39 protein-coding genes and 1 pseudogene are annotated in these 42,378 nt (G+C 63.8%); 11 read left to right on the forward strand and 29 right to left on the reverse strand.

Annotated features, from left to right (window positions below):
• Window positions 1-205 (forward strand): annotated as a pseudogene (locus ACWGTO_RS29305) (HlyD family type I secretion periplasmic adaptor subunit); the annotation flags it as partial.
• Window positions 206-378: 173 nt separating this feature from the next.
• On the opposite strand, the gene ACWGTO_RS29310 reads toward ACWGTO_RS29305, so the two are convergent.
• The 20 genes from ACWGTO_RS29310 to ACWGTO_RS29405 all read right to left on the reverse strand — a co-directional run bounded on the left by ACWGTO_RS29310 (window position 379) and on the right by ACWGTO_RS29405 (window position 23,711).
• Window positions 379-1,686 (reverse strand): mechanosensitive ion channel family protein, encoded by a 1,308-nt coding sequence (locus tag ACWGTO_RS29310; protein ID WP_454578268.1) that lies wholly within the window; start codon window positions 1,684-1,686, stop codon window positions 379-381.
• A 173-nt stretch (window positions 1,687-1,859) separates the two neighbouring features.
• Window positions 1,860-2,828, reverse strand: a complete 969-nt coding sequence (locus ACWGTO_RS29315) for a substrate-binding domain-containing protein (protein ID WP_454578269.1) — start codon at window positions 2,826-2,828, stop codon at window positions 1,860-1,862.
• A gap of 126 nt (window positions 2,829-2,954) precedes the next feature.
• Window positions 2,955-4,007, reverse strand: a complete 1,053-nt coding sequence (locus ACWGTO_RS29320; RefSeq protein WP_454578270.1) for an ABC transporter permease — start codon at window positions 4,005-4,007, stop codon at window positions 2,955-2,957.
• A complete protein-coding gene (locus ACWGTO_RS29325; RefSeq protein WP_454578271.1) occupies window positions 4,007-5,524 on the reverse strand; it encodes a sugar ABC transporter ATP-binding protein in 1,518 nt (505 codons plus the stop codon). Before ACWGTO_RS29325 ends, ACWGTO_RS29320 begins: the two co-directional genes overlap by 1 nt.
• Window positions 5,521-6,519, reverse strand: coding sequence for a LacI family DNA-binding transcriptional regulator (locus ACWGTO_RS29330; protein ID WP_454578272.1), 999 nt, complete (start codon window positions 6,517-6,519; stop codon window positions 5,521-5,523). Before ACWGTO_RS29330 ends, ACWGTO_RS29325 begins: the two co-directional genes overlap by 4 nt.
• A 192-nt stretch (window positions 6,520-6,711) precedes the next feature.
• Window positions 6,712-7,167, reverse strand: a complete 456-nt coding sequence (locus ACWGTO_RS29335; protein ID WP_454578273.1) for a GFA family protein — start codon at window positions 7,165-7,167, stop codon at window positions 6,712-6,714.
• 23 nt (window positions 7,168-7,190) lie between these two features.
• On the reverse strand, window positions 7,191-7,721 hold the full coding sequence (locus ACWGTO_RS29340) for an isochorismatase family protein (protein ID WP_454578274.1): 531 nt from the start codon (window positions 7,719-7,721) through the stop codon (window positions 7,191-7,193).
• 82 nt (window positions 7,722-7,803) lie between these two features.
• A complete protein-coding gene (locus tag ACWGTO_RS29345; RefSeq protein WP_454578275.1) occupies window positions 7,804-9,819 on the reverse strand; it encodes an amidase in 2,016 nt (671 codons plus the stop codon).
• 206 nt (window positions 9,820-10,025) lie between these two features.
• On the reverse strand, window positions 10,026-11,273 hold the full coding sequence (locus ACWGTO_RS29350) for an ABC transporter permease (protein ID WP_454578276.1): 1,248 nt from the start codon (window positions 11,271-11,273) through the stop codon (window positions 10,026-10,028).
• A gap of 40 nt (window positions 11,274-11,313) precedes the next feature.
• A complete protein-coding gene (locus ACWGTO_RS29355) occupies window positions 11,314-12,024 on the reverse strand; it encodes an ABC transporter ATP-binding protein (protein WP_454578277.1) in 711 nt (236 codons plus the stop codon).
• A gap of 5 nt (window positions 12,025-12,029) precedes the next feature.
• Window positions 12,030-12,488: a hypothetical protein gene (locus ACWGTO_RS29360; RefSeq protein ID WP_454578278.1), complete on the reverse strand. Its 459-nt coding sequence runs from the start codon at window positions 12,486-12,488 to the stop codon at window positions 12,030-12,032.
• A 126-nt stretch (window positions 12,489-12,614) separates the two neighbouring features.
• On the reverse strand, window positions 12,615-14,357 hold the full coding sequence (locus tag ACWGTO_RS29365) for an alkaline phosphatase (RefSeq protein ID WP_454578279.1): 1,743 nt from the start codon (window positions 14,355-14,357) through the stop codon (window positions 12,615-12,617).
• Window positions 14,358-14,567: 210 nt separating this feature from the next.
• Window positions 14,568-16,148 (reverse strand): WD40 repeat domain-containing protein, encoded by a 1,581-nt coding sequence (locus ACWGTO_RS29370; RefSeq protein WP_454578280.1) that lies wholly within the window; start codon window positions 16,146-16,148, stop codon window positions 14,568-14,570.
• Between the two features lie 114 nt (window positions 16,149-16,262).
• Complete coding sequence (gene xth, locus ACWGTO_RS29375; protein WP_454578281.1) at window positions 16,263-17,033, reverse strand: exodeoxyribonuclease III; 771 nt, start codon at window positions 17,031-17,033, stop codon at window positions 16,263-16,265.
• 21 nt (window positions 17,034-17,054) lie between these two features.
• A complete protein-coding gene (locus tag ACWGTO_RS29380) occupies window positions 17,055-17,699 on the reverse strand; it encodes an alpha/beta hydrolase family protein (protein WP_454578282.1) in 645 nt (214 codons plus the stop codon).
• Between the two features lie 192 nt (window positions 17,700-17,891).
• The gene (locus tag ACWGTO_RS29385) at window positions 17,892-19,028 is read right to left on the reverse strand and encodes a tetratricopeptide repeat protein (protein ID WP_454578283.1); all 1,137 of its coding nucleotides are present in this window, start codon (window positions 19,026-19,028) and stop codon (window positions 17,892-17,894) included.
• Window positions 19,025-19,945: a non-homologous end joining protein Ku gene (gene ku, locus ACWGTO_RS29390; protein ID WP_454578284.1), complete on the reverse strand. Its 921-nt coding sequence runs from the start codon at window positions 19,943-19,945 to the stop codon at window positions 19,025-19,027. Before ku ends, ACWGTO_RS29385 begins: the two co-directional genes overlap by 4 nt.
• A gap of 354 nt (window positions 19,946-20,299) precedes the next feature.
• Window positions 20,300-22,786 (reverse strand): DNA ligase D, encoded by a 2,487-nt coding sequence (gene ligD / locus ACWGTO_RS29395; RefSeq protein WP_454578285.1) that lies wholly within the window; start codon window positions 22,784-22,786, stop codon window positions 20,300-20,302.
• A gap of 247 nt (window positions 22,787-23,033) precedes the next feature.
• Window positions 23,034-23,258, reverse strand: coding sequence for a hypothetical protein (locus ACWGTO_RS29400; RefSeq protein ID WP_454578286.1), 225 nt, complete (start codon window positions 23,256-23,258; stop codon window positions 23,034-23,036).
• A gap of 129 nt (window positions 23,259-23,387) precedes the next feature.
• A complete protein-coding gene (locus tag ACWGTO_RS29405) occupies window positions 23,388-23,711 on the reverse strand; it encodes a c-type cytochrome (protein WP_454578287.1) in 324 nt (107 codons plus the stop codon).
• A gap of 271 nt (window positions 23,712-23,982) precedes the next feature.
• Here ACWGTO_RS29405 and ACWGTO_RS29410 point away from each other — a divergent pair, with 271 nt between their 5' ends.
• The gene (locus ACWGTO_RS29410) at window positions 23,983-24,990 is read left to right on the forward strand and encodes an aldo/keto reductase (protein ID WP_454578288.1); all 1,008 of its coding nucleotides are present in this window, start codon (window positions 23,983-23,985) and stop codon (window positions 24,988-24,990) included.
• A 66-nt stretch (window positions 24,991-25,056) separates the two neighbouring features.
• Window positions 25,057-25,554: an N-acetyltransferase family protein gene (locus ACWGTO_RS29415; RefSeq protein WP_454578289.1), complete on the forward strand. Its 498-nt coding sequence runs from the start codon at window positions 25,057-25,059 to the stop codon at window positions 25,552-25,554.
• Window positions 25,555-25,563: 9 nt separating this feature from the next.
• On the opposite strand, the gene ACWGTO_RS29420 is transcribed toward ACWGTO_RS29415, so the two are convergent.
• The 6 genes from ACWGTO_RS29420 to ACWGTO_RS29445 all read right to left on the reverse strand — a co-directional run bounded on the left by ACWGTO_RS29420 (window position 25,564) and on the right by ACWGTO_RS29445 (window position 31,169).
• Window positions 25,564-25,806 carry a hypothetical protein gene (locus tag ACWGTO_RS29420; RefSeq protein WP_454578290.1) on the reverse strand — a complete coding sequence of 81 codons (243 nt, stop codon included), beginning with the start codon at window positions 25,804-25,806 and terminating at the stop codon, window positions 25,564-25,566.
• Between the two features lie 146 nt (window positions 25,807-25,952).
• Window positions 25,953-26,582 carry a glutathione S-transferase family protein gene (locus ACWGTO_RS29425; protein ID WP_454578304.1) on the reverse strand — a complete coding sequence of 210 codons (630 nt, stop codon included), beginning with the start codon at window positions 26,580-26,582 and terminating at the stop codon, window positions 25,953-25,955.
• 94 nt (window positions 26,583-26,676) lie between these two features.
• Window positions 26,677-27,687: a LacI family DNA-binding transcriptional regulator gene (locus tag ACWGTO_RS29430; RefSeq protein ID WP_454578305.1), complete on the reverse strand. Its 1,011-nt coding sequence runs from the start codon at window positions 27,685-27,687 to the stop codon at window positions 26,677-26,679.
• 144 nt (window positions 27,688-27,831) lie between these two features.
• Complete coding sequence (locus tag ACWGTO_RS29435; RefSeq protein ID WP_454578291.1) at window positions 27,832-28,839, reverse strand: zinc-dependent alcohol dehydrogenase family protein; 1,008 nt, start codon at window positions 28,837-28,839, stop codon at window positions 27,832-27,834.
• Between the two features lie 42 nt (window positions 28,840-28,881).
• Window positions 28,882-29,652 (reverse strand): L-iditol 2-dehydrogenase, encoded by a 771-nt coding sequence (locus tag ACWGTO_RS29440; protein ID WP_454578292.1) that lies wholly within the window; start codon window positions 29,650-29,652, stop codon window positions 28,882-28,884.
• A gap of 197 nt (window positions 29,653-29,849) precedes the next feature.
• Window positions 29,850-31,169, reverse strand: coding sequence for an ABC transporter substrate-binding protein (locus ACWGTO_RS29445; protein ID WP_454578293.1), 1,320 nt, complete (start codon window positions 31,167-31,169; stop codon window positions 29,850-29,852).
• Between the two features lie 323 nt (window positions 31,170-31,492).
• Between ACWGTO_RS29445 and ACWGTO_RS29450 the strand changes: the two genes are divergently transcribed.
• The 7 genes from ACWGTO_RS29450 (at window position 31,493) to ACWGTO_RS29480 (ending at window position 39,138) form a co-directional block, all read left to right on the forward strand.
• Window positions 31,493-32,473: a tagatose kinase gene (locus tag ACWGTO_RS29450; protein ID WP_454578294.1), complete on the forward strand. Its 981-nt coding sequence runs from the start codon at window positions 31,493-31,495 to the stop codon at window positions 32,471-32,473.
• A complete protein-coding gene (locus ACWGTO_RS29455; protein WP_454578295.1) occupies window positions 32,470-33,747 on the forward strand; it encodes a D-tagatose-bisphosphate aldolase, class II, non-catalytic subunit in 1,278 nt (425 codons plus the stop codon). Before ACWGTO_RS29450 ends, ACWGTO_RS29455 begins: the two co-directional genes overlap by 4 nt.
• Before the next feature lie 79 nt (window positions 33,748-33,826).
• Window positions 33,827-34,420 carry a DUF922 domain-containing Zn-dependent protease gene (locus tag ACWGTO_RS29460; RefSeq protein ID WP_454578296.1) on the forward strand — a complete coding sequence of 198 codons (594 nt, stop codon included), beginning with the start codon at window positions 33,827-33,829 and terminating at the stop codon, window positions 34,418-34,420.
• Between the two features lie 201 nt (window positions 34,421-34,621).
• Window positions 34,622-35,707, forward strand: a complete 1,086-nt coding sequence (locus ACWGTO_RS29465) for an ABC transporter ATP-binding protein (RefSeq protein ID WP_454578297.1) — start codon at window positions 34,622-34,624, stop codon at window positions 35,705-35,707.
• A gap of 38 nt (window positions 35,708-35,745) precedes the next feature.
• Entirely contained in the window at window positions 35,746-37,071 is a 1,326-nt protein-coding gene (locus ACWGTO_RS29470; RefSeq protein ID WP_454578298.1) for an ABC transporter substrate-binding protein, read from the forward strand.
• 305 nt (window positions 37,072-37,376) lie between these two features.
• On the forward strand, window positions 37,377-38,228 hold the full coding sequence (locus ACWGTO_RS29475; protein ID WP_454578306.1) for a carbohydrate ABC transporter permease: 852 nt from the start codon (window positions 37,377-37,379) through the stop codon (window positions 38,226-38,228).
• Window position 38,229: 1 nt separating this feature from the next.
• Entirely contained in the window at window positions 38,230-39,138 is a 909-nt protein-coding gene (locus tag ACWGTO_RS29480; RefSeq protein ID WP_454578299.1) for a carbohydrate ABC transporter permease, read from the forward strand.
• A gap of 31 nt (window positions 39,139-39,169) precedes the next feature.
• On the opposite strand, the gene ACWGTO_RS29485 is transcribed toward ACWGTO_RS29480, so the two are convergent.
• Window positions 39,170-39,874 carry an SDR family oxidoreductase gene (locus tag ACWGTO_RS29485; RefSeq protein ID WP_454578300.1) on the reverse strand — a complete coding sequence of 235 codons (705 nt, stop codon included), beginning with the start codon at window positions 39,872-39,874 and terminating at the stop codon, window positions 39,170-39,172.
• A 121-nt stretch (window positions 39,875-39,995) separates the two neighbouring features.
• On the opposite strand from ACWGTO_RS29485, the gene gcvA reads away from it, so the two are divergent.
• The gene (gcvA, locus tag ACWGTO_RS29490) at window positions 39,996-40,895 is read left to right on the forward strand and encodes a transcriptional regulator GcvA (protein WP_454578301.1); all 900 of its coding nucleotides are present in this window, start codon (window positions 39,996-39,998) and stop codon (window positions 40,893-40,895) included.
• A 48-nt stretch (window positions 40,896-40,943) separates the two neighbouring features.
• Here the strand turns inward: gcvA and ACWGTO_RS29495 are convergent, their stop codons facing one another.
• Together ACWGTO_RS29495 and ACWGTO_RS29500 are read right to left on the reverse strand one after the other, a co-directional pair.
• Entirely contained in the window at window positions 40,944-42,044 is a 1,101-nt protein-coding gene (locus ACWGTO_RS29495) for a flavin-containing monooxygenase (protein WP_454578302.1), read from the reverse strand.
• Window positions 42,045-42,102: 58 nt separating this feature from the next.
• On the reverse strand, window positions 42,103-42,378 hold a 276-nt coding region (locus tag ACWGTO_RS29500; RefSeq protein WP_454578303.1), incomplete at its 5' end, for an FCD domain-containing protein.

Here is a 42,378-nt window from a genome sequence, read left to right on the forward strand (position 1 = left end):
TCGCATCACCGACAGCAAGACCGGGTTTCCCTACTACCTCGCCGACGTGGCTGTCGATCCGATGGAATTGGCAGCGGCCCCACAGATTGCCCTTTACCCAGGCATGCCGGCGTCGGTCATGATCGTTACCGAGGAACGCACCGCACTCGACTACATTTTAGGCCCGCTGGTTGTGTCGTTCCACTCGGCGTTTCGCCAGAAATAATGGCGTTCGCTCCAACGCGATTCCAATTTTCGACGGGTGGTCAGGCTCGCAACGCGCAAAGACGGCGGAGAACTCCCCCGGCATTTTCGATGATCTCCACCCCGGCACCTGGTAGCGATAGGACAAGGTGGCCAGTCCGCCTCACCTCTTCTTCCGCATCAACATCGAGAAGATCACTGGTCGTCGTGCCCTCGTCTGACCGGCCCAGCCTCTTTCATGATGATCTCGCGATGCGGATAGGGGATGCTTATGCCGTTTGCCTTGAACGTGTCCCACAGCGCCAGCAGCACCTTGCCGCGCACGTTGGTCAGGCCTTGCTGTGGGTCGCGGATCCAGAAGCGCAGGACGAAGTTCAGCGAGGAGTCGCCGAAGTCCGTCAGCCAGCACACAGGCCGCCGGTCGGCCTCAACCCGGCCGACGCTGATCGCGGCCTCTATCGCCAGTTCGCTGACCTTGTGCGGATCGGCGTCGTAGGAGACGCCGAAGTTCACGTCGAGGCGCACGAGGTTGTCGCTGAACGACCAGTTGATGACCCTCTGGGTGATGAAGTCCTCGTTGGGGATCAGGAATTCGCGGCCGTCGCGCGTCACCACCGAGACGAAGCGCGCCCGCAATTCGCGTATCCAGCCGAAGGTGCCTTCGAGCGAAATCGTGTCGCCCGGCTTGATCGACTTGTCGAGCAGGATGATCACACCGGAGACGAAATTCGAAACAACCTTCTGCAGCCCGAAAGCGAGACCGACACCAACGGCGCCGGAAAACACCGTCAGCGCCGTCAGGTCGAGGCCGACGGCCGAAAGTGCCACGGCGCCGGCCACCAGAACGAGGCCGATCTCGGCGACCTTGCCGACGAGGACGCGGATCGACGGTGTCAGCTCCTCGGAGAGGCGGACGCGCTCATCGATGTAATTGCCGGTGACCACCGCAAGCCAGACCGTGGCGATCAGGAGCAGCGCCGCCTTCAGCACCATGAGGGCCGAAAGGCGAACCGCGCCCAGAGGGATTGCCAGGCTGTCGAGGAAGGCGGCCGCCTCATTACTGACACCCAGTATGACAAGGGCCGCGTAGATCCAAGCCAGCCAACCCAGCGTGCGAGCGACGAGGCGGTTGCGAATGATGCGCGACAGCACGGTCGCAAACAGCCACGCCAGCGAGAGCAACAGCGCGACGAGCAGGAGATGGGTGCGGCTCGGCCAGGTGATGACGAGCAACAGGTTGAGCGCGGCAAACAGGAAGATAATGAACAGGATCCAGTCGGTGCGCCGCAACAGCGCGATGACGACCCTTAACAGTCCAGGATGACCCTTGATCTGGCGTGCCTGGTTCTCGACGAGAGGCTCGACCCGCAGCGCCGCCAGCTTCGCCACCACAAAGAGCGAGGCGATGATGCCGACCTGATAGACGAACCATGGCGTGGCGGCATAGTCGAACCATCCGCCGGCCCAGGCCAGCGCTCTATCGATGGCGTCGCGAAAATCCATTGCCACACGACCACTTGGCTAACGAACTGCAACTCGCGGCCCACAATGTCGTCGGCCTTGTGATTGGTCAAGTTGAGCTTGAGGATGGTTTTGTGAGCGGCAGCGGCGGAACAAACGTGGCAAGGCCCGCGAAGGGGGCCTTGCCACTGATTCTTGCAAGGTGATCGCCAGCCCTACTTCCCCATCATCTGCTTCGCATTCTCCGCCGTGATCGCGGTCGTCTCCACCGTCACCGTCGGCTCCACCGACGTCGCGCAGTCGAGCAGGATCTTTTTCGACATCTCTATCGCTTCCTTGGCGCCCGTCGGGTAGGTGAAGGTTGCGGCCCAGTCGCCCTTGGCGACCGCCTCGATGCCGCCGGCCGGGCCTGGCAGGCCGTCTGTGCCGATGATCTTGACGTCCTTGCCTGCGCCCTTGGCGGCGAGCAGCGCGCCGGCGGCCATCATGTCATTGGAGGCGTAGAGCACCTTGATGTCGGGGTGCGCCTGCAGCATGGCGGCGAACGCGACTTGCGCTTTGTCCGGCACCCAGTCGGCGGCCTGCTCGGCCACGACCTGGATCTTGGCGTTTTCCTTGACGCCGTCCTTGAAGCCGTTGAGGCGTTCCACCGCCGGCGTCGAGCTCGGCAAGCCCTCCAGCACCGCCGTCTCGCCGCCATCGGGCAGCAGGGTTTTCGCGGTGTATTTGCCGGCTTCCATGGCGATCTTGTAATTGTCGCCGCCGATGAAGGCGGTGTAGTCCTTGCCGGGGTCGCCGACGGTCTTGCGGTCGAGCTCGATGACCGGGATGCCGGCATCCATGGCGCGCTTCACCGCCGGCGTCAGCGGTGCGGCCTCGAAGGGCGAGATCAACAGGATGTCCACCTTCTGGGTTATGAAATTGTCGACCTGCGAGGTCTGCGTGTTGACGTTTCCGGCGCCGTCGGCGATCTGCAGCGTGAAACCGGGCACTTCCTTGGCCGCGGCCTCCAGCTCGTCATTGACGTGCTGGCGGTAGGGCTCGGCATTGTTGGCCTGCGAAAAGCCGATGATGAACTGGCCGTCCTTGGCGCAGGCTTTCACCATTGGATCGGCGGCGTAGGCCGTTCCCGCTACGCACAGGCACGAGCCTGCCAGAAGCACGGTCGATAAGATCGTTTTCATACTCACTCTCCTCCTCGTCGGGCCGGGGCCAGACCTTGGTTGACGTTCCTGTTTTTGCCGTCTTCCTCCTTGTTTGTTGATGCATGTCGTTATCGCAAAACCGATGTCACTTTTGCGCGACATGCACTAACGACCCAACCCCTCGCGGCGGCGAACGAGGGATTGAAGCACTGCCGCCAGGACGATGATCGCGGCGGTCGCGAGCAACTGCATGGCGGGCGTGATGTTGTTGAGCTGCAGGATGTTGGCGAGTGCGCCGAGCATAATGGTGCCGGCGACGGTGCCGACCATCGACCCGGCGCCGCCGAACAGGCTGGTGCCGCCGATGACCACGGCGGCGATGGCCGTCAGCTCATAGCCCATGCCGTCATTGGCGCTGCCGAAATTGAACTGGCCGGCGTGCACGATGCCGGCAAGGGCTGCAGCAAAGCCGGTGATGGCGTAGACCGAGATCTTCACCATCGACACCGGCACGCCGGAAATGCGCGCGGCGCGCTCATTGCCGCCCACGGCAAAGACATAGCGGCCGAAGCGCGTGGTGTTGAGCACGATCGTGGCAATGGCGGCAAAGACTATGAAGACAAGTGTGGCCACCGGCACGGTGTTGTTGAACAGCCGCTCGCCCAGCACGGCAAACACCGGCGGCGCCAGGCCCGGCCCGTCGCCATAGGAAATGTTGATGTACTGATTGCCGGAGACGACCAGCGCCAGGCCGCGCGCGGCCTGCAGCCCGGCCAGCGTGACGATGAAGGGTTCCAGCCTGAAGCGGGTGGAGATGGTGCCCTGGATGGCGCCGAAGACGATGCCCATGACCAGCACGGCGAGGATGGTGGGGATCAGCCCGAAGCCGCCGGAGATCATCATCGAGGCGGTGACGACGCTGGACAGGCCAAGCACCGCGCCGACCGACAGGTCGATGCCGGCGGTGATGATGACGAAGGTCATGCCGATGGCGATGATGCCGGTCTCCGACACGGCGCGCACGATGTTGGCGATGTTGTCGGGGTTGAGGAACAGGATCTCGCCATGGCGGCGCGGCGAGAAGATGATGCCGCCGATCGCCACCAGCACCAGGCCGATCAGGCTCTGGAAGCGCACGATGAGCGCCAGCGGATCGCGATGTTTTTGAGGCGCAGCCATCACGGGCGCGCTTGCCGCCGAAATCTTGTCGTCAGACATCAGGCCTCCCTGCCATTTGCCGCGGCCAGCACCGTGTGCTCGTCGACGCCAGCCATGAATTCCGCCACATTGCGCCCCTGGCGCAGCACCACGATGCGGTCGCACAGGCCGATCAGCTCCGGCATCTCGCTGGACGCCACCAGTATGCCCAGCCCTTGCGCCGCGAGTGCCCTGAGCCGCGCGTAGATCTCGCCCTTGGCGCCGACATCGACGCCACGCGTCGGCTCGTCGAGCAGCAGCAGGCGCGGGTTGCCGAGGATTTCCTTGGCCAGCACCACCTTCTGCTGGTTGCCGCCCGACAGCGCACCGACGGCGATGTCGGGGTTCTTCGGGCGAATATCGAACTGGCCGAAGGACTCCTTCACCGCCTCGGCCTGGCGGCGCGGCGACACCAGCCAGTTCGGCGAGATCCTAGATATCACCGACATCACCAGATTGAGGCCGACCGCCATGCGCAGCATCAGGCCTGAGCCCCTGCGATCGTCGGTGACGAAGGCGATGCCCGCGTGGCGGGCGGCCTTGATGGAATCGAGTCTCACCGGCCGGCCCGATATGGCGACCTCGCCCTCCCAGCGCCCGGACAGGCCGGTGCCATAGAGGGCGGACAAGAGCTCGGTGCGCCCTGCCCCCATGATGCCGGCAAGACCGACGATCTCGCCTTCATGGACATCGAGCGAAACCCCTTGCGGCGCCTGCCAGCCGGCGCTGTCGCGGGCGAGCTTGAAGCTGGCGTTCCTCAGGCTGAGCAGCGGCTTGCCCGCCCCTTTGGCGCGCTGCGGATAAAGCTCGTCCAGCGGACGCCCGACCAGCAGCCGTACCAGTTCGGCCTGCGGCGCGTGCGGCTCGGTGATGCCGGCCACACGGCCGTCGCGCATCACCGTCACCCGGTCGGCAATGCCTGGCACTTCCTCCAGCCTGTGCGAGATGTAGACGATGCCGACGCCGGTGGCGGCGAGCTTGCGCATGATGTCGAAGAGACGCTCGACCTCGCCGACGGTGAGGGCTGCCGTCGGCTCGTCCATGATCAGCACGCGCGAGGCATAGGACAGCGCCTTGACGATGGCCACCACCTGGCGCTGGCCGATCGACAGGTCGGCCACCATCGCGCCTGGATCGATGGCGATCTCAATCGCTTCCAGCCGCCTCTTGGCCTCGCGGCGCATCGCCGGCACATCGAGGAAGCCGCCGGGACGCATCAGTTCGCGGCCGAGGAACAGATTGGCCGCGACGTCGAGCGACGGCACCAGGTCGAGTTCCTGGAAGATGGTGGCGATGCCGGCCGCCTGCGCTTCGCGCGGGTTGTTGAAGCGGACGGGCTTGCCGTCGATCTCGATCGTGCCTTCGTCCGGCGTGTAGACGCCCGACAAAAGGTTCATCAGCGTCGACTTGCCGGCGCCGTTTTCGCCGAGCAGCGCGTGGATCTCGCCGGCCTTCAGGTCGAAGTCGACGCCGCGCAGCGCCTGCACGCCGCCGAAGCGTTTCACGGCGCCGGTCATCACCAGAAGCGGCGCGGTCATTTCGGCCTCCCGCAGGATTGTCGCGCGTGCAGCGTCGCCTGCAGGCGCACGGCGCGGGGCGCGGATCCGATCGCCGCGATGCGGGCGCTGAGCAGCGCCGCCGCCTGGCGGCCGATCTCGGTGCAGGGCTGCTCGATCAGTGTCAGCCTTGGCTCGAAACAGTCGGCCCATTCGAAATCGTCGAAGCCGACCAGCGACAGATCGCGCGGGATCGAAAGACCTTTTTCGCGGATGGCGCGGACTGCCCCGATCGTCGTCATGTTGTTGCCGGTGACCAATGCGGTGGGCGGCGTGGGCAGCGACAGGATCGCATGCGTCGATGCGGTCGCTGCCGCCGTGTCGATATTCTCCGGCGAGACATAGTGCGGCACGCTTTCAAGTCCATTGGCGGCGAGCGAAGCCTGGAACGCCTCGATGCGTTCGCGCGTCGTCGCCAGCCCCGGCTGCCCGGCGATGTAGCCGATGCGCTTGTGACCGAAGGAGACGACATGGTCGATCAGCGCGCGCATCGCCGTGTCGTTCTCGACGCCGATCTGGTCGAAGCGGTCGTCGGCGAAACGGTCGATCAGCACACAGGGCACCTTCTTGTCGGCGAGATAGTCGACGGCCCGCTGCGGCGAGCCCGACGGCGCCAGAATGACGCCGTCGACGCGGCGCTGGTGGAAGGCGCGCACCACTTGCAGTTCGCGGTCCGGGTCTTCCTGCGTGTCGGAGAGAAAGACCATCAGGCCGAGCCGCGCGCATTCGGCTTCGACGGCGCAGATGATGTCGGTGAAATAGGGATTGGAAATCGCCGAGATGGCCAGGCCGACGCTGTTGGTGGTCGACGCTTTCAGCGACCGCGCCAGCTCGTTGGGCTGATAGCCCATGGCGGCAATGGCGTCGTTGATCAGCTTCGCCTTCTCCAGCGAAACGAAGCGCGTGTTGTTGACGACATGCGAAACGGTCGACACCGACACGCCGGCGCGCCGCGCCACTTCAGCCATTGTCGGCAATAAAACTCAGCGCTTGCAAGCGCTCCTCCCTATGCGTTTCCCGTCCGCTCTGTCGGCGGATTTCGGGGAAGCTTAGGGTGATCGAAACGTTTGCGCAATCGATTCGATGGATTTTTTTGTATGAAGCTGCGCTTTGCCTTGTCCCCTTGTGGGAGAAGGTGGATTGGCGCGCAGCGCCGAGAAGGTAGGCGCTCAGTCTTCAGCTTCCGCAAACTCGGCCACCAGCGCCTCATACGCCTCAAAGGCCGGCAGCGCTTCGTAGCTATGCACCGCAGGCGTCGTTGCCCAGGGCAGTTTCTCGCTGGTCCAGGTCTCGACAAACGGCGTGAACCAGCCGTGTTCATCGAGCATGGTCGGGCGCAGATTGACGAACCAGTCGAGCCCTTCCGGACGGGTGAACATCCAGCTCATGCAATGCGGGCAGAAATAGTGGCGCGAGGCGCCGTGCAAGCCGCCGATCACCGGCTCGCCCTGCGTTATTTCGAAGCCGTCCGAGGGAATGGCGGCGCTTAGCGAATAGGCGCTGGCCGACATGGTCTGGCAGCCGGTGCAATGGCAGGCCATGGTCAGCAAGGGGGCTGCCGAAATCCTGAGCCGCACGCGTCCGCAGCGGCAGCCGCCTTCGGCCGGCAAGGTCAGGCTTGGCAAATTGGTCTCCTGTCTCCGGTCGCTCAGCCCGTCAACACCTTCGTCGTCACCAGCGTGACGCCATCTTCGGCGAAGGCCGCATTATAGCGCGCGACGATCTCCGGGGCGGTTTCGCCCTCGGCATCCAGCGTAGAGTGGGCGTCGGACACGATGGTGACGGCGAGGCCTTCAGCCAGCGCGCCCTTGACGGTGCCGGCGATGCAGAAATCGGTTTGCGCGCCGGCGAGCACGACTTCGCCGGCGCCCTGCCCGGCCACCCATGCGCCAAGCTCGGGATTGGAAAAGGCGTTGCGTACGTTCTTGGAGAATGTCGGCTCGTCCTTGGCCTGGCCGAGTTCCGGCCATACCGGCCAACCCGGCTCGCCCGGCGCCAGCGGATCGCCGGCCGGCCCGTCATGCCTGACGAAGGCGACCTTGCGGCCCTCGCGCCGCGCCCAGTCGATCAGCGAGCGGGTACGCGCGGCAATGCCCGGCGCATCATGGATCGGCGGCTCGACGCGCCCGTCGAACATGTTGGTCTGGAGATCGATGACGATGAGGGGAGCTTTTGACATGGCGCCAAGATAGTGCGGGAGGTGGATGGGTCAAGCGGCGAAGCTGCTGATCTCCCCCCTCGTGGGGGAGATTAGCTCACCCTCACCCGATCCCACCCGTCACCACATAAGCACCGGCAGTGCGTCCATCCGGCAGACGCACTATTGCCGTGACGATTGATCCATAGGCGCCGCGCCACACGCTGTGCGTTCGCTCATGCTCGGCGACAGGCACCAGGATGCTGCCATGCCATCGTGTGCCGCTTTGCTGCATGGCGACGGGCTCGCCATTGACGTGGACTTTGACGCCTGCGGTCTCCGCGTCATTGGCATCGAGTTCGACCGCTACAGCGATCTCGGCCTGGTCTCCTTGCCGTATCGTTTCGGCGGTTAGCGTGAGCACCAGCGGCGCCGCATCGCTGGGCCGCGATCCACCGCGCGCTGCAAACACATCGTCCGGCAATTCTGGCGTGCGCGACGGACTGATGCGGCGCTTCGCCGAGCGCTCGAAATCGCCGGCGAATTGCAGCAGCCGCACATCGTCATGGGCCTTGCCGGCAAATGTCAGTCCCACCGGCATACCGATATCGGCCATCGTGCCCATCGGCACGGTGACGGTCGGGATGCCGAGATGGCGCCAGACCAAATTGCCGTTGGCGACCCAGGTGCCATTGCGCCAGGCAAGGGCTGCCGAGGCGTCATTGACATCGGCATCGGCCGGCCCGACGTCGGCTACAGCCGGCAGCACTACTGCGTCGAGCCTGTTCGCATCCATCCAGTCCTCGAAGTCGATCCGGCGCGTTGCCTCCAATCCCTTGAGCCCTTCCGCCAGCGTGGGGATGTCCTGGAACGGCGTCACGCCCTGCCTGGCGCGGGTGACATAGTCGGCCAGATCGAACCCGTCATCGCCATAGCAGTCGGGCAACGCGCCCGGCGGCTGCGGGAAAACCTTTGGGCCGTCGACCGCGGTCAGATCGGGGATGGCGGGATCGGCATTGGCGCGCAGAAAATCGTCCCAGCCCCAGATGCAGAGGTCCCAGATTTCGTGCTCCGCAAAACCTTCAGGCACCAGCCCGCGCTCGACCATGGTTTTCGCGCCAGGACGATCGCGCTCGTAATTGGAGACGACAGGAAAATCGACCTCGATCACCTCAGCACCGAGCCGTTCGAGATCGCGCGCCGCTTGCTGCCAGAGGTCGAGCACCGAGACGCGGGTTCCTATCGGCCGCGTGGCATCGGCATCCTTGCCGATATACATTTTCGGCACGCCGAGGCGCTTGCCTTTTAAGGAGCCTTCGAACTGGAGCGTCGCGTAGCTTGATGGCCTGAGATCGGTACTTTTTGGGATCGTCACCCAGGGCTGCGCACGCCAAAAATCGCCGCGCGTGTGCGCGTCGTCGGCGACGATCACGTCGAGCAATTCCAGCATATCGGCCATGCCGCGCGTATGCGGCACCACCACATCCATGGTCGGCACCAGCGGCCAGTTACCCCTGACCGAAATGGCGCCACGCGACGGCGTGTAGCCGACCAGCGCGTTGTTGGACGCCGGCGCCCGCCCCGACGACCATGTCTCTTCACCCAGCCCGAAGGCAGCGAAGCTCGCGGCCGTCGCCGTGCCCGAACCGTTGGACGAGCCGGAGGCGAAGGCGGCGGTCAGGTACTCGGCATTGTAAGGGCTTTCGGCGCGGCCATAGACGCCGCGCTGCATGCCGCCATTGGCCATTGGCGGCATGTTGGTCAGCCCGATCAGCACAGCCCCGCCGGCCCGCAGTTGGGCGATGGTGAAAGCGTCCTCATTGGCAACGAGATGCTCGAAGGCCGGCGATCCGGCAGCCACCGTCATGCCCCTCACCTTGTAGCTGTCCTTGGCGGTGTAGGGGATGCCGTCGAGCGGCCCGAGCGTGGTGCCCTTCGCGCGGCGCAGGTCGGAGGCGGCAGCCTCGTCGAACATTTGCGGATTGAGCACCGGCACGGCGTTGAGCGCGATGCCATGGCGGTCGTAACGCGCGATGCGCCTGAGATAGGCGCCGACCAGTTCGACGCTGGTGACGGTGCCAGACTCAAGCGCAAGGCGCAGGTCGGCGATCGAGGCTTCGACGAGGTGGAGGTTGGGCATGGCAGGTTTGCTCGGCTGGCGTTGCTTCACACCCCCCTCTGCCCTGCCGGGCATCTCCCCCGCAAGGGGGGAGATTGGCTGTCATCTATGCTTTCGCCATTTAGCGGTATTCAAGATGGGCAGAGGCGCCCGAACTGCTGATCTCCCCCCTTGCGGGGGAGATGGCCGGCAGGCCAGAGGGGGGTGTTCAAGCGCCCAACCTCGCATCAGTTCCTCAGCGCCTGCGCCGGCGATTGCCGATAGGCCAGCACCGACGGCACGACCGCAGCCAGGCCCGCGACGACAAGCAGGATCAGCGCCGAGCTCATATCCTCGATGCGGAACATCACCGGCATCGAAAAGCCGCTCATTTCGCCCATCGTATGGGCGATGGTTCGAGCCGCGATATAGCCGAAGAGAAAACCGAGCAAAACCCCGGCGCCGACGATGACGAACGTTTCCACCCAGACGATCCCGAACACCACCTGGCGTGGCGCGCCGAAGGCGCGCAAGGCGCCGATCTGGTGCCGTCGCTGCAGAATATGGACGATGACAACCAGAAGAATTGCCGCCGCGACGAGGAATTGCGCGCCGGCCGCGACCATGGACAGGATCCGCCTTGCATCACCGAGGGTTCCATAAAGCCGGGTCAGCACTTCGCCGGGAAAGACCGCCAGCGTGCGGTCGCTGCGATACTGTTGGCGCAGCTTGTAGGCGTCGGCGATGGTGTGCGGTTTCACCACGATTGCCGGCAGGCCGGACGCCGAAGGATCGAGGACGGCATCGGGGTTGATCGGCGCATCGAAACCGTGCGGTGCGGCACCGTCTTGTGCGTCAACCTGCTCGACAAGTGCTGCAATTCCGGCGCGTCCATTCTCGTGTTCATGGATATGCCAGACCGCCTCGATCGGCACGATGATCGCCCGGTCCCAGGCGGTGCCGGTGGGGCTGAGGCGCCCGACAATCGTATAGGTGAAATCATTGTGGATCTCGGTCGCCGCATGCAGCTGTCCATGCGCGGGATGAAAGCGGGCGCCGACGCTTTTGGGAACCGAGGCGCCGACCAGCGCATCGCCAAGCACTGCGAATGTGCGGCCTTCGGTGACGCCGCCCAGCCCGTCGACCAGCGCTTGCGTGGTTCCGACGATCGGAAAGCTTTCGACGAAATCACCGAAACCGACGGGTGCCGCCCAGGCCACCCGCTTGTCCCTGACGAGGCCGGCCAGCACATCGCCCGGCATCAGCGACAAGGGTGCCGCCTGCAGAAACACGGAGGACAGCACCAGCTGGGTTTCACTGCCCGGCGCGCCGATCACCAGGTCGAAAGCATCCGCCGCTTGCGCGCTGCCCAATCGCAGCGCCCGCTCACTGAGCGTGACGGCAACGCCGAGCGCGGTCGCAAGCGCAATCAGCAACGCCACGGCAGCCACGCCGATCCAGTGTCGCCTCAGATCCGCGGCGATGAAGCGGAGCATCGGCTATTCCTTTCTCCCACGGGCTTTTCCATCTGCGAGGTCAGAAAGCTTCATCGCGCTCGGCCATCGCCTGCGACGCGCCGGTATCGCGCGTCACCTGACCGGCTTCCAGGCGGATGATCCGGCCCAGCCTTTCTATGAGCCGTTTCTCGTGACTGGCGACGATAAGGGTGGTTCCCGCCTCGCCCGCCAATTGCAGCAACAGGTTCGCCACCGCAATTCCGGAATCGGCATCGAGGCTGGCGGTCGGCTCGTCGGCGACGATAATGGCCGGCCTCGTCACCAGCGCCCTGGCAACGGCAACCCGCTGCATCTGTCCGCGCGACATGGTTTCGACCGGCTGTCCCGGACGCTCGATTTCGACCCGTTCGAGCAGCCGCAGTCCTTCCGCCTTCAGTTCGGACACGGGGCGAACCCTTGACAGTCTACCGGGCAGCAGGACGTTTTCCAGCGCCGACAGGCCGGGGCACAGATAAAACTCCTGCATAACCAGGCCGACATTCGCGGAACGCCAGCGGTCACGCCTGGCTTCGGAGAGGCTGGAAAGTTCGGTGTCGCGCCAGCGCACCGAGCCATGGCGTATCCTTTCCAGCCCGGTCACGATGTTGATGAAGGTCGTCTTGCCCGAACCCGAGGGCCCGGTGACAGCGACTTTTTCGCCAGCCCGGATGTCCAGCGCGGGCACGGTGAGCGCAGGCTTCTCAAGGTCGCGGAAGGAAACCCGTAAATCCCTTACGGACAGGCCAAGCATGATCGCTACGCCCGGTGGAAATGCGCGTCGACGATGCGCAAAAGGCTGACGAAGCCGGTTTCCGGGTCGGTCCAGGAGCCGGTTTCCAACCTGCCTGCCACCTCAATGAGGGCGTTTGCCTGTTCGAAGGTTTGTGCCTGGTCGAGATAGATGACGACGATGTTGTCGGGCCAGTCGGCGTCGGATGAGCAGAACGGGCACAGCGCCATCGGTATCTCGGTCAGGACGAAGAATTTCGCCTCGGCCTTGAGCGGCGGCGCCATGAAACCCTGCATGGTGACGTCCTGACCGGCAAGGCTTTTGACCTTGTCGGAGAAGGTCATGCCCAGCACGCCGATCTTGCCGTAGAGGTCATCGAAGGTGAGCGGCGCGGCGGCTGCCGACGCGGCGCGCAAAGCCCAGGAAAAACAGACCGCAGCCGAACCGAGCAGCGTGCCGCGGCGGGTAATCGGTCTACACGCCATGATCCGTAGTCCTCCTTGTCGACAGGCCCGGGCGCCGTCAGCGCCCGAACCGCCGTCCCGGCCCGCTTCATCCGCATCCCTGCGGAAGCGAATGGAGCGGCCGGAATCAATCATAGTCCGCGCGGCTCAGTTCGTCGCCGGCGCAAGTCCCAAGGCATCGGCCAGCACGCGGTAAACGTCGCTCTCTTCCATGTAGCCCTTGAAGCCTTCCGCGCCAGGACCGGTGGCCTGCAGCACGACGTCATCGACGGCATGAACCGCGCTTTCGGCGTTCTTCGGCAAATTGCCTTTGCGCAGCACCGCGCCGGGTACGTCCTTGTACTTCTCGTTGGCGACGTATTCCTTGGCCTCGTTCTGCACCGTCGGCACGAACGGACCGTCGAGCTTCGGACGGAACGTCTCGTAATAGTCGGGGAAGTTGGCGCCGAAGATCGCCAGACGGCGCGAGACATCGACGCTGTCGGGATAGCCGTCGCCATTCTTGTCCTCGTAGTTCGGGAAGCCCGCGTCGGCATAGACCCCGACCTTGTCGCGCATCTCCGGACCCGGCTTGTTGTCGTCGATGGTGCCAAAGATGGAGACGCTGTGGGTGTGGTCGCCGGTGGCGACGATCATCGTGTCGGGGTGGGTCTTGGCGAATTCCATGGCAATGCCGACCGCCTTGTCGAACTCGATGACCTCGACCATGGAGCGCTCCCAGTCCATCGGATGCGACATCTTGTCGATCAAGGCGCCTTCGACCATCAGGAAGAAGCCGTCCGGGTTTTTCGACAGTTCACCGAGCGCGACATTGGTCATTTCGACCAGGCCCGGCTGGTTGGGGAAGGTTTCCACGGTGCCCTTTTTGAGGAAATCGCGGTCGAGCGTGACGTCCATGTTGCCGGTGTGGAATAGGCCGAGGATCTTGCCGGTGTTGGTCTTGGACGCGGCCTCGAGTTCGGTCTTGTCGGTGGCAAGGGCGTATCCGGCATCCCGGAATTTTGCGATGTAGTCGGTGTCGTCCTTGCGCTTGGAGCCGGCCGTGCTCTGCGGCAGGAAATAGGCGGAGCCGCCGCCGAGGATGACGTCAGGCTGCGTCTGATAAAACATGCCGACGATGTCGGCCTTGTCGCTGCGGCTGCGCGTATGGGAGACGACGGCTGCGGGGGTGGCGTCCTCGACCTCGGCCGTCGAGACGACGCCGATCGACTTCTTGCCGGTGCGCCGCAGAGCCTCGGCGATGGTCTCGACCTTCGGATCATCCTGGCTCGACTTGGTGCGATCGGCATAGACGCCGAGCGCGTTCACCGCCGTCTTGTGGCCGGTCATGTAGGCCGACATGGTGTTGGCGCTGTCGGTGGCGATGGCGTTCGTCGACGACGTGCCGATGAAGGCCATATGGTCGAGATCGTCCATGTTGAGCCGGCCGTTCGCCTTGCCTTCGGTCATGCCCTTGGACATGATTCGCGCGCCGGTGCGATGCGCGACGGAGAGGCCGTCGCCGAGCAGGAAGATGACGTTCTTGGCACGAGGCGTCGCGGAAGTTCCGAACACCTCCCATTTGACGGACTTGGTCTCGTCGCCGGCCTTGGCTTCGATCTCATAGGTGCCGGGCTGGCTGATGCTGGCGGCCCGGATCAGAATCGCGGAGGCATCGACCCCCTCTTCCTTCTCCACGAACTCGACCTTTTTGCCGAGGACCTCTTCGGCCGGCTTGCCGTTGATCGTCACCGTGACCTGGTCGGGGGTGACGACCTTGTCGAATTCGACCTTCAGGTCGAAGGGCGACTGGGCGAGGATGGTGGCGCGGTCGAGAGGATAGATCGTGGCTGCGCCAGCAGCACTGGCAAGACTTGTCGTGACCGCAAGCGCGATCAGGGGGCGAAGCATAAGTGACCTCCAAAATTGACAGATAAAAGACAGTTTTTGGTATTCGCTGCCGATGTCTGTTGTATGACAGAATCTTGCTAGGACCGCTCACATTCTCGCGTAGTCCAAAGCTGGTTGAGAAACAGGATTGAACGAAGCTGGCTGCCGGCCATCTCTCCGGTGTGGGGATCAGCCGTTATGCAAGCCTCCTCCAACCGACCAACACGCCCCTCACTGCGGCGCGCCGGCGAACAGTATCTCGCCGTCGCCGCCCGCTGCTGGCCAATCCCTGATGGTGCGGTCGTCGCCGCCGGTCAGCAGCGTGCCGTCGGGCGCGAAGGCGACGGCGTAGATCGGGCCGGTGCGGCTGTCGAACATGGCGATCTGGCTGCCGGTGTCGACATCCCATAGCCGCGCCGTGCCGTCGAGCGAGCCGGAGGCCAGGCGCTTGCCGTCGGATGACAGCGCCAGCGTATAGACGGTGCCTTCGTGGCCCTCGAAGCGGCGCACCTCCTTGAAGGTGTCGAGGTCCCAGAGCTTGATCGTGTAATCGCCGCTGCCGGTGATGACGTGATGGCCGTCGGCGGTGAAGACGGCGCCGTACGCGCCCTGCTCATGGCCGTGCCAGCTGCGCAATTGCTTGCCGTTTTCGACGTCCCAGAATTTAAGCGTGCCGTCGATGGAGCCGCTCAGCGCGCGCGTGCCGTCGGGCGAGATGGCGACGGTGCTGATCGGCCAATCATGCCCAGTCAGCACATGCAGCGCGGATTTGTTGACGAGGTCCCAGACGATGACGTTGCCGGTGTCGTGACCGCTGACGGCCCGCTTGCCGTCCGGGCTGATCGCCAGCTTGCGCACGCCGCCATTGTCGCCCGACGAGAAGACATGCAGCACCGTGCCGTCGGCAAGCTTTCGCAGCACGATCTCGCCGTCGTCGCCGGCGGTCAGCGCGGTGGCGCCGCCGGGCATGAACAGCGCCGTGCGCGCCATGTCCTTGTGCTCACCAAGGTTGCGGATCAATCGCTTGCCGGCGATGTCCCATAGCTTGATCATGTGGTCGGTGCTGGCGCTCATGATGTCGTGGCCATCGGCTGACACGGCGAGCCAGACGACGGCATCGCGGTGGCCGTCGGGCTCGGTCGGCAGCGGCGGTTCGGCCGGCGGCAAGGGCGCCACCGTTTCCGGTGGCGAAGGAAGAGCGGCTTGTGGCGGCGAGGCCGGAGCCGGCGGCGGAGCTGCTTCCGGTGGCGGTGTCGCCGGAGCAAGAGCGACCTCGGACGGCTTCGCCGGCGCCGAAGGCGGTTGGACCGGAGGCTCTGGCGGGTTGGTTGCCTGTACGGGTGGCGGAGCCGCTTGCGCGGGCGGTGTTGGCGCAGCGGGCGGCGCCGGCGCGCTGGCTATGTCCTTCGGCTCGTTGCTCTTGGGTTCGGCGGGCTCCTTTGGTGCGGCCACGTCACCGCCAGGGCCAGCACCACGCCAAGGGCCGAACCGATCGGCCAGCAACGCCAGGACGACAGTTGCCAGCAGAACCAGGAAGGTTCGCCGCAGCTTGGGCCTGCCGGGGTTTTGCACCTCCGCCGCCCGACCGAACAGCGGCGTGCCCGACAGGTGGTTCGGAGGTGCCGGCAACGCACCGGCAAAAAACAAGATCGCCCCGACCACGCAGGCCGCGCCCGCAACGAACAAGGCAACCAGGCGAATGGATGCGAAGGAAGCAGCAATACTTGCATCGCCTTGCGCCAGACGCTGCATGGCGAAACAGACCACGCCAATCGCCAGCAAGAGCAATGCAAGCGCCCTGTCCCTGTTCATTGGCTCTCCCCTCGGCCCGCGCTTCGGCCCACCCGTTCATGAGACTAGCGACGAAATGCGTATCGCAAGATGCCCGATATGAAAGTGGTTGAGATCACGCAGCCTCAGCCAAGCTCACTTCAACTCCACCCATACCGGCGCGTGGTCGCTGGCGCCGTCCTCACCTCTGATATCGCGGTCGATACCGGCAGCTTTGAGGCGGCGCGCCAGTGTCTTGGTCAGCAAAATGTGGTCGAGCCTCAGGCCAGCGTCGCGCGGCCAGCGGTTACGGCGGTAGTCCCAGAAAGTGTAGAGCGTTTCCTTCGGGTATTTTTTGCGCAGCGCATCGATCCAACCCTGCTCGAGCAGCCGCCGGAACGATGCGCGGCTCTCCGGCTGCACCAACGCATTGTCGTCATAGGAACGGGTGGCGTAGATGTCGCGCGGCTCGGGCACGATGTTGTAGTCGCCGACCAGCGCCACCGGCAGGCCGGTGTCGAATAGCTCACCGGCATGCGCCTCCAGCCTTTCGTGCCAGGCCAGTTTGTACTGGAATTTCGGCCCCGGTTGCGGGTTGCCATTGGGGGCATAGAGGCAGGCGATGACGATACCGTTCACGGCCGCCTCGATGTAGCGGCTCTGCCTGTCGGCCTCATCGCCGGGCAGGACGTCACGGGTCAGCACCGGTTCGGATCCTCGCGCGAGTATGGCGACGCCATTCCAGGTCGGCTCGCCCTTCCACACCGCGCCATAGCCGGCCTCTGCCAGCACCGTGCGCGGAAACTGCATGTCGCGCGCCTTCAGTTCCTGCAGGCAGACGACATCGGGTTTGGCTTTGGCCAGCCATGCCAGCAGATTTTGCAGTCGGCCGTTGATGTTGTTGATGTTGAAGGAGGCTAGTTTCATCGGTCTGCCTTGGGGCGGCGATCAGGAGGCGATCCTGTCCGCCCATGCCTTCACAGTTTCCGCCAGCGTCTTCAGATGATCCGCAGTCGAAAAGCCGGAGATTGCCTTGCGCGGCTTCAGATCGTGGTCGCCGTCCTCCAGCCAGATGATCTCAATGGCATCGGAAAGACCGTAGGTCGCGACCTCTTCCCTGGTGCCGAACTCGTCGCGTGTGCCCTGGAAGATCAGCGTCGGCGTCTTCAAGCCGACAAGATGCTTCGTCCGCAGTTGCTCCGGCTTGGCCGGCGGATGGAAGGGATAGCCGAGGCAGATGACGCCGGCGATCTCGCCATTGGCGAACATCTCGTCGGCCACCATCGAGGCGACGCGCCCGCCCATCGACTTGCCGCCGATGATCAGCTTTCCGGTGACGCCCCTGGCGCGCAGGTCGGCGATCGCCTTGATGTATTCGGGGTTGACGGTCTCGGCGCGCGGTGGCGGCTTGCGCTGGCCGTAGCGGCGCGCCGCCATATAGTGGAATTCGAAGCGCGCGACCTGGAAGCCGGCAGTGGCAAGCGCCTTGGCGGTAGCGGTCATCGAGGGGGAATCCATCGACGCGCCGGCGCCATGGGCAAGCAGGACGGTGACGGGGCCGGTGTCGTGGCCGTCGAAGAGGAAGGTGGTCATGAGGTGGCCTTCCTGCTGAGGCCGAGTTCCGTCACACCCCCCTCTGCCCTGCCGGGCATCTCCCCCGCAAGGGGGGAGATTGGCGGTTCAGGCGCCTTGCCCAACCGCCCAACGATGGAGATAGGCAAAGGCCGCGAAGCGCTTGATCTCCCCCCTTGTGGGGGAGATGGCCGGCAGGCCAGAGGGGGGTGCTCAAGCGCGAACATCTCTCTCCCCCGCCAGCTGCAAATCCACGAACTGTATTCCCTTCTGCGCAGTCCGCGCCCATTCGCTGTCCGCGTCGAGTTCGAGATAGCGCACCCAGTTCCGCCGGGCCTCCGCCAGATTGCCGACGTCAAACTCCAGACGGGCGAGGTTGAAGACCGGATCGGCATAGGTCTTGTCGAGCGCGATCGCCTTTTGCAGGTGCCGGCGCGCCGACGCGATCTTGCCCTCGTCGCTCATCAGGCCGGCGAGGTTGAACCACGCCTCGACGAAGGCCGGGTCGAGCTTTATCGCCCTTGCATAGTCGTGTGCGGCCTCGCTGACACGGCCGGCGCCGCGCAGGCAGTTGGCGCGGTTGAAGGCGGCGATCGCGTCGCTCGGATCGATGCTGAGGCAGCGCTGGTAAAGGAACGCGGCCTGCTCGTGATCGCCCTGCTCTTCCGCGCTTTCAGCCTCTGCGAACAAGTCTTCCAGCGTATCGTAGCCGGCAGCACTTGCACTGCCGAGATCGAACAGCAACTGGCCGTCGAGTTCGCTCTGGCCGCCTTCGAGATAGATCGCATCGGGGCGGCCATGCTGCGAACCGACATTGAGGGACTTGGCGGTGAGCGAGGCGACCGGACCGGAGCGGTGCACCGAGCGGGCAATCGCGCCCCATGAGGCGCCGCCGGCCACCAGCCCGGCATATTTGCGGGCGAGGATGAGGTCGCGGAAGGAATAGGGCTCGCCATCATGCTCGAAAGCGTCGAAAAGGCTGAGCAGGTCGAGGTCGGCGCCCGACAGTTTTGACTGGTCGATGAGTGACTGCCTGGACAGCGAGGACGCCTCCGGCGTCTTCATCAGGCTGAGCAGGCGTAGGAAGCCATTTTCGCTAAGGAGCGTTCGCCCGGCGGTGCGCTCGGCTGAGACGCGGCGCTCTATCTCGGCATCACCGGCCTTCGCCATGCCGGCCCTGGCAAGCAGCGTGCGCCCGAACACAACATGGCTGGTGCGCCTGGTGACGCCGCGCCGCAACTGGCCGTGCCGGCGTTCGACCTCGCGCGCGGCGAGCCGCAGCGGAAATGCCGCCAGCGCGCCGATGGTGCCGAAGACGGCGCCGGAGGTTATACCGGTGGGCGCCGTCACCCCTTGCTCTTGCCGACGGCCTTCAGCAGGTTGGCCTTCAACGGGTTTTCCTTGGCGGCACCTGCCCCACTCTTTGCAGTGCTTGCCTTGGCGGCCGGCTTCTCAGCCTCATCGGCTTTGCTCTTCGACTTGGCTGGAGGCTTGGCCGATTGCGAGAGGCTGGCCTTCAGCGCATCCATCAGGTTGATGACATTGCCGCGTTCCGGGGCAGCCGCAATGATCGGCTTGTGGCCCTTGAGCTTCTCGCGGATCATCGACATCAGTGCGATCTCGTAGCGGTCCTCATAGTTCTTCGGGTCGAAGGTGGTTTCCTTCTGCTTGATCAGCGCTTCGGCGAGTTGCAGCATTTCGGCGTCGGGTTTTCCCGCCGGGATATTGCCGAAATATTCAGCCGTGCCGCGCACTTCGTTCGGGTTCCTCAAGGTACACACGAACATGCCGTTTTCGCGGGCACCGATCGTCACCACGCGCTCGCGGCTGGACAGCACAAGGCGGGCGATGGCGAGCTTGCCGGACTTGCGCATGGCCTCGCGCAGCACGGCGAAGGTTTCCTCGGCCATGGCGCCATCCGGAGCCATGTAGTACGGCGCATCCTGGTAGATGACGTCGACCTCGTCCTCGTCGACAAAGGCCTCTATGTTCATCGTGTGGTTGGATTCGATCCTGACCGTATCGAGGTCGGCATCATCGATGATGATGTACTGCTTGTCCTCGTACTCGTAGCCCTTGACCAGATCCGAACGCTCGACCAGCCCCAGCTCAGGGTCGACCGGCTTCATGTTGATGCGATTGTGGGTCTTCTTGTGCAGCTGATTGAACGAGATCCGCTCGCTGGTCGTCGTTGCCGGATAGAGCCGGACCGGACAGCTGACGAGGCTGAGCTTGAGGTAACCTTTCCAACTTGCCCTGGGCGCCATGAACTCTCTCCTACGCGGCCATGCACTGACACACCGATGCAGCGCTTCGTCCGGAGGACGAACGGGGCTGCGGAAATCCTACATCGATCCCTAACGCTACATCAAATTCCTGACGAAATGTTTCAAGGGCTCAGGCGAGAGGATAATTCAAATTGTCTGGAGCGTCGATGGCGCAGCACCGGTTCCTCGCCCCTGCGGAGCGGGGGAGAGGTGGCTCGGCGAAGCCGAGACGGAGAGGGGGATGGCGCAAGCCTGAGTGTTTCCAAGGGGCGTCTGAACCTTGGAGCGTCGGCGCAAGCCCCCTCTCCGTCGCTACGCGGACACCCCTCCCCCACGTTGTGGGGGCGAGGAACCCTAGATCTTGAAAGCCGGCAAATCCCTTGCGAAATCCTCCATGTCCGCCCAGGGATCGCCCGACGTCGCCAACAGGCCCGGCAGTGAGGAATAGTTCAGATCCTGTGGCGCATCGATTGCCTCCAGATCGCTCCAGCTCACCGGCGTCGAGGCCGGCAGGTTGGTGCGGGCCCGTAGCGAATAGGGGGCGGCGGAGGTGTGGCCGCGCGCGTTGCGGTGATAGTCGATAAAGATGCGGCGCTTGCGGTTTTCCTTCCCCATGGTCGTGGTGAAGGTATCGGGCGCGGTGGTCGCAAGATGGGTGGCAATGGCGCTGGTCGCCTGATGCAGCTTTTTCCAGTTCTGCTTTTGCGTCACCGGCACCGTTATGTGGATGCCGCTGCCGCCTGAGGTCTTGGCGAACGGCACCAGGCCGAGCTGCTCCAGCTCGCCCTTGATGTGGACCGCAGCCTCCACCACTTCACGCCAGGCAATGCCCTCGCCCGGATCGAGGTCGAAGACGATCAGATCGGGCTTGTCGAGGCTGGTGCGATGCGTACCCCAAGTGTGGAACTCGACGACGCCGAACTGCGCCAGCGCCAGATAGCCTTTGGCGCCTTCTACCGACAGATAGGACTTGACCTCGCCTTCGGAATTGGCGGTCTCGAAAGTGACGACGGATGGCGGCATGCCGGTGAAGGCGTGGCGCTGGAAGAAACAGTCCTTCGGCAGGCCGGTCGGACAGCGCACCAGCGACACCGGGCGGCCCATAATGTGCGGCAGCATGAAGTCGCCGACCAGCGCGTAATAGACGGCGATGTCGAGTTTGGTCGGCCCTGTCTTGCCAAACAGCCGCCGCTCCGGATTGGTCACCCAGATTGTGGCGAGGTCTGCCTCGGCGATCAGCCGTTTGCGCTTCTGCGACACCGGCGTCGACAGGCCGACATCGCGCAACCCACGGAACACGCCATGGCGCAACGAATTGTCGGCCGTACGGTTGGCATAGTGGATGCGCGCCGACAGCAGCGGCCGCACCCATTTCATCTCGCGCATGATCTCGCGCGGCACGCCCTCGGGCGCGGTCGCGCCATCTCGAAGCGGCTCCAGCCGGGCCAGCAATTCGTTTGCGGTTGCGGCATCGAAGCCGGTGCCGACCTTGCCGCGATAATGCAGTTCGCCATGCTCGAATTCGGCCATACCGAGCGCGGCCAGCCCTTCGGCCGCGTCGGAGACGGTGTAGCCGGCAATGATGAAGTCGCCATTCTGCAGCGCCTTCACCTTGGTCCAGCTCTTGGTGCAGCCGCTCTGGTAGATGGCGTTGGCGCGCTTGGACACGACGCCTTCCAGCCCAAGATTCGAGGCCTGCTCGTAGAGCCCTTGCCCGTCGCCCTCGACATGATCGCTCACCTGGATGGCGGAGTTGGCGCCGAGGCCTGCGAGCAGCTCCGCGAGCAGAGCCTTGCGCTTCTGCAGCGGCGCCTTGCGCAGATCCCAGCCGTCGAGATGCAAGAGATCGAAGGCGTAGAAATGCAATTTGGAGCCGGCACCCGCCGACAGCGCATCCTGCAGTAGGGCGAAACGGGAAATGCCCTTGCCGTCCAGCACCATGATCTCGCCGTCGATGATCGCCTGGTCGAGAGGCAGCTTTGCAAAGGCCTGCGGCAGGTCGCCATAGCGCTTCGTCCAGTCGATACCACCGCGGGTGATCAGCCGGACCTCACCACCCGCAATATGCGCCATGGTGCGATAGCCGTCGAATTTTATCTCATGCAGCCAGAGCTCGCCCGTATCCTCCACAGGCCCGCCCGGTGGCTTCGGCACCTGGGTTGCGAGTTGCGGCTCGATGCGCGACGGCGGATCGCCTTTGACAGCGCCGGGTAGCGCGCCGGGTTTCAGCGCGCCGGGTTTGGGCGGCAGGCGGGCCGGCTTCTTCGGCGGCGCCACTAGCTCCTCGATGCGCTTGCCCGATTTCACGCTTTCCGGCCGCGCTTCCAGGATATCGAGGCTGGTGTCGGCGGCGAGGTCGCGCTCCTTGAACAGCAACCAGTTCTTCTTGTTCTCGTCTTCGCCGGGCTTGGGCTTCAGCCGGGTCAGCATCCAGCCGCCATTGAGTTTTTGCCCGGCTAGCCGGAACTTGAACGCGCCGGTGCGCAGGCTCTTGTCGACATCGTCCATCGGCGCCCAGGTGCCGGTGTCCCAGACGATCATCGGGCCGCCGCCATATTCGCCTTCGGGAATGACACCTTCGAAGTCGATATATTCCAGCGGATGGTCCTCGGTCTCGACGGCGAGCCGCTTGTCGGCCGGGTTGAGCGAAGGCCCGCGCGGCACCGCCCAGCTTTTCAGCACGCCGCCGACCTGCAGGCGCAGATCGTAATGGTCGGCCGTGGCGTGATGCTTGTGCACGACGAAGCGGTTGCCGTCGCCTGAAATGAGCCCGCCCGCCGGTTCCGGTGTGCGATTGAATTCGCGCTTGGCGCGGTAGGATTTGAGCTTGGAGGGAGGCATGAGTTAGGCGGGAGCGGCGGCATGGCCGGCTTGCAGGCGTCGCGTTCCTTCACACCCCCCTCTGGCCTGCCGGCCATCTCCTCCGCAAGGGGGGAGATCGGATGACGCGTATGCCTTCGTCAATTTCCAGCGATGCAAAAAGGGTGCCGGCGGCGAAACGGCTAATCTCCCTCCTTGTGGGGGAGATGTCCGGCAGGACAGAGGGGGGTGCTGTCCCGCCAACCTTGCCCTCTTCATCCTGGAATGCTCAATCGTCGGCGGCTGGCATCAAGTCCAGCTCGGCCGGAGTCAGCCCCTGTTGCAGCTGGCTCAGCCGGAATTCATCGACCCAGTAGGCCTCGCCATCGACCAGCACGCGGGCGGAGTAGACCCCACCGGAAAAGCTTTGCGCGGTGATGTACACCTTGTGACGGTCAAGCGCCTTGCGCACCGCGGCGCGTTTGGACTTCTGGCTGGCGACGGGATTGACCATGGCAAACTCATACACACGAGCCGCAAGATATGGCGGCGGTATAAGGATGCGGGAGATCGGCCGCACTGTCAATTTGACCGACTCCGGTCGCGCCTAGGCCGGAACCGCGCGGACGTTACAAAAAGGGGCTTAAGGCGGAGCTTCGACGGTAATCTTGATCGCGGCATAGTAAGCCGCAACATTGGCGATGTCTTCATCGGTAAGGCTCTTGACGACCAGCGACATCATTTGACTCTTGCGCTCGCCGGCCTTGTAAGCCATCAGCGAGTGGACGAGATAGTCGTACTTCTGCCCGGCGATATTGGGCGTGTAAGACAGTTTGCCGAGGCCATCCTTGCCATGGCATGCTGTGCATCGCGCCATGACTTTCTGGCCAGCGGTGATGTCGCCTGCTGCCTGCGCAAATGATGAGGTGGCCACGAGGGCAGCCAAGCCAAGGATCAAACCACGCATAGCTATGCTCCGTGAATGCTCCGTAGATCGGACTACAAGGCATCGTACACCCGGCGAGACGGCATAGCGAATCTTCCAATTCAAACTGAGACGCTAGCCCTTATTCCGGTGCGCTATGAAGATGGCGGCGTGCTGCCGATGCATGCCGGGGTCCGCTGACCGGCACGCCGGATGTCATGCCCTATGCCATCGACCTAAAAGCGCCGAGCGCCTATGGAAACTGAGCGAGCTGGTCCTATAGTTTTGTCTGTCCTCCCGGAGATCACAGACTATGACCCTCAGAACCCGCAAACTCGGCAGCCAGGGGCTGCAAGTGTCGGCGATCGGCCTCGGCTGCATGGGCATGAGCCAGTCTTACGGTCCGGCCGACGAGGCAGAATCGATCGCCACCTTGCACCGCGCCATCGAACTCGGCTGTAGCTTCCTCGACACGGCGGAAGTCTACGGCGCCTATGCCAATGAAGAATTGCTCGGGCGAGCGCTGAAGGGCCGGCGCGATGAGGTGACCATCGCCACCAAATTCGGCTTCCGCATCGAAAACGGCAGACAGGTCGGCACGGAGCGCGACAGCCGGCCCGACCATATTCGCGAGGCGCTCGAAGGCTCGCTGAAGCGGCTCGGCACCGACCATGTCGACCTCTACTACCAGCACCGCGTCGACCCTGCGGTACCGATGGAAGACGTCGCCGGTACGATCGGCCGGCTGGTTGCCGAAGGCAAGGTGCGCTTCTTCGGCCTGTCGGAGGCAGGTGCGGCCAACATCAGCCGCGCGCATGCGGTGCACCCGGTGTCGGCGCTGCAGAGCGAATATTCGCTTTGGGAGCGCAACCTGGAGCCGGAGATCATCCCGTTGCTCAAAAAGCTCGGCATCGGCCTGGTGCCGTTCGCGCCGCTCGGCCGCGGCTTCCTCGCCGGCGCCGTCAAGCGCGCCGAGGAGTATCCCGAAGGCGATTTCCGCCGCGGCGACCCGCGCTACCAGGGCGCCAATTTCGACGCCAATGTCGCCGCAGCCGCCGCGGTGCAAGAGGTCGCAGCTGCGAAGGGAGTGAAACCCGCACAGATCGCGCTGGCCTGGGTGCTCGCCAAGGGCGACAGTTTCGGCATCGACATCGTGCCGATTCCCGGCACCAAGCGGCGCAAGTATCTGGAGGAGAACGTCGCGGCGGCGGCGATCAAGCTCGAACCCACCGGAATGGCTGCGCTTGACGCGGCGCTTGCGCCGGGCAAGGTCGCAGGCCCGCGCTACAATGAGCGGGTAATGACGACGATCGATCGATAGGACGATCCTTTTTCGCACCCTGCGCGGCTCTTGATTGCCGGCGCGATCTCGGCATGATCGCAGGCGATGACCCAGATCAGAGCCATGACCGCAAAAGACGTGCCGTCGGTGTCGCGGCTGTTGGGCGAATCCTGGCGTCGCACCTATTCACCGATCATGGGAGCTGCGATCACCGCGCGGCTCTCGGACGACAAGCACGCGCCTGAGCGGCTGGCTGAGGAACTCAGCGATGACAACAAGATGTCGTTCGTGGCCGAGCGGCCGGACGGGTCGATCGCCGGTTATGCGATGGCGGCGATGGACGATCGTGGCGATGTCATGCTCGACCGGCTGCATGTCGACAAGACCGAGTTCGGCAGTGGGCTCGCCACCGACCTGCTGCACGCCGTGCTCGCCGCCCATGCCGGCATTCCCTCGATTGCGCTGGAGGTGATCGAAGGCAATGACCGGGCGATCGCCTTCTACCGCAAACACGGCTTCGAGGCGGTCGAGCGCCGGCCGGCCGCGCACGGCGTCGGCGGTCATGCCTCGCTGATCATGCGCAGGCTGCTATCGAGGGCGTAGACGGAGGCCCTACTGAAACCCCACCGCCGGCGCCACCGGCCCATCCTCGTCCTCGGGCATGTCGAGGATCTCGATCAGCCGCGCCACCTTCGTTCCAGGCAAGGGGCGGCCTTCGTTGACCAGCGCCTCGTCGGCGCCAAGCCAGGCGAAGGCCTCGCGCAGTTCTTCAAGGTTGGCGCCGGTCAGCGCGATGTCGGCAATGACCGCCTCGTCTACCGGGCCTAACACCGAAATGATGTCGTCGCGTGTCATGGTCACCTCCATGCAAGGTGCCGGCCTGTCGTCGCGATGACGCCGGGACCCGGCATCCAGTCGGCGGATTGCGAACTCGAAAACCGCCGACAGACAGAATCTGGGTCTTGTTTTCGACCAGACAAGGTGAACGCGCGGCTTTGCCGTCAGGCATTGGAATGCGGATCGATGCCGTAGACATGCACGCGATAGCCTGGACCGATGGCAGCAGCCACTCGATCCATCCAGGCGAGGACAGCCGGATAGTTCGCCAACGCGAAGCCGCAATCTTCGGCCAGGTGGCCGTAGGCATAGACGGCGATGTCGGCGACGGTGAGCGTGTCGCCGACAAGGAACGGCGTATCGTTCAGGCTGCGCTCCAGCGCGGCGAGCGTGCGGGCGCCGGCTTCGCGCTTGGCTGCGACCATCGCCTGGTTGCGCTCCAGCCTTCCGCTCAGCGTCCAGAAACGCAGGGAGCCGATGACCGGCTCGACATGGTACTGTTCGAAGAACAGCCATTGCATGATTTTGGCGTTGACATAGCGGTCGGCCGGCAGAAACGGCGTGCCCTCGGCGAGGTAAATGAGGATCGCATTCGATTCAGCGATCGCGCGGCCATCCTCCAACTCAAGCACCGGGACGGCGCCGGCCGGGTTGAGCTTCAGGAAGGCGCCTGTGTGGCTCTCGCCCTCGAAGATCGACACCAGGCGGCTCTCATAGGGAATGTCGAGCAGCCCTAGGACAACTCTTGCCTTCCAGCCGTTTTGCGATGGCAGGTAATCATGAAGCGTGAGCATGGCTGTCCTTTCGCTGCGGTCGCCGCCAGCCATGCATGGGATCCGCGACAGTTGCCACCCGAATCCTGCGATGTGAACGCAGGAGATCGGCTACTTACGCCGAACTGCGCAGCATCAGCTCGGCGTTGAGCAGTATGCGCGCGCCTGCCCGTTTTGCGGCGGACGCGTCCTCATCCAGCCGCTCGAGCAGCAGGCCGATGGCGAGGCGGCCGATCTCGTTGTAATTCTGCGCTACTGTGGTGATCGGCGGGCAGGCATAGCGCGACAGCGGATGGTCGTCATGGCCGGCGACCCTGAAGTCGCAATCCGCCCCGTGGCCGACCTTCAGTCCGAGCTGGAAGGCGGCGCCGAGCACGCCGAAGGCGACGCGATCGTTGGCGCACAGCACGGTTTTGGTCGGAAAGCCGCTACTTTTCAGGATGCGCATCGCCTCGTCATAGCCGAACTTTTCGAAATCCCACGAGCGCACGTCCTCGACCGGCACGATCGACGGCGTCATCTTGAACTGCCGCATGGCCTCGACATAGGCGTCCTGGCGCGCCGAGGCATTGTTGTTGACCAGAGGCATGGCGAAGTAGCAGGGCGGCTCGCCGGAGCGGCAGAGATAATCGACGATCAGCCTGAAACTCTGTCGGTTGTCGGTGCCGACGAAAGAGGATGTCTCGTCGAGCGGCGAGTCGACATAGATCAGCGGGATGCTCGATCCGAGCTCGGCCAGGATGCGGTGGTGCGACTGCACGCCGAGCGGCGCGATGATGGCGCCGGCGATGTTCATCGAGCGAAATGTCTGGATCGCCTGGTCCTCCATTTCGGCGCGGCCGTCGGAGGACAGCACGAAGGCCAGGAAGCCGGCCTCGTTGGCGATCAGCTCGATGCGGCGGGTCAGCGCCATGTAGAACGGGTCGGTCGAGTTCGGGATGATGACGCCGAGGATGTTGCTGCGGCGGCGGTTGAGGTTGACCGCGAACATGCTCGGGCGGAAATCGGATTTCTTCAGCGCCGCCTCGATGGCGCTGCGGGTGTTCTTGCGGACGGAACTAGGGTCGTTGAAATATTTGGAGACGGTAGTGCGAGACAAGCCGACGAAGTCCGAGAAATCCTCCATCGTCCTTATCGTCTTTGCCATCTGCCGCCCCCTGTTCGACCTTCCCCGTCCCTGTCTACGTGAGTCACCTTGCCGCGCAAAGCAGCAAGGTTTCACCCGTGGTAGAGCCAGTTTGCCGGTTCATGACGTGCCGTGCATCCTCATTCAAATATCCGCCGCAAACTGGATTTTCATCGTCGCTGGATCGCCGCTCGTCTTGGCGAAGAAGGGCAGCATTTCGGCAAGCGGTAAGCGGTGGCTGACCAGCCTCGCCATGGTGCCGTCGTCGCGCTTGAGGATGTCGAGCGCCTGCGGGATGTTGCGGTTCAGCGAATGCGAGCCGGCCAGCCTGATCTGCCGGCGGAAGATCTCGAACGGCGCAACCGAGATCCTGGCATCGGGGGGGCAGACGCCGAAGACGAGTGCCGTGCCGCCATCCGCGGTGAAGCCGATCATGCCTTCGACCACTTTGGCGACGCCGGTGGCGTCGGCGACGAAATCGAAGCACCGCGCCTTTGCCGAAAGCGCCTCTGATCCCGACATTAGCGGCTCTAGTCCGAGCGCCTCGGCGAAGGCAAGGCGCGGCTCGCTGAGGTCGGCGACAGCCACCTTTGCCACCCCCGTCGCCTTCAGCGACAGCGCCAGCAGCAGACCGATCGGCCCGGCGCCGAAGACCAGTGCGGTGGCAGGCATGCGCTGCTCGATGCCGGCGGCGCCGAGGCCGTTGAGCACGCAGGCAAGCGGCTCGGCCAATGCGGCGGTGGCGAAGCCGAGTTCGCCGATATCATGCAGATGATCGACGGCGACGAGGCTGAACTCGGCGAAGCCGCCGTCCTCGGTCACGCCATAGGCTTTGAGCGAAGCGCACAGATTGGCGAGACCCTTCCTGCAACTGGCGCAACGGCCGCAAGGTATGTTTGGGTCGACGGCGACCCGGTCGCCGGGCTGCACGGCGGTGACGTCTCCCGCGACGGCTTCGACGACACCGGCATATTCATGGCCGGGAACGAGGGGGAACGCGCCCTCGCCATAGCGGCCATGCAGCACCTCGATGTCGGTGTGGCAGAGGCCGGCGGCGCGGACCCGCACCAGCGCATGCCCGGGCGCGATGTCTGGCAAATCCAGCTCCGCCATGCGGGCAATACCAGCGCCGGAAAATCGGATGGCTTTCATTGTGTCCTCTCGTCTTGACGTTCCGAGTGGCGCGCCGGCGTCTCAACTCATCCAGTTGCCGCCGTCGACATTGTAGGTCTGGGCCAGGATGTAGTCGCTGTCGGACGAGGCGAGAAAGACGGCGAGGCCGGCAACGTCCTCGGGCCGCGCGAAACGGCCGATGGGCACGGATTTCGCCACCGCCGCTTTCTTCTCGCCGGGCTTCAATCCCTCCCAGCGGGCGAAGTGGGCATCGACGACTTCCCAATGTTCGCCGTCGACGACGCCGGGGGCGATGGCATTGACGTTGATGCCATGCTTGACCAGCGCCAGTGCCGCTGATTGCGTCGCCGAAATGATCGCCGCCTTGGAGGCGCAGTAAAGCGTCACCAGAGCCTCCCCGCGGCGGCCGGCCTGGCTCGCCATGTTGATGATCTTGCCGCCGCGGCCGCGCGCGATCATGACATTGGCCACCGCCTTCATCACGAACAGCGGGGCCTTGAGATTGATGTCGAAGACACGGTCATAGCTTGCTTCGGTGATATCGGTGATCGGCGCCATGTCGAAGATGGCCGCGTTGTTGACGAGTATATCGATGCCGCCGAATTTCTTATCGATCTCGGCCACGACAGTCTCGATCGCATCGAGGTCGGTGACGTCGAGCCAGACGGCGCTTGCCGCCGGACCGATCGCGGCGGCCGCCTTGGTCGCGCGATCGATGTCGATGTCGGCGATCACAACTTTGGCGCCTTCGCGGACAAAGGCTTGCGCGAAGCCCAGCCCGATGCCGCGCGCGCCGCCTGTGATCAGGGCAATCTTGTCGGTCAGCTTCATTGCGATTTTTTCCCGAGTTTCAAGAAACGATATCCGGGCCGCCAGGCGGCGGCCAGCGCGTGGCCTTTTGGAGAACGCACGGACCCTCAAATGCTCTGGCGGGGTCCGTGCATCCTCCCGGCCTGCTGCAACGGAAGGTCTGGACAGGCCGGGATCGCCAGGAGCGGCACACGCTCCGTTCCTGGCGTAGCTATTGCCTATTTGATGTAGCCGGCCTCGGTCATGGTCCGCTCCACTTCGGTCTGAGCGCCGGCGAGCACGTCGTCGACCGACTTCTGGCCGGTGACGGCGGCGGCGACCGCCTGGCCGACCTCGGTGCCAATGCCTTGGAACTCAGGGATGGCAACGAACTGGATGCCGGTATAAGGCACCGGATCCTTGGTCTGCTTGGTTGGGTCGGCGGATTCGATCGCCGAAAGCACCGTCGCGGCGAAGGGCGCGGCCTTCTGGTAGTCCGCGCTGGCATAGGTGGATTTGCGCGTTCCCGGAGGTGCCGCGACCCAGCCCTCGGTCTCGCCGACGCGCTGGACATAGGCTTTCGAGGTCGCCCACTTGACGAAGGACTTCGCGGCGTCCGCCTTCTTGGACGAGGCCGGGATGGCGAGGCTCCATGCCCAGCCCCAGGCCGAGCCGTTGGGCGTGACCGCCACCGGCGCCTTGGCGAAGGCCACCTTGTCGGCGACCTTGCTCTGCTTCGGATCGTAGACACGGCCCGCCGCCGAGGTGGCGTCGATCCACATGGCGCAATGGCCCGACGCGAACAGCGTCTGGTTCTCGTTGAAGCCGTTGGAGCTGACGCCCGGAGGGCCGTCCTTCTTCATCGTGTCGACATACCAGCCGATCGCCTTCTTCCACTCAGGGGAATTGATCTGCGGCTTCCAGTCCATGTCGAACCAGCGGCCACCGAAAGTGTTCACCAGCGTGCCGACGAAGGCCATGTTCTCGCCCCAGCCCGGCTTGCCGCGCAGGCAGAGCCCATACTGTTCCTTCGACTTGTCAGTGAGCTTGTCGGCGAATTCCGTGATCTGGTCGTAGGTCGGCTGCTCCGGCATCTTCAGGCCGGCGGCGTCGAAAAGGTCCTTGCGGTAGAGCGTGAACGAGCTTTCGGCATAGAACGGCACGGCATAGAGATTGCCGTCGACTGTCAGGCCGCTGCGCACCGGCGCGATCAGATCGTCATAGTCATAATCGTCGCCGAGATCGTTGAGGGACGTCAGCCAGCCTGCCTTGCCCCAGATCGGCGTCTCATAGCCGCCGATAGTGAGAACATCGAACTGGCCGGCCTTGGTGGCGATGTCGGTTGTGACGCGTTCGCGCAGAACGTTCTCCTCCAGCACCACCCAGTTGACCTTGTTTCCGGTCGCCTTCTCCCATTCCGGCGACAGCTTCTGCATGATGATCATGTCGCCATTGTTGACCGTGGCAACCGTGATTTCCGTGGCGAGCGCCGCGCCCGTCGCGAGCGCCGAAGCAGCGGCCGACACGGCGAGAATTCCGATAAGCTTACACGTTGGCATTTGCGATTCCTCCCTTACGAATGCGCATGAATAACTGAACATGCGTGTATATTTCATTGCGCTACAAAACATCCACTGTCAAGGCATAAATGGCGGGAATTTTGCCGCGACGGTCACGCATTATGCATGGTCGTGCGCAGACAGGCGCGTTGATAAAGTCACCGACCCGCCACATAAAATGTACATGCGTATAGTTTTGCCTTGACTTTGCTTTCGCCGCGATTTACCTCGACCCGCAGCCAGGCGCTATCGTGCGGTCCACCGCGGACCGCATCGCGTTCAGCTCCGGAGGGAAGGCTTTGGGGGAGACGAAATTGCAGGCAATGAGCCGCCGCAGGGAGATCGCCGCCGAGGCCGTGGGACCAACGATTGTCGCCGGCGAAATCCTGGTCGAGATCATGGCGATAGAACGGGGTTTTGGCTTCGTTGAGCCGCAGACCCTGGTCGGGCCATTCCCTAGCGGCGCACCGGCGATCTTCATTGACCAAGTGGCAAGGCTGGGCGGCAGCGCCGGGCTTATCGGCTGCGTCGGCCGCGACGATTTCGGAACGACCAATCTGGAGAGACTGAAGCGCGACGGCGTCGATGTTTCGGCCGTTGATGTCAGCGACCGCTACCCCACCGGAAGCGCGTTCGTACGCTACCGACCCGATGGCGGCCGCGACTTTGTCTACAACATCGCCGAATCCGCCGCAGGGCAGATCCGCCTTACCGCCGCTGCACGCCTGCTGGCGGATAGAGCCGGCCATTTGCACATCATGGGATCGACGCTCTCGGTTGCCGGGCTGAGGGAGATCGTCACCTACGCCGTGCAAGCAGTCCGCGCCCGCGGTGGCTCGACGTCGTTCGATCCGAATATGCGCAAGGAGCTGATCGACGGCGCCGATGGCACGCTGTTTTCAGCACTGGTCGACGATGCCGACCTGCTGCTGCCGTCCGGCGACGAGCTCTCCGCCGCGGCCGGCGTCGATGACGAACGCCAGGCGGTGGCGGCGCTGATCGCCAGGGGGGTCGGCGAGATCGTACTGAAGCGCGGCGCTGCCGGCTCTTCCTATTTCGGCGCCGACGGCACCAGGATCGATTGCGCTGGCTTCGTGGTCGAGGAAGTGGACCCGACCGGCGCCGGCGACTGTTTCGGTGCGACCTACCTGACCTGCCGGCGCGGCGGGATGGAGCCGGCCAAGGCGCTGTTTTATGCCAATGCGGCCGGCGCCCGCAACGTCACGCGGCAAGGCCCGATGGAGGGCGTTGCCGGCTTCGACGGGCTTGACGACTTCATCGCCGGTACAGCGAGGCAGACATGACGATCAATTCGCTTGCAGGGCTCGCCAGCGCGCGGGCAAACGGATCGCCTTACGGCATAACCTCGATCTGCTCGGCGCATCCGCTGGTGATCCAGACGGCGATACGGCGTGCGGTCTCCGACGAACAGGCCAGCCTGCTGATCGAGGCGACCTGCAACCAAGTCAACCAGTTCGGTGGCTACACCGGGATGACGCCCGACCTGTTCGTCGCCTTTGTGCTGGAGATCGCCGGCAAGGAGGGGCTGGAGGCCTCGCGCATCATCTTCGGCGGTGATCACCTGGGACCCAACCCTTGGCGCACCGAGCCGGCGGCGCAGGCGATGGCCAAGGCCGAAGCCATGGTCACGGCTTACGTCTGGGCGGGCTTCAGCAAGATCCACCTCGACGCCTCGATGGGCTGCGCGGGCGAGCCCGCCGCGCTCGACGACGAAACCATCGCCACGCGGGCGGCGCGGCTCGCCAGGGCGGCCGAAAAGGCAGCGCGCGAATCCGGCGGCGTGCCACCGGTCTACATCATCGGCACCGAGGTTCCCGCGCCCGGGGGCGTTGACCACGCGATCAGTGACCTGAAACCCACCGAAGCTGCGGCGGCGCGCCGCACGATAGAGGTTCATCGCGAAATCTTCGCCCGGGAGGGCGTCGCCGAAGCATTCGGCCGCGTCATCGCCGTGGTGGTGCAGCCAGGCGTGGAGTTCGGCAGTCAGAATGTCGTCGCCTACAGGCCCGAGGCGTCGAAGGCGCTGACCGGACTGCTCGACGAGGAACCGACGCTGGTCTACGAGGCGCATTCCACCGACTACCAGAGCCGCGCGGCGCTGACGGCGCTCGTCCAGAGCGGCTTTCCCATCCTCAAGGTTGGCCCAGGCCTGACATTTGCCTTGCGCGAGGCGCTCTACGGGCTCGACCTGATCGCCTCCGAAATCGTCGCGGACTATGGCGAGAGATCGCTAGCACGCACGATGGAGCGGGTGATGCTGGCGTCGCCCGGCAATTGGCACAGCCACTATCATGGCGATGAGAAGAGCCTTCGTCTGCAGCGCCACTACAGCTACAGCGATCGGATCCGCTATTATTGGAGCAACCCCGCCGCCTACGTTGCCGTCGGCCGCCTGCGCGAGGCGCTCAGTGGCGTCGCCATTCCCGAAACGCTGATGCGGCAGTTCCTGCCGACGCTGCCGGCTGGACTTGGACCGGCTGGCAATCCCGAAGCGATTTTTCACGCGGCGATCGGGCAAGTGCTGGCCGATTACGACGCCGCCTGCCGCGGCGGTTGAATCCTGCAACGGCTTTGTCAGCTGCCGCGCCCAATGCTAGAGCGAAGGGCATAACGTGAGGCAGCCCTTTGACATCAGCATGAAACCAGTCGTTTTGTTCGTCCTGCTCGCGGCCTTGTCCCTCGCCTCGCCTGCACGCGCGGACTGGAAGCCGCTCGAGAAGGTCGAGACCTACGCCATATCGGGCCAAAACGGCCCCGAACTCTATGCATCGATCGGCGAAGCAGGCCCGTTGCTCGGCAAGGGGCGGGTCATTGCGCACACCAATTTCAAGCTGACCTGGACCAGGGACTACAAGCCGCAAGGCGGCGCCTGCGTGCTGCGATCCGCGCGGCCGAAACTTATCATCACCTACACCTTGCCCAAGCCCGCCGCATCGCTGTCGCCTGCCGTGCAAAAGAGCTGGGAGACTTTCGCCGCCGGGCTCGCCGCCCATGAAAAAGTGCATGGCGCAGCCATCGTCGAGATGGTGCACAAGATCGAAGCGGTGAGCGTCGGCCTGACGATCGCCGACGATCCCGGCTGCAGCAAGATCCGGACCGAGTTGACCCGGCAGCTTGCCCAGATCTCACTGGCGCAGCGGCAGGCCAGCCGAGACTTCGACAAGGTCGAATTCGGTCCCGGCGGCAATCTGCGGCAGCTGATTTTCAATCTGATGACCGGTCCCCGATGAGCCGATCATGATGGGCATTCCGTACCGACCGTCCGCGCGCTCCGCACAATAGTAACGCTGGCGCATCGCCGCTTTACAGGCTTGCTTGGTAGCGCTACCGTCCCTTGTCGCGCGACCCTTATGGGGACTGGGGAGGCGGTCGCGGGCGGGAGAGCAGCGGTTTCCTTCGGGGCGTCGCAAGAAGCATTCGGGAGGAGATCGATGGCGTCTGTCGCAATCGGCGACGTTTACAAATCGTTCGGGACCGTCGAGGTTCTGCATGGCGTCACTGTGGATATCAACGATGGCGAGTTCGTCACGTTGGTCGGCCCGTCGGGTTGCGGAAAATCAACCCTTCTCAGGATGATCGCTGGCCTGGAAAAGATTTCGCGCGGCCAGATTGCGATCGGGGAGCGCGTCGTCAACAACGTTGCGCCAAAAGAGCGCGACGTTGCCATGGTATTCCAGAATTACGCACTCTATCCGCACATGACAGTCGCCGAGAACATGGCGTTCTCACTCATGCTCAAGGGTGTTTCGAAAGCAGATTGCGATATCAGCATTCAGCGCGCGGCCGAAATTCTGGGGCTGCTGCCATTGCTGACGCGCTATCCTCGTCAGCTTTCCGGCGGCCAGCGCCAGCGCGTTGCCATGGGCCGGGCGATCGTGCGCGACCCGCAAGTTTTCCTGTTCGACGAGCCGCTGTCCAATCTCGACGCCAAGCTCAGGGTGCAGATGCGCGCAGAGATCAAGGAGCTGCACCAGCGTCTCAAGACCACGACCGTCTATGTAACCCACGACCAGATCGAGGCCATGACAATGGCAGACAAGATCGTGGTCATGCACGATGGCATCGTCGAACAGATCGGGCCGCCGCTGGAACTCTACGACAGGCCCAACAATCTCTTCGTCGCCAGTTTCATCGGCTCGCCCGCCATGAACCTGCTCAAGGGTGAAATCGCAACCGATGGATCCCCTTCCTTTCGCGGCACCGGGGGCATTTCCGTGCCGTTGGCCGGCGCGCCAGCCGTCGCCAATGGCGCTCCGGCTGTGTTGGGAATACGGCCCGAGCATTTGCGCTTGTCGTCCGACCAAGGCATTGCGGTCACCGTCGTGGTGGTCGAGCCGACCGGGTCGGAGGTGCAGCTCATCGGCCGGACCGCCGGCGGCGACGAGATCGTCGCCAATTTCCGCGAACGCCATGCCTTCACGCCGGGCGAAACCATACGGCTCTCGGCCGCGCCTGGCCTGATTCATCTCTTCGACGGCGAGACCGGAACACGTTTTGAAACACGTAACGGATGGTAAGGACCGCACTGCAGGGAAATAAATCGGAGGAGACGACCATGAAATTCACCAGACGCGATGTAATACGCACGACCGCAGGCGCTGCGGCAGGAGCCTTGGGAAGCCGGTTCGTCGGCTCGCCCGCTTTTGCTCAGGAGGGATTGAAATACAAGCCCGAGGAAGGCGCAAAGCTGCGGCTGCTGCGCTGGTCGCCCTTTGTCAAAGGCGACGAGGATCAATGGCTGGCCAACACCAAGCGATTCACCGAGGCGACAGGTGTCGAGGTTCGTGTCGACAAGGAAAGCTGGGAGGACATTCGCCCCAAGGCGGCGGTTGCCGCCAATGTCGGCTCCGGTCCAGACCTCATGTTCGTCTGGTTCGACGACCCGCATCAATACCCCGACAAGCTGCACGACGTGACGGAGCTGGGCGAGTATCTGGGCTCGAAATACGGCGGCTGGCACGAGGGGCCAAAGCAATATGCGACACGGGACGGCAAGTTCATCGGCCTGCCGCTGGCGACGATCGGCAACGCCATCGTCTATCGGGCAAGCTGGGTGAAGGAAGCCGGGTTTTCGGAATTTCCGAAGGACACGGCAGGGTTCCTCGAACTGTGCAAGGCATTGCAGGCAAAAGGGCATCCGGCCGGCTTCACGCACGGCCATGGCGTCGGCGACGGCAACAATTACGCTCACTGGCTGTTATGGAGCCACGGCGGCCAGATGGTCGACGAGAGCGGCAAGGTGGCGATCAACAGCCCCGAGACCCTCAAGGCGATCGCTTACGCGCAGGAGCTCTACAAGACCTTCATTCCCGGGACCGAAAGCTGGCTCGACGTCAACAACAACCGCGCTTTCCTGGCTGGCGAACTGGGTGTCATCGCCAACGGTATTTCCGCCTACAACACAGCCAAGATCAACAAGGACAACGATCCAAAACTGGCTGAAATCGCCAAGGACATCCGCACGACCAACCTGCCCATCGGCCCGGTCGGAAAATCGGTCGAGCTGTTCCAGGTGACCACCGCCGTCATCTTCGACTACACGCCTTATCCCAATGCGGCCAAGGCCTACCTGCAGTTCATGTTCGAAGATCCGCAAATGACGGACTGGATCACCTCCTCGGCCGGCTACTGCTGTCAGACGCTCAAGGCGTTCGACAACAATCCGGTGTGGACGGCCGATCCGAACAATGCCGCCTACGCCAAGGCCTCGGCGACGCTGCGTCCCAACGGCTATGCCGGGCCGCTCGGTTACGCCTCGGCGGCGACCATGGCCGACTATGTGCTGGTGGACATGTTCGCCAAGGCCGTGACCGGCCAGGCGACGCCGCAGGAGGCGATGGAGGAGGCGGAAAAGCGCGCGAACCGGTACTACCGCGTTTAAGATCACAAGCTGAGCCGGGCGGCCGCCATCGTGCTGCCCGGTCCGGTTCGTGAAGTCGCTTGGCGGCCACCCGGCCGACCAGGGAAGCCCCTGGAGCGGTTCAGCTTTTGATAGAATGCTGCCCCGCTCGAAGTATTTGTTTTGCGCAATTCCGGACGGAAAACCGCTTACGCACTTTTCCTGGAATTGCTCCGAGGAGCTTGTTCATGGCCGTGCCATCCGTTGCCGCCCAGCCGCGTCCGTCGATCCTTTCACGGGTCCTGTCGCCCTTGGCCAGAAGCCGCAATGTCCTTGGCTTCGGCTTCATGCTGCCGTCGGCGGCGCTGCTGCTGGTTTTCCTGACCTATCCGCTCGGCCTCGGCGTCTGGCTCGGCTTCACGGATGCCCGTATCGGCCGCCCAGGCATCTTCATAGGCACCGAGAACTATCAATATTTATGGAGCGACAGCGTTTTCTGGCTGTCTGTCTTCAACACCCTGCTCTACACGATCAGCGCCTCGATCCTCAAATTCGTGCTCGGCCTCTGGCTGGCACTCATCCTCAACCAAAACCTGCCGTTCAAATCGTTCTTCCGCGCGATAGTCCTGCTGCCGTGGGTGGTGCCGACCGTGCTGTCGGCCATCGCCTTCTGGTGGATCTACGATTCGCAGTTCTCCATCCTGTCCTGGGCGCTCCAACAGATAGGCGTGATCGACCATCGCATCAATTTCCTCGGCGATCCTGAGAATGCGCGCGCTTCGGTCATCGCGGCCAATGTCTGGCGCGGCATTCCTTTCGTCGCGATCACCCTGCTCGCCGGCCTGCAGACCATTCCACAGTCGCTCTACGAGGCCGCCACCCTCGACGGCGCCAGCCGCTGGCAGTTGTTTCGCTATGTGACGTTGCCGTTGCTGACGCCGATCATCGCCATCACCATGACCTTTTCGGTGTTGTTCACCTTCACCGATTTCCAGTTGATCTATGTGCTGACCCGCGGCGGACCGGTGAATGCCACGCATCTGATGGCGACATTGTCTTTCCAGCGCGGCATTTCCGGCGGCCAGCTTGGCGAGGGCGCGGCCATCGCGGTGGCCATGATCCCGTTCCTGCTCGCGGCGATCCTGTTCAGCTACTTCGGCCTGCAGCGCCGCAAATGGCAACAAGGCGGCGGAGACTGACATGGCAATGATCAAGGCGGCCGCGACCAGCAAGGCGAAGCGCTCGGATATCGACGAAGGCGGCATGGGCTACCTGCAGAGCGTGCCGCGTCGCGTGGTGACGGTCTATCTCCCGCTGCTGGTTTTCGTCATCGTCCTGTTGTTTCCGTTTTACTGGATGACGATCACCGCGATTAAGCCCAACCTCGAGATGACTGACTATGCGCGGTTCAATCCGTTCTGGGTGGTGCATCCGACATTCGAGCACATCCGCTACCTTCTCTTCGAGACGTCCTATCCGGGCTGGTTGCTCAACACGATCATCATCTCGACCGCCGCTACGTTCCTGTCGCTGCTGGCGTCGGTGTTCGCGGCCTACGCGATCGAGCGGCTGCGGTTTTCCGGGGCGCGACAGGTCGGCCTCGGGATCTTCCTTGCCTATCTTGTGCCCCCTTCGATCCTGTTCATTCCGCTGTCGGTAATGGTGTTCAACCTTGGGCTTTACGACACGCCGTTCGCGCTTATCCTTACCTATCCGACCTTCCTGGTCCCGTTCTGCACATGGCTTTTGATGGGTTACTTCCGCTCCATCCCGTTCGAGCTGGAAGAATGCGCGCTGATAGATGGGGCGAGCCGGTGGCAGATTCTCACCAAGATCGTGCTGCCGCTGTCGGTGCCGGGCCTGATTTCCGCTGGCATATTCGCATTCACCCTCTCGTGGAACGAGTTCATCTATGCATTGACGTTCATCCAGTCGTCCGAAAACAAGACTGTACCAGTCGGTGTGCTCACGGAGCTTGTACGTTCCGACGTCTACGAATGGGGCGCGTTGATGGCGGGAGCGCTGATCGGGTCATTGCCGGTCGTCGTGCTTTACTCGTTCTTTGTCGAGCACTACGTTTCCTCGATGACCGGCGCGGTGAAGGAATAACGCACCTGCCAGCACGCAAAGGATTGACGCGTCAGATGGCGCGGATGATGCCGCCGTCGACGCGGATGTTCTGGCCAGTGATGTAGCCGGCGCCTTCCGAAGCGAGGAAAGCGATGGTGGCGGCAATTTCCTCCGAGGTGCCGTAGCGCTGCATCGGCACCGAGTCGCGGCGCTCCTCGGTGGCCGGCAGGCTGTCGATCCAGCCGGGCAGGACATTGTTCATGCGCACATTGTCGGCGGCGTAGGTGTTGGCGAAGATCTTGGTATAGGCGGCGAGACCGGCGCGAAACACGGCGGACGTCGGGAACATCGGGCTCGGCTCAACCACCCAGGCCGTCGAGATGTTGATGATGGCGCCGGCCTTCTGCTTGACCATTTGCGGCGCCACGATGCGCACCGGGCGGATGACGTTGAGCAGGTAGACGTCCATGCCGGTGTGCCACTGCTCGTCCGTGATCTCCAGGATCGGCGCGCGCGGCCCGTGGCCACCGCTGTTGACCAGCACGTCGATGCGTCCGTAGCGCTGGAGCGTCAGGTCGACAAGCTCCTGCAGATCGTCATTCGACTGGTTGGAGCCGGTGACGCCGAAGCTGCCAAGTTCCTTGGCCAAGGCCTCGCCCTTGCCGGAGGAAGACAGGATCGCAACCTTGAAACCATCCGCCGCCAGGCGCTTGGCCGCTGCCGCGCCCATGCCGCTGCCACCAGCCACGACCAATGCCACTTTTTCTACACTCATCTGATTTTCCTTCATGGGTTGGCGAGAAGTGATGTTTCCGCGCTTTGACCAGTGCTATAACCGGTTTTGCTAGCTGGTTCGAACCAGAAAGCTTGAAATCACGCTGTAGAAAAACTACTGGATGCCCGAAGCCTTCCTGAGCCTGCCGCCGTTGAATGCGCTGCGCGCCTTCGAGGCCGCCGCGCGTCACCTCAACTTCCGCATCGCTGCGGAGGAACTGAACGTGACGCAAGGGGCAGTGGCGCAGCATATTCGCGGGCTGGAGGCCGATCTCGGCGCAAAACTGTTCGAGCGCCTGCCGCGCGGGCTGGCACTGACCGACGAAGGCCGCGCCTATGTGCCCAACATCCGCCGCGCCTTCGACCTGATCTCGGAGGCGACCTTGCTGTTGCGCCCCGAACCGGCGCGGCTGACGATCAGCGTCACGCCCAGCTTTGCCACCAAATGGCTGATCCCGAAACTGCCGGAGTTCGTCGCGCACAATCCGCTTGTCGATCTGCGCATTCTGGCCAGCGAAGGCCTTTCGAGTTTCCAGGCCGATGGCGTCGACATCGCGGTCAGGCAAGGCCGTCCGCCCTTCGGCGCCGGACTGATGGTCGACCTTTTGTTTCCACAGCAGATCGTCGCCATCTGCAGCCCTTCTCTGCTGCCGACCGGCGCGAACGAGATCGCGCCGACCGATATCCAGCATCACGTCCTGCTGCACGATGCGCACAATCTGTGGCCGGAGTTCATGGAAAAGGCGCTTGGCTTGAAGATGGCCACTGAGGCGAAACGCATGCGCTTCAACCAGACCGGCCTGGCGATCGACGCAGCCATAGCCGGCCAGGGCATCGCGCTGGCCAGCCGTTTTCTGGTCGCAGCCGACATTGCCGCCGGCCGACTGGTGCAACCAATCAACGCGGAGATGCGCGGCACGCAGGATTTCTATGTGGTGGTGCCACGCAAGCAGCGCCACCCCGAGCCGACGCAAGCGGTGCGGCAATGGCTGCTGGATGAGGGGTGTGTGGAGGATAGCTGATCTCCCCCCTTGCGGGGGAGATTGGCAGCTTCGCTGACAGCGCTCCCTCTACTGCCGCCGCGCAATGTCAGCCGCCACCGCCTTCGCCTCCCGGCCTATTTCCCTGAGCAGACCGGTGACCGGATTGTAGAAGCCGACGAGGTAGAGGCCGAGTTCGGAGGAGCGGGCATTGACGCCGCTGCGCTCCGGCTGCAGCTCCGCCGGCAGGAACTTTTCATAGCCCGGCCGATATCCGGTGGCGAGGATGACGGCGTCGAACGCCTCCTGCCGGCCGTCGGTGAACGCGGCGCCGTCCTCGGTGAAACGGACTATGTCGGGCGCTATCTTGATGGCGCCTTTGGTGATGGCGTCGACGGTGCCGACATCGATGACCGGGATGCGGCCGACCTCGTCGATCTGCTGCAGGATGCCCTGCTTCGGCCGGACGATGCCATATTTTTCGAGCTTGCCCAGCGCGAAATCGAGGATGATCGGGAACATCCAATCGTTCAGCGCCTGCGGCATAGGCCGGCTGGCGATGCCGACCATCTGGATCGGCACGCCCAACAGCTGGCGCGGTACGATGTGGACGCCTTTGCGCACCGAAATGGTCGGCCTGGCGCCATTCTCGGCAAGGTCCAGCGCGATCTCGGCACCGGTGTTGCCCATGCCGACGATCAGCACCGAACGGCCGGCAAAGGGCGCGGCTTGCGTATAGTCGGCGCTGTGCAGAACCTCGCCCTTGAAGGCATCGATGGCGGCAAGCCTGGGCACGATCGGCTCGGCATTGTTGCCGCTGGCGACGACGACATGGCGCGCCCTGAGGGTGTCCGATCCCGCCTCAACCAGAAACCCGTCGTCGCGGCGAATGGCTTTCACAGTCACGCCGACGCGCGGGTGCAAATCGAATTTTTTCACGTAGTCGTCGAGGTAACGAACCACCAGTTCGCGCGGCACGTAGCGCGGATAGTCCCTCGGAAATGGCTGGAACGGCAGCGAAGAGAACGACTTGACCGTATGCAAATGCAGCCGACGATAGTGCCGCCGCCAGGCGGGCGCCACCTGCCCGGCTTTTTCGAGGATGACGAAATCCACCCCTGCCCGCTTCAGGCAGGCGCCGACCGCCAGGCCGGCGGGGCCGGCACCGACAATGACCACAGTTGTGTCCAAGCGATTCTCCTCCCGCAAGCCTGGCTGAGGCTATGCGCAGAGGCGCAGGTGGGACAAGTCACCTGTTCCGCAATATCCCGGCCTTGGCCAGCGTTTCCATGCCATCGCGGAGATGTTTCTTCAGCAAGCGAACGGCTTCCGCCGCGTCGCGCTTGCGGCAGGCGGCGAGCAGTTCGCGGTGTTCGGCCTGTGAGACGCCGCGATAGTCGAGGCTGGACAGGAGCATACGGACATAACGGTCGGCGGCATTGTGGTGCGCTTCGATCAGGCCGAGCTGTGGCGCGACAATTCTGATGAGAAGCGCGCGACAATCTGGATGAGAATCTGGTGTCGC

The organism is Mesorhizobium sp. PL10 (assembly GCF_053714315.1).

Bases quoted from the DNA above. Each gene is read 5' to 3' on its own strand.
- ACWGTO_RS29400 (WP_454578286.1), bottom strand. From the start codon at position 23,258: ATGGTCAATCCCGTCGCCAGCCAGAAGTCCAAACGCGCCGCGGTGCGC.
- ACWGTO_RS29425 (WP_454578304.1), bottom strand. From the start codon at position 26,582: ATGCTCACGCTTCATGATTACCTGCCATCGCAAAACGGCTGGAAGGCA.
- ACWGTO_RS29465 (WP_454578297.1), top strand. From the start codon at position 34,622: ATGGCGTCTGTCGCAATCGGCGACGTTTACAAATCGTTCGGGACCGTC.
- ACWGTO_RS29355 (WP_454578277.1), bottom strand. From the start codon at position 12,024: ATGCTTGGCCTGTCCGTAAGGGATTTACGGGTTTCCTTCCGCGACCTT.
- ACWGTO_RS29315 (WP_454578269.1), bottom strand. From the start codon at position 2,828: ATGAAAACGATCTTATCGACCGTGCTTCTGGCAGGCTCGTGCCTGTGC.
- ACWGTO_RS29345 (WP_454578275.1), bottom strand. From the start codon at position 9,819: ATGCCCAACCTCCACCTCGTCGAAGCCTCGATCGCCGACCTGCGCCTT.
- ACWGTO_RS29440 (WP_454578292.1), bottom strand. From the start codon at position 29,652: ATGAAGCTGACCGACAAGATTGCCCTGATCACAGGCGGCGCGCGCGGC.
- ACWGTO_RS29445 (WP_454578293.1), bottom strand. From the start codon at position 31,169: ATGCCAACGTGTAAGCTTATCGGAATTCTCGCCGTGTCGGCCGCTGCT.
- ACWGTO_RS29480 (WP_454578299.1), top strand. From the start codon at position 38,230: ATGGCAATGATCAAGGCGGCCGCGACCAGCAAGGCGAAGCGCTCGGAT.
- ACWGTO_RS29430 (WP_454578305.1), bottom strand. From the start codon at position 27,687: ATGGAGGATTTCTCGGACTTCGTCGGCTTGTCTCGCACTACCGTCTCC.
- ACWGTO_RS29310 (WP_454578268.1), bottom strand. From the start codon at position 1,686: ATGGATTTTCGCGACGCCATCGATAGAGCGCTGGCCTGGGCCGGCGGA.
- ACWGTO_RS29470 (WP_454578298.1), top strand. From the start codon at position 35,746: ATGAAATTCACCAGACGCGATGTAATACGCACGACCGCAGGCGCTGCG.
- ACWGTO_RS29410 (WP_454578288.1), top strand. From the start codon at position 23,983: ATGACCCTCAGAACCCGCAAACTCGGCAGCCAGGGGCTGCAAGTGTCG.
- ACWGTO_RS29370 (WP_454578280.1), bottom strand. From the start codon at position 16,148: ATGAACAGGGACAGGGCGCTTGCATTGCTCTTGCTGGCGATTGGCGTG.
- ACWGTO_RS29455 (WP_454578295.1), top strand. From the start codon at position 32,470: ATGACGATCAATTCGCTTGCAGGGCTCGCCAGCGCGCGGGCAAACGGA.
- ACWGTO_RS29350 (WP_454578276.1), bottom strand. From the start codon at position 11,273: ATGCTCCGCTTCATCGCCGCGGATCTGAGGCGACACTGGATCGGCGTG.
- ACWGTO_RS29415 (WP_454578289.1), top strand. From the start codon at position 25,057: ATGACCCAGATCAGAGCCATGACCGCAAAAGACGTGCCGTCGGTGTCG.
- ku (WP_454578284.1), bottom strand. From the start codon at position 19,945: ATGGCGCCCAGGGCAAGTTGGAAAGGTTACCTCAAGCTCAGCCTCGTC.
- ACWGTO_RS29460 (WP_454578296.1), top strand. From the start codon at position 33,827: ATGAAACCAGTCGTTTTGTTCGTCCTGCTCGCGGCCTTGTCCCTCGCC.
- ACWGTO_RS29320 (WP_454578270.1), bottom strand. From the start codon at position 4,007: ATGTCTGACGACAAGATTTCGGCGGCAAGCGCGCCCGTGATGGCTGCG.
- ACWGTO_RS29435 (WP_454578291.1), bottom strand. From the start codon at position 28,839: ATGAAAGCCATCCGATTTTCCGGCGCTGGTATTGCCCGCATGGCGGAG.
- ACWGTO_RS29485 (WP_454578300.1), bottom strand. From the start codon at position 39,874: ATGAGTGTAGAAAAAGTGGCATTGGTCGTGGCTGGTGGCAGCGGCATG.
- ACWGTO_RS29365 (WP_454578279.1), bottom strand. From the start codon at position 14,357: ATGCTTCGCCCCCTGATCGCGCTTGCGGTCACGACAAGTCTTGCCAGT.
- ACWGTO_RS29450 (WP_454578294.1), top strand. From the start codon at position 31,493: ATGAGCCGCCGCAGGGAGATCGCCGCCGAGGCCGTGGGACCAACGATT.
- ACWGTO_RS29325 (WP_454578271.1), bottom strand. From the start codon at position 5,524: ATGACCGCGCCGCTTCTGGTGATGACCGGCGCCGTGAAACGCTTCGGC.
- ACWGTO_RS29340 (WP_454578274.1), bottom strand. From the start codon at position 7,721: ATGTCAAAAGCTCCCCTCATCGTCATCGATCTCCAGACCAACATGTTC.
- ACWGTO_RS29380 (WP_454578282.1), bottom strand. From the start codon at position 17,699: ATGACCACCTTCCTCTTCGACGGCCACGACACCGGCCCCGTCACCGTC.
- gcvA (WP_454578301.1), top strand. From the start codon at position 39,996: ATGCCCGAAGCCTTCCTGAGCCTGCCGCCGTTGAATGCGCTGCGCGCC.
- ACWGTO_RS29420 (WP_454578290.1), bottom strand. From the start codon at position 25,806: ATGACACGCGACGACATCATTTCGGTGTTAGGCCCGGTAGACGAGGCG.
- ACWGTO_RS29475 (WP_454578306.1), top strand. From the start codon at position 37,377: ATGCTGCCGTCGGCGGCGCTGCTGCTGGTTTTCCTGACCTATCCGCTC.
- ACWGTO_RS29360 (WP_454578278.1), bottom strand. From the start codon at position 12,488: ATGGCGTGTAGACCGATTACCCGCCGCGGCACGCTGCTCGGTTCGGCT.
- ligD (WP_454578285.1), bottom strand. From the start codon at position 22,786: ATGCCTCCCTCCAAGCTCAAATCCTACCGCGCCAAGCGCGAATTCAAT.
- xth (WP_454578281.1), bottom strand. From the start codon at position 17,033: ATGAAACTAGCCTCCTTCAACATCAACAACATCAACGGCCGACTGCAA.
- ACWGTO_RS29405 (WP_454578287.1), bottom strand. From the start codon at position 23,711: ATGCGTGGTTTGATCCTTGGCTTGGCTGCCCTCGTGGCCACCTCATCA.